Below are 57,671 nucleotides of genomic sequence, written 5' to 3' on the forward strand. Positions count from 1 at the left end.
TAAAACATTCTTCATTAGTCTAGATTCATTAAAACGTAGAAATTTCAAAAACGAAGAACTAAAAGAAATGGCAAGATTAAAAACAGTAATATAAAAAGTAATGAATTGTAAAAGTAAAACTAAAAAAATGGAAAAACATAAAATACTATTTTACCAATATCCCAAAAGAAATAGCAACACCATGAAGAATTAAAACAATTATACGGCGATAGATGGACAATAGAAACATAATTACGACAGGTTAAAAAACAATATTAAAAATCGAAAAAATTCACAGGAAAAAAGAAAATAATAATAGAACAAGGACTTCTATAAGCCACACATACCTATTCAACATAACTAATAGGACTCAAACACGACGCAGAAGAACAAATGACAAGAAAACCAAAAAAAGACAACAAAATACATATACAAAACCAACATCAACACATTAATTGGAAACATAAAAGAAGAACTACCCAGACTACTAACAGACAACCAAGAAGAAATACAAATAATAGTTAAAGAAATAATTGACATGGCCAAAAAAGATTTGGTTTACACAAAAATTAAACCACCAACAAACAAAAAAAAGAGATAAAAAGAATTTTTATCATAAAAAATGCAAATCAAACATACAAGATAGTTTTTAAAAAAATTAAAAAACCTTAGCTTGACAGCAATGGTTTACCTTCTATTTCATAAAATTAATCGATAAATTATTTAGTATAATGTCTCCAGCTGAGAATGCACAGTCTTTATTTAAAGTTATTGCGCAGATTATTTTTTTTCATCTGTTTATTCAAATTCTAACTGGTTATATTTCAATTTAAACTTATTGTCAGCTGATGAAATTTAAATTTAAAAAAGACTTTAAGATACTCGTTTAAGGTATCCAGCTGATGGTTCATATAGTATTCCTTTTTGTTTTAAGTTTCGAACGATATTTTCAACTTTATCTTCACTAATATCATATTTATCTATCATATTAGAAATTAAAACATTTAAAGGAGCGGTACCTGCAAATTCTTCTTCAAGCATAGCTACTTCTTCGGTAATTCTTTGCATTTTATCTCTTTCAGATTTTGGAGTTCTACCTTCTATAACTTCAACATCGAATTCTCCAGTTTCAGGGTCTACTCCAACTTCTTTAAGACAAGCTAATTGTAATTCTACAGCTCTTTGAGCATCTTCTCTATCAACAGTATCTTTAAGTTTAATTTTAGCACTAGCTTCTGCTAAACGAATAATAGCTTCTAATTGTCTTGCGGTGATAGGAACAGGTGCTTGTTCTTCTGCATTACCGTTTCTTGTATTTACATAGAATTCTTTTAAAACAGTTATTGCATCATTGGTTAATGTTGGATTTATATTTTTACGAGCATATGCAATATATTTTCTAAGTAATTCTGGCTCAATTGCATAATCAACTGTATTAGATTGGTGTATTTTTAAAATATGTTCTGCTAATTTTGTATCTCCTTCTCTACTTGGCTTATCTTCAACAACAAAGATTAAATCGAAACGAGATAAGATAGGTGAAGGTAAATCAATTTGTTCTGCTAAAACTTTATAACGGTCAAATCTTCCAAATTTAGGGTTTGCAGCAGCAAGAACAGAACATCTTGAATTTAAAGTTGCCATTATCCCTGCTTTAGCGATACTTACAGTTTGTTGTTCTAAAGCTTCATGAAGTGCAGATCTATCTTCTGATCTCATTTTATCCAATTCATCAACACATACATTTCCTTGATCTCCAAGTACTAATGCACCTGCTTCTAGAGACCATCCACCAAGTTCATCTCTAACTGCAGCAGCTGTTAATCCGGCACCAGTTGTACCTTTACCACTAGTATAAATACTTCTTGGAGCTAATTTAGAGACATATTTCAGCATTTGGGATTTACCAATACCTGGATCTCCAACAATTAGGATATGAATATCTCCTCTAAGACGAGTTTCATCTTCAAGTCTTTTTGCGGCTCCACCGAATAATTGAAGTGCAATAGCTTCTTTTACTTCTCGATATCCTCTAATTGAAGGTGCTGTTGATCTAATGATTTTTTCGTGTATGTCTGGATCTTTAGCTAGTTCAATAATTTTTTCTTCATCTTCTTGTGATAGTTGTAATTCTTCAAATTCTTGTTCTAAAGCTTCAATATGATTAACATAAATATAATTTTTAAATTTACCGCTACGTTCTTCTCTAAAGGTACGTAATGTTCCAGTAATTCTTACTTTGTCTCCAGGATTTAATTCATCTACTAAATCATCTTCTAAAATCATTAACATTTGTTTAGGTTCAGTTCCTCCAGATAAGTTTTCTAAAGGTTCTTGCATCCTTGCTGTTTGTGTATCAATGTATTTGGATTCTTCTTGTAATAATCTAAAAGATCTACCACCACACTCACTACATAATGATGGTTCAATTATTCTATTACTTGAACTTTGTTCTACTTCGTGTAATCTCATACAACCTCTACATTCAAATACTCCAGTTTCAATACGAGGTCTAATTTCATCAGTTTTTCTAACGATGCCATCTGCTGAGACAAACTTACCAATATATTTACTTAAAAGAGTTTTTAGAGGAATCAAGTTTGTAACATTTGCAAATCTAATATTTAAATCAGCATCTTTTACAAGAGGATCAATATTTTTTATAGCCATTTGAGATGCTTCAATAATTTCTTGAGGTTTCTCAATTAATAAATCTGCTAAGTCAGGATCAAACATCTCTAAATCATTATAATCTACAATAAGTGATCGCTCATCAGGATATGTTTCAAGTATTTCAAATACATCATCTTTGTATGAAGTTGCAAAAAATTCTTCAAATTTTGCAATTGATGTTTGTGATTTAGTAGTAGAATTCATTCAGTATTTACTTATGATATTTCTCATTTAAAAAAATATTCTTTTTTTGGAACTTTCAAAAAATTGATAGATTTTTAATTTTGAATTATATAGTTTAATATATATTTTGCTAGTTAAAAGCAACTCTATAAACTTAAGTTTTTAATGCCAATTATTTTTAATCATGTCTTGTTTAAATAACATTGTCTATTTATTTTGTTTTAATATTGTCTTATTTTATCGTAGTTTTTTTTATATGATTTGTGAACATATGTTATAAATAAGAGAATTACAAACTCATTAAAAACATGTTTTTAGTATGTTTTCTCTTGTTTTCTGAATGTTTATTAATTAACATTTGAGGTTGTTCTTTGTTGATTATTGTTGGTTTTTTTTCTTTCTTGTATTAATTCTTCGAAACCTTTTTCATGAATTAAATAAATTATAAGCAAATTATAACTAATTAAAAAAGAATTAATATATATTAGCACAGAATTATCTAAAATAAAAGAAAAATATGGAAAAAATAAAGAAATAACTGAATTAAAAAAGATTCTTCTTAAATTTCTAGGAATGCTGATGTTGGTAAAGGATTAAATACTAAAATCATATAATTAAATATTGTATATTTTAATTTAGTAAATACATGAGGGTTTTTGATGAGAAAATCTAGGTTAAGGTTATTTAAATCTACTTCAATGTTGATTTCTATTGTTGGGATTATTATGATAATATCTACAGTCATTGTTGTAGGATATGTAGGTTATAGTATAATTTCTGAAGGTATTACTAATGAAATATCCGCAGGTACTCAATCAGATGAACTTGCTGAGCTTAAATCATCATATAATGATTTATCTGCTAAGTTTGATAGTGTTAAATCAACTTATTATGCTGGTGGTTCTGATGATGTTCAAACATACAATGATGCGAAATTAGAGTTAACAAGAGCAGATAGTGCAATTAAAAATGTTGAAAGTGCTCTTGATGCTGATAAGCCATCTAATGAAGTTGATAGTAGAATTGATTTTGCAAAAGAAAAACTTGATAAAGCAAATGATGCTTTTAATAGTCTTTAATTTTCCTTTTTTATCTTTTTTTTATGATGATTATATCCTAATCCAACAACATACATTTCTGAGCTTTTTTTACGTGATGATGGTGGTTTAGTTGTTTTAACTTGTCTGAATTTACTTTTAAGACTATCTAACATATTTTTATATTCTGGACCTTGAAATACCTTTATTACCAGGTTTCCTTTTTCTTCTAGAATATTTTCAGCAATTTCAATAACTACATTTGTTAAATCGATTGATCGTAATTGATCTATGTTTTTAATACCACAAAGGGATGGTGATGCATCAGATAGTACTACTTTAGCTTTTCTTCCAAGTAATGTTATAATTTTGTCTTGAACTTCTTTTTCAGTAAAGTCTCCTCTAATTCCATAATAATTTTCTTCAGGAAATCTTTTAAACCTATTTAAGTCCACTCCAACAACAATTCCTTCTTCTCCAACTTTTTCAAGAGCAACTTGTGACCATCCTCCAGGAGCAGCTCCTAAATCTACAACACTATTTCCTTCTTTGATGATATTGAATTTTTTATCAAGTTGTTTAAGTTTATATGATGCTCTTGAACGATATTCTTCTTGTTTTGCTTTTTTATAATAGGGGTCTTTCTTTTTTTCCATTTGCCAACGATTGCCCATTTTAATTCCTCCTAAATTTTTCTAAATCAAGTGCACTACATACTGGTGAACCAATTTTTATAACTTCTACATCAACATCTTTATTTCTAATTTCAAGAATCATCACTGTCCTATCTGCAAGAACTGGCACGGTTGGGCTTCCAGGATTTAATAATAACACTCCATCTTTTTGTTCAATTTTAGGTTGGTGTGAGTGGCCAGAAACAAATATGTCTGCATTTAATTGTTTAGCTAGATAAACTAATTGTTGACTATCGCCTCTAGGATATACTTCTCCATGTGCAACCCCAATTTTCAATCCTTCAGCTTCAATTACTTTATATTTTTCCAAATCAATTCCATTTAGCCGATCCATATTTCCTTGAATAGCTATTACTGGAGCTATTTTTTCTAAATCTTCAATTACTTTAATAGAGGTTAAATCTCCAGAATGAATTATTAAATCCACTCCATCAAAAGCTTCAAGTACTTTTTTAGGAATTTCTTTAATTCTATCTGGAACATGTGTATCTGAAATTAAACCAATTAACATTATTTTTCATCCTTAATCCTTACAGTTCTATTTTGTTTACTATCCTTTTTAATATTTCTTTTTAATTTTTAATTCAAAAATTCAAATAATAAAAATTATTAATTGATAAAAACATATATATGAATATCATTTTTTGAGGAGATAAAATGGGTAAAGTTAAAAAAGAGGATATATTAAGTATCTTAGATGGATATGATAAGAACAATATTACAATAGCTACTCTTGGAAGCCATACTTCTTTACATATTTTGCAAGGTGCAAAAGCGGAAGGTTTTAAGACAGCTATTGTTTGTGAAAAAGGGCGTGAAGTACCATACCAACGTTTTGACGTTGCTGATGAGTACATTATAGTTAATGAATTTAAAGACATTGTAAATGAAGATGTTCAACAACAACTAAGAGATTTAAATGCAATTGTTGTGCCTCATGGTTCATTTGTAGCATATGCTGGTTTAGAAAATGTTGAAGATAAATTCAATGTACCAATGTTTGGTAATAGGGATATTTTAAGATGGGAAGCCGAAAGAGACAAAGAAAGACAGTTACTTGTTGAAGGTGATGTGAGAATTCCATTTAAATATAATGATTCTTCAGAAATTGACAGACCAGTAATGGTTAAATTTCCAGGCGCAAGAGGTGGAAGAGGTTACTTTGTAGCATCATCTACTGAAGAATTTGATTCAAAAATTGAAGCTATGAAAGCTCGTGGATGGTTAGAAGATAGTGATGTAGCTAATGCACATATTGAAGAGTATGTTTCTGGGTGTAATTATTGTATTCATTATTTTTACTCTGCTTTAGATGATAAAGTAGAAGTATTAGGTATGGATTCAAGATATGAATCAAGTATTGATGGTTTTGTAAGAATGCCTGCAAAAGATCAATTAGATATTGATTTAAGTCCTTCTTATGTTGTTACTGGAAATCATCCTGTTGTAATAAGAGAATCTTTACTTCCTCAAGTATTTGATATAGCTGACAAATTAGTTGAAAGTGCTAAAAAATTAGTAAAACCTGGATTAAATGGTCCATTTTGTATGCAAACATTAGTTAACGATAATCTTGAAGTAATTTGTTTTGAAATTAGTGCAAGAACTGATGGTGGAACAAATACATTTATGAACGGTTCAGCATATTCATATTTAAGTCATGGTAAACCAATGAGTATGGGTAGGCGTGTTGCATTGGAAATTAAAAATGCATTAAAAAGAGAAGAATTAGAAAAAATTATAACATAAATTCATTATTCTTTTTTCTTTTTCTTTTTACCAATTTTTTGTTTTTTTAAATATTCTTCTTTTGCTTTTTTTCTATCTCTACTAGCTAATGCTCCGGCAAATCCAATTATAGCCCCTACAACTAGGACAGATATCATTGAAATTATTAAAATTGTTGAATCTGTGATTAATCCAAATCCACCATAATAAGTGAGTATTGCTAGTGGTATTGCAGCGATTGTTCCTAATATTGCACCCATTTTCATATTTTTTGCTTTATAACCAACATATATTAGACCAATTGCTGAAAATAGATATAAGAAATCATATCCTTTTGATGCAATAATGACGATTGTAGTAGATATTGCTGCACCAATTATTAATGATTTCCAGTGAATATCATTTCTCAAATCCATATTTTTATCTCCAATTTATTTTTTAGAAGCTAACATACCACCAAATGCTCCTGTAATTCCCATAACTATTGAGTAATAAATTAAATATCCTATAACTACTATTATACTTGAAATGCCTGAGATAGTAAATCCAATTAACCCTCCAAATATTCCAAATAAACTGCCTCCGAGTGTAAATGCAAGTACAAATAATACAGCACTTACAATTGTGCCTAATGCTCCTGCAACAGCAGCATTCCACATACCACCGAGCATTCCATCTCGAGCAATATATCCAACAAGAAATCCAACAATTAAAAGTCCTATAAACTCATATTGTGCAAAAAATGATTTAACAATTACAGCTAATATAAAACCAATTAACACAGGTGTCCATTTAGTCATATTATCCTCTCATAAATTATATTTTCTCTATAAAATTATTAATTTTTTCGATAGGATTTTTTATATCTTTTCTTGTTAAATACATTTCGGATTTTGGTTGTTTTTTTGTAATTTCTTTTATTTTTTCTAAAGTTTTTTCATATCCTCCACTTATACAAGTACAAAATGGAGCAATATCATTTATTTGATCGCTATATTTGATTAAATAACTATAAACTGGTGTTGCCATATTAGAAGCCCAAATAGGAGTTCCAACTATTACTAAATCATAATCACTTGGATTTTTTGTGATTTCGTTGATTTTGGTTGTTTTTCCAGTTGTAGCATCAAATCCTCCTTTCATATATCCAATTTTTCCACCATATTTTCCAGCATCCGTAATTTCTTCAATATCACAGTCTAATTTTTCTCTAATCATTTCTGCAATTTTTCTTGTTACATTGCTTCTAGAGTAATATACAACTAATGTTTTCATTTTATAACCTCATTATATATCTTTTAATTTATCTTTTATCTGATTTAAAATTGCTTTATGCATTCTTTTTGTAAACTCTGCTTTATCGTTCTGATTTAACACATCAAGATAACCTTGTGAAACCAAATTAAATGCAAAAGGGCTTGGAATTACAGTATTTATGGTGATTATTTCCATTTCATCCGAATAAATAGAACTTATCACTTTTTTAGCATTTTTAACATCCATATAATCTTCCAAAGCCTCTCTTCTAGCTTCTTTTAAAATTGAAAAATTATTATCCATTTCTTGGACAAATTTTAGAAGTATTTTTCCTCTAACTTGTTGGCGACCAACAGATTTAGATTCTCCTTTGTATTTTCTAAGGGTCATTAATGATCTTCCAGCACAATGTCTAAATCTACTAGCTAATGTTTCTGTTTTATTAAGTGCTTGTGTTAAAATGTTTTCAAAGTTTTCAGGTGTAAGTTCACGAAATGCTTCAAGACCTCCAATTTTTCCATCTGAACTTAAGTAAAATCCATTATCCGAAATTGAAATCGTTACATTTATATTATATCTTTTGGCAACAATATATGCAACAGCTCTTGAAAGTGCATCATTTACTTTTCTCCCAAATAATGAATGGAAAATTACAAAACGCTTATCTCCAAAACCTTTATAGTATTCAATTAATAATCTGCGGTTACTTGGGATTTTAGCATATTTATATTGTTCTAGAAAGTATTCATAAATTGAATTAGCTGCAAAATCATCTACATATAGATAATCATATATGAATTCCATAATTTCTTCTTTACTACGCTTATATCTAAATTTTGAATTCATATGGTCTCTAAATCTTTGAATATCTATAGCTAAATCAAAAGATAATGGGAGTTGTTGTGAAAACCATGAAGGGATAGTTGGAGGTCCGCTAGCTGGAGATACATTTATTGTCATTCCTTTACCATATTTAAAATTATAAATGTTTCCTCCTAAAACAAAGGTATCTCCTTTTTTTAAACGTTCCATAAAATCTTCTTCAATTCGCCCAACAGTTTCGCCATCACATTTAACTAAAACTCCCGAGCTGTCTGGAATAGTGCCAATGTTTGTCGAATATAACATTCTAGCTAGTTTACCACGTTTTCCAAAAGTATTTTCTTTATAATCAATCCAAATTTTAGCATAAACATATCTTTCTTCTAATTCAGGATATTCACCAGCTAAATAACTTAAAACATTTTCATAATCATCTCTAGTTAAATTTTTGTAGTTATAACTTTTTCTAATCACATCAAATGCATAATCAATGTCCCATGGATTTTCAATAGACATTCCGTAAATATGCTGAGCTAAAACATCTAAACAATTCCGAGGCATATTTATTTTATCAATTTTTCCTTCTTTAGCATTTTTTAAAAGTAGAGAACATTCAACTAAATCGTCACGATCATTTACAATTATTTTGCCTCTTGATTTTTCATGTAATTTATGGCCACTTCTTCCAATTCTTTGAAGGGCTCTTGCAACAGATTTTGGGGAATTTATTAAAACTACTAAATCAATGTATCCAATATCAATTCCAAGTTCAAGGGAAGTTGAAGATACAACAGCTTTGAGTTCACCATTTTTTAATTTGTTTTCTGTTTCTAAGCGAACTTCTTTTGAAAGAGAAGAATGGTGAGCCATTATGTTATTGCTATTGTAATGTGAGGGATACATTTTTTTTAAATTATAAACAAAACGCTCTGTCCCACTTCTAGTGTTTGTAAAAACAAGTGTTGTTTTATTTTCCCATATCAAATCATCAAGCAAGTCATATGTGCCTAATCTGGTATCTTCTTCATCTGCAATGACAATATCGCTTACAGGACACATTACTTCCATATCTAAATCTTTTAAGTAGTTTATATTAACTATTTCACAGTCTCTTCCAACACCATATTCATAACCAACTAAATATTGAGCCACTTCTTCAATAGGACTAACTGTTGCAGAAAGACCAATTCTTGTATATTGTCCAATTAAATGTTGTAGGCGTTCTAGAGATAAACTTAAATGAACTCCACGTTTATTTTCAGCTAATGAATGAATTTCATCAATAATAACATATTTAACATTACTTAACTTTTTTCTAAACTTAGGGGCTACTAGTAAGATAGAAAGGGTCTCAGGAGTTGTAATTAAAATATGTGGGGCTTTTTTAAGCATTTTTTGTCTTTGATATTGTGTTGTATCTCCAGTTCTAACAGCTTTTCGTATTCCAAGCTTACGACCAGCTATTTTTTCAATGCCTTCAATAGGCTCATCTAAATTCTTTTCGATATCATTATCCAGAGCCTTTAGGGGGGATATATAGATACAATAAACTTTATTTTCAAGCTCATCTGCCTCAGCAAGTCTTGTTAATTCGCTTATAATTGATAAAAAAGCAGTTAATGTTTTTCCAGAACCTGTTGGCGATGATATTAAAATATTTTTATTTTTATGGATGTCAATAATAGATTTCTTTTGAGCAGGGGTAAAATCTTTAAAATTATTATCAAACCATTTTCGCACCCAAGGATGTAATATTTTAAAAATTTGCTTTTTAGAATAGCTTTTAGTCTGCTCATGTATCATAGTATTACCAATCTTAAAAACTTATATATTTACTAAAACTAATTTATTAGTATAATTATTTTTAAACTTTTAGTTTAAAGGAGATATAATATGTCAGACTTAATATTTGAAGATGTAATTAATAACCTTTCTAATGATGATGTAAATATAAGAAAAGAAGCTATTAATGCATTAGTTGGACTTAATGATGAATCTATTATCGACCCATTAATTAAAGCTACTACTGATGATAATGCTCAAATAAGATTCAAAGCTGCTGAAATTTTAGGAAGTATGGGTGATGTAGCTGTTGATAAATTAATTAAAGAATTTAATTCACAAAATGGTAAAAATAAACGTTTTTTAGCATTTGCTCTTAAAGAAAGTGAAAATAATAAAGTAGTTCCTTATTTTGTTGATGCATTAGACGATGATGATTTTGGTGTTAGAAAAGTAGCTGTAAGAGCTTTAGGTGAACTTCAAGCTCATGAAGAATTAAATTCTATTGCTAAATGTTTAGATGATGATGATTGGGGTGTAAAATTAGCTACAATTCATGCATTAGGAGATTTAGCTTCTGATGAATCAATTGAGTTAATTAAAAAAGCAAGAAGAAATGAATCTGATGAAGACTTTAAAAAATCATGTAAAAAAGCTCTTAAAAAAGCAGAAAAAGTTAAAAAAGCAAAGGCATCAGGAAAAACAATAGCTAAAGTTATTCCAATGAGTACTATTAAAGAAATGGAAAAAACTAATATTCAAAAAGCTATTAAAGAATATGAAAGATATGTTACATCTAAACAAGCTAAAGATGCACCATATAAAAGGTTATGCGTTCTTTATAGAAAAAATAATGATTATGATGGTGAAGTTAGAGTATTAAAAACGGCTATTGAAGTTTTTAGTGACAATGATAAAAAATTAACATGGTTTAAGAAAAGACTAGCTAAATTAGAATAATTATTTTTTAATAATTTCGTAGAGATCATCTCTTTTATTTTTTAAAAGAGGAAGATCTTCCCTTATTTTTTTTATTTCGTTTAAATCTATTTTTTTGATAATTAAACATTCGTCACTATTTGCTTGAGCTACAACATCTCCCCAAGGATTAGTTATTATTGAATGACCATAGCTATGGTAACTAGCATCTTTATTTAAAGCAGGTGCAACACCTACACAATAAACTTGATTATCAAGAGATCTACTTTTAAATAGTAATTCCCAATGTGCAGGACCAGTAGTCATGTTAAATGCACCAGGATAGAATAATATTTTAGCTCCACTATTTACCATTAGCCTAGCTAGTTCTGGAAAGCGTATATCATAACATATTCCTATTCCAATATTTCCAAACTCTGTATTTGCTATTGTAGTTTTATTTCCAGCAGTTAAAACATCTGATTCTTTAAAATAAATTTTATTTTTCACATCAATATCAAAAAGATGCATTTTTCTATGTTTTGCTATTATTTTTCCTTTTTTATTAAATAAATAGCTAGTATTAAAAATTTTGCTATCTTCTTTTTCGGGAATAGATCCAGCTAATATATAAATTCTATGTTTTAATGCTAATTTTGAAATTTTATATAACGTTTTGCTAGTTTTTTCTTCTTCACTATATTCAATAAATTTATCATTTGAATAAGGACAATTAAACATTTCTGGAAGTACTACAAAATCTGCATTTTGTTTTGCACTTTCATTTATAAAATAAGTAGCTTTTTTAATATTTTCATCTTTGTCATCAACCACTTTCATTTGACAAAGGCTAATTTCAATTTCAGACATATTATACTCTCTAAAAATAGAAAAAAGAAGTATGATGGTTCATACTTTATTTAATATCGGCTGAATTTATCATACTTTCAATATCACTAGATTTAATTGAATTTGGAGAATCTCCATTTATTTTAAATACATATAACATGCCATCGCTAAACATTGAAATAAATCTTGTATAATTACCATCAGCATTTTCTAAGATGATATTAGACACATTTCTTCCATCTAATGTAATAGTTTCAACAGTATCAATGTATGCTCCATTTTTTTGAGCGTAACTAATTCTATTTTGTGTAATTTCTTTTAAAGATGAAGCATCATTAGTGACATTGTAAAATTCAATGCTTGTATTATTTTCATTTTTGAAAAACATAGCATTGGGATGATCTTCATCACTTCCATTTACTTTTTCCCAATTGCTAGGATAATCAAATGAAAAGTCACTTTCAGTAATTGTGGATAATTCAGAAGTTACAAGTGTAGAATTACCTTCATTAGTATTTCCAGTAGCGAAAATTCCGATTATTACAATCAATGTTATAACCACGATTGCACCAATAACAAGCTTATTTTCTTTTATAATATCAACTGTAGTCTCATTAGAAGAGTCTATTTGAAATTTAGGTTCTTCTTTGAAGATATTTTCTTCTTTAGTCACTGTATGTTTTGGTTTTGGGAATTTATATCCGCAATTTCCACAAACAGGTGCTCCATCGTAACTAGGATTTCCACATTCAGGACATTTTTTCACAGCTTAACCTCCATTAAAATTTACATTTATTATTTATATTATTTAAAATAAATTGTTTTATTAACTTTAAAATCAAATATTCTTTTAGGTATGATATTATGGCTGATGATAAAATTATTCATTGTGATGATATTAATTATGCAATTTATATTATTGGAAGTTGGAAAAATCATTACGAAATAAATCAAATTGGTTTATCAAAAGAGCTTCCAGTTACAAATTCCACAATAAAACATATTAAATTAACTATGGATGAAATTAGAAAATCTAAATTTGATATTTCTGATAAAGAAGTTAATGGGTTTGTTGCTATTGCAATACAATTAAATAATAAAATTCAAGAGATGGATTTGGAAGATGTAATTGCTCTTGAAAAAGAAGAGTATGAGAATATTCTTGAAGAATTGGATAATTTAGAATTATTAAATGATGATGATACTATTTCTCTTGAAACAGAAGATTATTTGATTTATAAATTGGAAAAAGAACATCATGTAACTAATTCTATTCCTGCTAATAAATATACAAAAAAATATTATATTGATGAAATGAAAAGAATAGATGATGCTTTAAGCTAAAATGCATCTAATGTTGTTTTTTTATCTCGCCTTAATTCTTTTGGAGGTTCAATTGATACAAACTCAATTCCTTCATCTTCAATCATTTCTTTTGCATCTTCTCCAAGTGAAGGTGCTACTAAAAGTCCCCTAATTCTTTTCTTACTAGCTTTACATTCTTTTAAATAATCATTTTCAGTGTTTTCAAAATCACTTAAATATCTTTTAAGTTGTTTAACAGCACTTACTCCAGCTTTACGAGCTTTTAATTCTAATACCATTAAATTATTATCATCATCTTTTCCTAAAATATCAATAAATCCATGTTCAACACTATATTCTCTAGCAGTTGGAGTAAATCCTTCTTCAATTAAATGAGGTTTGTCCATAATCATATCACCCATATCTTTTTCATATCCTGCTTGTTCAAGTTCTTCAAAGTCTTCAACATTTGCATAATTAATAAATTGAATTTTTCTTATCTCAACGCTTAATAATTCTTTAGGAACTCTACGATGACTTTCGAGAATTAATTTATCATTTCTAATAAAACTTCTAGTTCTTGATTTGGGTGGTTGCCAATTTACAGGGTCTACTTTTCTTTCTTGATGTATTAAAAATGAACCATCTGGTTTTATAAGTATAATCCTTTCTCCCCAGTTAAGTTGACTTAATGCTCTACCTTCATAATTAACTTTACAGCATGCAAAAATGATTATTGTTGCTTTTTTACGCAATGCTTCTTCTACTAAATCATATCCTTCTTCACAACTAGGTCTTTCTAAAATTCTATATTTCATCACAATAACATTGTTTAGTTTAATTTAAATAATTTGTTTTTTAAAGAAATATTTAAGTCAATAATGGAGGACTTATTATTTTCACTGATGAATACTTTGAAGAAAAAAAGGAAATTTATAATCTTAAATCATTTAAATTCGAAAATGGGACTGTTTTGAATAACCTTAAAGTTGAATATATGACTTTTGGTAGTCCAATTTATGATGCTAGAGGTGTTATTAAAAATGTAATTATTTATTGTCATGGGTCACTTGGAAATTTTTCATCAATGAAAAAAATATTTCCATTAACTTATAAAAATGGTCCGTTTGATGAAGATAAATATTTTGTCATATGTATTTCTGCATTAGGTTCTCCTGGAAGTTGTTCTCCATCTACAACGGATTTAAAAAATAAATTTCCAAAATATTCTATTTTAGATCTTGTTAATTTTCAAAAAGAATTTTTAGAAGAAAAATTCAACATAACTCATGTTTTAGGAATTATAGGTAATTCTATGGGTGGTTTCGTTGGATTAACCTCAACTATTCATTATCCAGATTATGCAGACTTTTTAATATGTGGAGTTAGTAGTTATAAAGTAGCTGGGCATGATTATATTCTCTCAAGATATGTAAATGATATTATTGAATCAGATCCTGATTATTTAAAAGGAGAAATGACTTATTCACTTTTAAGAACTTTAAGACTAGCTAGCTTAGCAGAGTTTAACTTCGGACTTTCAAAAAAAGCATTAAGGGACATGTCTTTAGAAGAATTAAATGCTGAATATGAAAGTTTTGGAAATGAAAGTATGGAAATGGACATATTTGATTTAAAATATTGTAATGAGGCATGTATGAATTTTAATGTTGAAGAGAATTTAGACAAAATAACTTCTAAAGTTTTAATTATTGCATGTAATCAAGATCCACATTTTCCACCAGAATTAGATGCATTTCCAATGTTTGACATGATTGATGATGTTGAATTAGTTGTAATGGATTCTGATTTAGGTCATTTATGTTTTAATGAACTTGAAAACATTATTTGTGAACTAAATGAATTTATGGGTTATTTTGAGTGATTAAATGTTAGTTAAAATAATTGATTATGGCGATTTTGAAGATAAAAATTTTATTGTTTATAGGATTATGGGATTATCTTCAAATCATATAAATTATCTTTGTAACAATTTAGATGAAAAAATAGAGGTTAAAGGGGATGTTTTAGAAATAACAATGTATTTTACAAAGGAATTATATCCTTTTCAAAGTGAAGTGGCTCAATTTAGATTAGATGATTTTATAGCTCGTGAAGAAATAGAAATGAATGTATTTTTATCTAGTTTTCTAGAAGATTCATTTTAAAAACCTTGTTGGTGATGGTGTGGTGTGAAATTAAACATTAAGCATATATTCTATAGTTTTTTTTGATTTTTTAGTGACATTGGCTGGTAATGTAATTTGTGGAGATTCATTTACAAGACAGTCTCTAATTTTTTCTAAGGTATGTAATTTCATTGTTTCGCATATTGCCCCTTCAAGTAAAGGATATAATTTTTTATTTGGAATTTCTTTATTGATTCTTGTAATCATGTCAATTTCAGTTCCAATTACGAATTCCTCATTATCACTTTCTGCGATATATTTTAGCATTCCTCCAGTGGAAAGTACTTTATCACAGGCATTTTGAATTTCAATGTCACATTCTGGGTGGCAAATTATCTCAGCATTCGGATATTCTTTTCTTTTAAGTTCAACATCTTCTATGTGGAATAATTTATGAACATAACAATGACCCCCATTTGGAATAGGAATAATTTCTTTATTAACTCTTTGGCTAACATGATTAGCTAAGTTATTATCTGGTCCAAATAAAATTTTATCATGTGGTAAACTTTCTGTTACTTTAACAGCATTTGCTGAAGTACATAATGTATCTGCATGTTGTTTAGATTCTGCAATACTATTTACATAAAGTATTACTCCTGCATCACTATGTTCTTTTTTTGCTTTTAATAATTCTTCTTCTGGAAGCATGTGAGCCATTGGACATTCAGCGGCAATATCTGGAATTAAAATCTTTTTATCAGGATTTAAGATATATGCTGTTTCAGCCATAAAATCTACACCACAAAAGATAACTAAATCTTTATCATCAATTTTAGAAGCTTTAATACATAATTCTAAAGAGTCGCCAAGGAAATCAGCTATTTCTTGAACTTCACCTGGTTGATAATTATGTGCAAGGATAATTGCATTTTTTTCTTCTTTTAATTTCAAAATTTCCTCTTGCAATGTACTACTCATCCTTTTTCACCACTCTCGATATATTTTCTAATTTCATTAGTAATAATAAGTTTATATTTATCTTTATTTTTATAATTTTTTATCCAAAAAGATACTTTTAACTCCATCCAATCCTTGTTAATTCCTTTTGAATAAAGTGCAGGTTTGGGATTTTTAAGTACATTTTCATATCTACTTATTTTATTAACAACATACTCTTCAAACTCTTTAACATCAAATTTTAATGGTAAGTGAATTATAATATTAATTCTGTATTTTTCCGGAGCTTTGTATTGAAGATAAGTGTTGTTAGTCAATACTGAGTTGGGAACAATATGTTTAATTCCATTGTCATCAATTATCCGTGTTGTTCTAAGTGAAACTCTCTCTACATTTCCTTTATGATTATTAATTTCAACAGTTTCTCCAACTTTGATACTTTTTCCGAGTATAAGTACAATTCCAGACATAAAGTTTGAAAAAATATCCTTAGCTGCAAGGCTCACAGCAATACCCACAATTCCTAAACTTAATAATAAACCACCTAAATCAATACCAAACATTTGTAAAGTAATCATTATTGCTATAAAATAGATTGAGTAATTTATTATATCATGAATAAGATAAACTGCAGTCATATTTTCACTGAACTTTTCAGTTTTTTTCATGTATTTAGCTATTCGGCCTGTTATTAGTGTAGTAATAAACACTATGATAATTACAATTATAACTCGAATTATAGTATCATCAAGGTCTAATATTGGCATAGTATCTCTCACAATTCAATTTTCATTAAATCATTAGCTAACTGAGTATTTTCAAATATATCCTTAGCTTCTTTTAATAATTCATCTGTTTTTTTATATCTTGTACTAATATGAGTTAATATTAATTTTTTGGAATTACTTAGTTTAGCAATTCTTGCTGCATCTGAAGATGTTGAGTGGAAATGTTCTTTAGCTTTGTCTTTATCTTCCTCGATATATGTAGCTTCATGAATTAATATATCACTGTCTTTTGCAAATTCAATAATTTCTTCACAAGGAGCAGTGTCTCCAGTGTAAGTGATTTTAAATCCTTTTCTAGTTGGTCCAAGTACTTGTTTTGGTTTTATGATTTTACCACCTAGTTCTATTTCTTCTCCATTGTGAAGTTTTTTGAAAGCAGGACCAATAGGAACGCCTAATTCAATAGCTTTTTCTTTTAAAAATCTTGGTTTTTTTAGCTCTTCAACTGAATATGCAAGATTAATAACATTATGATTAACTTTTTGAGCTTTAACTATATATTCTTCGGTTTCGATTATAGTTCCTGATGTTATTTCAACAAATTCAAGTGGAAATTCAAATTTACAAAACCCTAATTTAAAAATTGCTTCTTTAATTTTGTCAAGTCCTTTAGGTCCATATATTGTTAATTTACTTTCTCTTCCTCTGAAATTCATGGATTGTAATAATCCTGGAAGTCCTAATATATGATCACCATGATAATGACTAAGAAAAATTTTGGATATTCTCATTGGACTTACTTTTGCAAAAATAATTTGTCTTTGTGTTCCTTCACCACAATCAAACAACATTACTTCTCCAAATTCTTTTATTATTATTGCTGGATGATTTCTTGTATAGGAGTGCACTGCTGCTGATGTTCCTAAAAATGTAATTTCCATTCAATCACTTATTTTATTAATTAAAAATATTATATATTTATAATAATTATTTAAATTTTGGTGATTTTTTGGATAAAATTATTGAGTATATGCTTGCTGAGGATGAAGGATTTGGAGATGTTACATCTAATGCAGTTGTAGATGAAGGTAAAATAGTTTCTGCTTCTATTATATCTAAAGATGAAGGTATTTTAGCGGGAAGTAATATTATTAGAGATATATTTGAGGAAAAAGGTATTAAAGTACTTTTTTATTTAACAGATGGAAGTGAAATTCATAAAAATGACATAATTATGTATTTAAAAGGAGATGCTAGGACTATTTTACTTCTTGAAAGAACGGTTCTTAACTTAATGATGCGAATGAGTGGGGTAGCTAGTGCAGCTAATCATTATGTAAATTTAGTTAAAGATTATGATGTAAAAATAGCAGGTACTCGTAAAACTTCGCCTGCAATAGCTAAATTTGATAAAATGGCTTTAAGAATTGGCGGTGCCGATACTCATAGATTTAGTTTAGGTGACATGGTTTTAATTAAAGATAATCATATTGCCTCTGTTGGAGATCCTTTAGAAACTCTTTTAAAAGCAAAAAAAAATGTTAGCTTTTCTAAAAAAATTGAAATTGAAGTGGAATCTATTGGGGATGCTATTGATTGTGTTTTAAACAAAGCAGATATTGTAATGTTGGACAATATGGGTAAAAATGATGTAGAAAAAGTTATCAACGAATTAAATAGGCTTAATATACGTGAAAATTCTTTAATTGAAGTGTCTGGTGGAATTACTGAAGATAATATTTTGGACTTTGTTGGATTAGGTGTGGATATAATATCTTTAGGTGCTCTGACTCACTCATCAAGAAGTTTGAATTTTAGTTTGAATTTTGAAAAATCCTAAAAAAAGAAACTTTAATAATACATTAAATTGATATATATTAGAGATTGTTGATTATTATTTTTTTTATATGGTGATTTGATGGTAAAAATGGCTAAATTGGCTTTAGAAGATGGTACGGTTTTGAAAGGGGAAGCTTTTGGTTATAAAACAACTAAATTGGGAGAACTTATTTTTTCTACTGGTATGGGTGGTTATACTGAATCATTAACTGATCCTTCTTTTAAAGGAGAAATTTTAATGTCTACTTACCCGTTAGAAGGGAATCATGGAGTAAGTGAAGATTGGTATCAATCTGATAAAATTCAGGTTGAAGGTTTTGTTGTAAGAGAAGTATGTCATGAAGTCTCTAATTTTTCATCTCAAAGAACTTTAGATGATTTTTTAAAAGAATTTAAAACTCCTGGAATTAGTGGAGTTGATACCCGTGATTTAACACTAAAAATACGTGAAAGGGGTTCACTAAAAGCAGCTATTACAACTGAAACTATTTCTGACGATGAGTTACTTGAAATGGCTAAATCACAGCCAAGTATTGTTGATATGGATTTAGTACATAAAGTATCTACAAAAGATATTAAAGAATTTAAAGAGGATACTAATAAAAAAGTTGCGTTAATTGATTGTGGTGTTAAAAGAAACATTATTAAATCATTTTTAGAAAGAGATATTGGAGTTATTTTATTCCCATATAACACTGATTATAAGACTATTTTAGATTATTCTCCAAATGGATTAATGATTACATCAGGTCCGGGAAATCCAGATAGGGTAGTTGAAACTATTGAAACTATGAAAAAGTTATCTAATAGATTACCGATTTTTGGTATTTGCATGGGTCAACAGTTAATAGCTAAATCTTTTGGGGCTAAATCTTATAAAATGAAATTTGGACATAGGGGAGAAAACCAGCCAGTTAAGGATTTAAACACTGGAAAAGTGTTTATTACTTCTCAAAATCATGGATTTACTTTGGATAAGGAATCACTTAAAGACACAGATTTGGTTTTAACTCAAGTTAATTTAAACGATGGAACTCCTGAAGGAATTTCTCACAAAGAGTTGCCACTTCATTGTATCCAATACCATCCTGAAGCATGTCCAGGTCCAAATGATACAAGAGATGTTTTCGATAAATTTAGTCAAATGATGGATGAATATTAAAATTACCATTTAAAGATTTTTAATGAGGATTATAAATGCCAGTTGATAAGGATATTAAAAAAGTACTAATTATAGGTTCTGGACCTATTCAAATTGGACAAGCAGCAGAGTTCGATTATTCAGGGTCACAAGCTTGTAAATCATTAAAAGAAGAGGGTATTGAAACTGTTTTGGTTAATAGTAATCCTGCTACTATTCAAACAGACATAGATATGGCGGATACTGTTTATACAGAACCATTAACTCCTGAAATTGTTGCAAAAATTATTAAAGAAGAAAAAGTCGATGCAATATTACCTACAATGGGTGGTCAAACAGGTTTAAACATAGCTACTGGACTTGGAGATTTAGGTTTGCTTGATGGTATTAAAGTATTGGGTTCTGATGTTCAAACCATTAAAGATGTTGAAGACCGTGATTTGTTTGGACATTTTATGGAGAGACTTAATGAACCGATTCCTAAATGTAATGCTGTTGAAAGTGTTGAAGAAGCAATAGAGGCTGTTGAGGAAATTGGTTATCCTGTAATTGTAAGACCAGCTTTCACTTTAGGTGGAACTGGTGGTGGAGTTGCCCATAATGAAGAAGAATTAATTGAAATAGCTAGTCATGGATTAGATATGAGTTTCATTAACCAAGTTCTTATTGATGAATCTGTTCTGGGATGGAAAGAAATAGAATATGAAGTTATGAGGGATAAAGAGGATACTTGTATTATTGTATGTAATATGGAGAACATTGATCCAATGGGTATCCACACTGGAGAAAGTGTTGTGGTTGCTCCAGTTCAAAATTTACATGATGAAATCGCTCAGAAATTAAGAGATGCATCTATTAAGATTATTAGGGCTTTAGGAATTCAGGGTGGTTGTAATATACAATTTGCTCTTAATCCTAGAACTAATGAATATAAAGTAATAGAAGTAAATCCACGGGTTTCAAGAAGTAGTGCACTTGCATCTAAAGCAACTGGATATCCTATTGCTAAAATTTCTTCTAAAATAGCTCTTGGAATGACTTTAGACGAAATTAAAAACGACATTACAAAAGAAACTCCTGCTTCATTTGAGCCAGCTATTGATTATATTGTTGTAAAAATCCCAAGATGGCCGTTTGACAAATTCAGAGGGATTAATCGTGAAGTGGGCGTTCAAATGAAAGCTACTGGTGAAGTGATGGCTATTGGAAGAACTTTTGAAGAGGCATTTCATAAAGCACTCAGATCTCTTGATATGGGGTATGATGGATTTGAATACGTTGAATGGTCAAAAGAAAGTTTATCTCATCCAACAGACATGATTTACTTTGAAATTTACTCAGCTATTAAGGATGGATTTGATTTGGATGAAATCCAAAAACTCACTAATATTGATAAATTTTTCATATACAAAATCAGAAACATTGTTAATTTTGAAAATGAAGTTACATGTGAAAAATTAGACGATGAATATTACTTGAGAAAAGCTAAACAACTTGGTTTTTCCAATAAAAGACTAGCTGATTTAACTAATCAAACAGAAGAGTACATTAGAAATTTACTTAACAGATATAATATTAAACAATCTTATAAGATGGTAGATACTTGTGCTGCGGAATTTGAAGCTAAAACTCCGTATTATTATAGTAGTTATGATATTGGAAACGAGTTGGTATCTAACAATAAGAAAAAAGTTGTTATTTTAGGTGCAGGACCTATTAGGATAGGTCAGGGTATTGAATTTGATTACTGCTGTGTACATTCTTCTCTTGCACTTAAAGATGATGATGTTGAAACTATTTTAATTAATAACAATCCAGAAACTGTAAGTACTGATTATGATATTTCAGATAAATTATTCTTTGAGCCAATTACTTTTGAAGATGTGATGGGTATTATTGACCAAGAAAAACCAGATGGTGTTATTGTGCAATTTGGTGGTCAAACATCTATTAATTTGGCAGTTCCACTAGCTAATGCAGGTGTTAAAATATGGGGTACTCCTTATGAAAGTATTGATAGAGTAGAAGACAGAGAATTATTTGCCGAGTTACTTGAAAAACTACATATTCACCAAGCTCCTTATGGAACAGCTAATTCTTTTAAAGAAGCTAGGGAAATTGCAGAAAAAATTTCATTCCCTGTTTTGGTGCGTCCATCTTATGTTATTGGTGGTAGGGCAATGGAAATTGTTTACGATAACGAACAACTTGAAACTTATATGGCTGAAGCTGTTAAAGTATCTCCAGAACATCCTATTTTAGTAGATAAATTTTTAGAAGACGCTATTGAATTAGACGTTGATATTTTATGTGATGGTGAAGATGTATTTATTGCAGGAATCATGGAACATATTGAAGAAGCAGGTGTTCATTCTGGAGATTCAGCTTGTGTAATTCCTCCTCAAACTATTCCTGAGCATATTTTAGATACAATTCGCGAATATTCAACTAAATTAGCTTTAGAATTAGATGTTAAAGGTTTAATGAACATTCAGTATGCAGTTAAACTTGATGAAGAAATGGTTTATATTATTGAAGCTAATCCTCGTGCAAGTAGAACAGTTCCATTTGTAAGTAAGGCTATTGGTGTTCCACTTGCAAAAGTAGCTACTTGGATTATGAATGGTGCTAAATTAAAAGACTTTAATTTAAATAAGGAAATAAAAATCAATCATGTTGCTGTAAAAGAATCTGTATTCCCATTCTTAAAACTTCCAGAATCTGACACTGTTTTAGGTCCAGAAATGAAGTCTACTGGTGAAAGTATTGGTGTTGATGAAAGCTTTGGAATGGCATTTTACAAATCACAACTTGCAGCAGGTATGGATTTGCCTAAAGAAGGTAAAATATTTATTAGTGTTAAATCACAGGATAAAAAGAAAATTAGGCCTATTGCAGAGAAAGCTTATAATTTAGGATTTAGTCTTGTTGCAACATCAGGTACTGCAGATGCAGCAGGAAATGTTGAAATTGAAAAGATTAAAAAAGTTTCACAAGGTTCTCCTAATATTAGGGATGCTATTTTAAATAAAGAAATTGATTTAATTATTAATACTTCTGAAGGTATGCAATCAGCTCGTGATGGATATATTATCAGACGTTTAGCTATTGAATTAGGTATACCATATGTTACTACTTTAGCTGGAGCAAGAGCTGCTTTAAATGCTATTGAAGCTGTTCAAAATAATAAAATTAATGTTAAATCTTTAAATGAGTATGTTGATGGAGTATAATTTTTCTTCATCATTTTAATTACTGTATAAATATTTTTTTATATTAATTCCACATGTAGGACATTCTTTTTCATTTATTTTTAATTTACTTCTACAATTAGGACAATAATTTAATTTAACAGGATATTCTTTATATAAATCAATTTTAATATTAATTTCAATCTTAATGGTATTTGTCTTAATTAATACACTTTTATCCCAATCATTATCAATTAATAATTTTTTATAATAATATGCTTCGGTCATTGTATCATAATAGTCAATGATTTCATCACCTTTTTGAATATAAAATTTTTTCAATTTATGGTTAAAAAGAATTTCTCCTTCCCTTTCTGTTTTATTAATTTTAATTCCTTTTATTCGACCTTTTGGTCTTTTTTCAGGAAAGGGTGGTAATTTCATATTTTCATATTTGTTTTCAAGATCACATTCAACAAGCAAATCATAATCAAAATTACAAAAGAATAATGCATCTCTCTCGTATAAAGCATCAGATAATTTTTTAAACTCCCCATAGTCTTTATTATTATATTTGACCCTGTAAACTTTTCCACTTTTTACAATATTTCGGTAAAAGTATCTTATCTCTTGGGAGTTAATAAAAATCAATCCTGCGATTTTTTTTTAAAAATAAAAGTAATGATCATCCCTTGAAGTATAAAAAGTGTTCATTCTTTTCAGAGTTATTGAGGTTGTATTTATATAGTTATGATCATTACTATAATATTATTACTTTATTCAATATTATAAAGTTAATTGAATAATAAAATTTATTAATATAAATAATTAAATTTTCCTTTAATGTTGACTATAGCTAATGGAATTATTTTAAAAGGTCAGGATTTAAAGCCTACACGAGAAGATATTGTAATTGATGAGGGTAAAATCATTGAAATTGGGAATAACCTTCGTGAAGGTAAAATTATTGATGCAGGTGGGAATTTAGTTTGTCCATCATTTATTAATGGACATACACATATTGGAGATTCAATAATTAAAGATGAAGGATACTCTTTATCTTTAAGTGAAATGGTAAAACCTCCAAATGGTGTTAAACATTGTGCATTAGCTAATGTTGAAGATGATGAGATTATTGAAGCTATGGCATTATCAATGTGGGAAATGCTTGAAAGTGGAACAACTCATTTTATAGATTATCGTGAAGGTGGAATTAAAGGAGTTAAACTTCTTAAAAAAGCATCAAAAGATATTCCTATTAATCCGATTATTTTAGGGCGTGATGATAGTTTTTATGGTGATGATCCCGATTTAAAAAAAGTAAAGATAGCTATTAGAAAGTTATTAAAAATAGCTGATGGGATTGCTCCTAGTGGATTTGGTGAAGTTAGCGATGAGGTAGCTCATTTAATTGTTGAGAAGTGTAATAAATCTGATAAAATTTCATCCATCCATGTAGCCGAATCCAAATCAGCTCAAAGAGACTCACTTAAGAAATATAATAAAACTGAAATTAAAAGAGGAGTTGAATCTAATTTTGACCAATTAGTTCATTTAACTAATCCTTGTGATGACGATTTAAAATTGGTAGCTAATTTTTACAATAATATTGTAGTATGTCCAAGAGCTAATGCAGCTTTAAATGTTGGTGTAGCTCCTTTAAATAAGATGTTTAATTTAGGTATAAACCCACTTTTAGGAACTGATAATGTAATGCTTAATTCACCGGATATGCTTAGAGAATTAGAGTTTAGCTTAAAAATCATGTCTATTTTTTATAAAAATTATTTAGACCCATTGAAATTATTAAAATCTGCAACAACTAATATTTCTAATTTTAGAATTAATAATTATATTAAAAAATCATATATTGAACTAAATAACAATGCAGAACTATTTATTTGTAAATTCATTTCAAAAAATCCTTATTTAAATATAATTAATAGATGTAAAACGAAAAATATATTATATGTTATCAACAAAGTAGATATCAAAGATTATATAATAAATATATAAATCAATTTACTGTGGAGGATGTTAATGATGTATAATAAGATATTAGTCCCAACAGATGGGTCAGAATTCGCAAAAAAAGCTCAGGATCATGCTTTGTTCTTAGCTAAAGTTAGTGGCGCTGAAATTATAGCGATTAGTGTTACTGAAAATCATTTTGTTAACGGACTTCCATTAGAGGATGAAATATATCAATTAAATGAAATATTAAAGGAGCGTTCTGAAAAGAATCTCGATGATTTTGATAAAGAAAATGATGATGATACTATTAAGATTTCTCATATAATTAGAGAAGGATCACCTGCGAAAGTTATTTTAGAAGTCGCTCGTGAAGAAGATGTGGATTTAATTGTAATGGGTAGCTCTGGTAAATCTGGCTTTGATAGATTTATTATGGGTAGTGTTGCAGATAAGGTTGTAAACTCAGCTAAATGTGCAGTATTAGTTATTCATTAGATTTCTTATTTTATTTTAATAATTAAACAATTACATGGTGTTTTTATGTTAGTTAAAAGAGCAATGTCTAAAAATGTTGTTAGTGTTTCCGTACCTGGAAATAGAGAGGAAGTTTTAGACTTAATGAGAAAAGAAGATAAAGCAGTTCTTCCTGTAGTTAAAGGGGAAACTAAGATTGTAGTAGGAGTAATTACTCGTTCAGATTTAATTAATAATCCTGATGAAGAACAAATTGCTATGTTAATGACTAAAAATCCTATTACTGCTCTTCCTAGTGAAGATGTCAGGGATGTCGCTAAAAAAATGATTGAAAATGATATTAGAAGAGTTCCTGTTGTTGATGATGAAGAGGAATTAGTTGGAATTATTACATCATTTGATTTAGTTGCTCAAGCTTTAACAAAAACTGATATTGATGATGCAATTGAAAATTATATGATTACTACTGTACCAACAACTTGGGATCAAACCCCATTAAATGTTGCATTTGAAACTATGAAACAATTTGGTTTAAAATCAATTTTAGCTTTAGATGATAATGCTAAATTGTGTGGTATTTTAACGGAAACGGATTTTATTGCAGAGTCTGAAATTATCTCAGAACGTAGTGAACATAGTTCTACTGTTGGTACTGAAGGAGACAAGTGGTCTTGGGATAGTACTTCAGTATTATACATTGAAAAAAATCGTTTAAAATTCACAAAGAAAGTTGTTGGAGATGTAGCTGTAAGTAATGTGGAAGTTGCTAACTCTAAAACCAAAGTAACTGATTGTGCTAAAAAAATGAAAACAGCACATATTGAACAAATTCCAGTTATTGGTGTTGAAGGAGATTTAGTTGGTCTTGTAAGAGCTAGTGATTTAATTAAGGCATTAGTTGAAGAATAATTGTGGTAAAATGGCGGTTAGTCCGGTATTAGTTATAAAAGTTTTAGATAATACTTCTGTGAAAGTCAGAGTTAGATTAAGGGATGATTTCTCAGAACATGTAATTGTCCTTAATTCCATTCTTACTTATTATTGGGCTAACGATCTTCCTCCTGCTGTTAAATTTTTAGAACTTTTAGAATCTGTTATTAAAAGAACCATTAATGAGGTAATGCCTCATAAAAATCTTAATTTAAAATATGAGGTTATAGCAGATAATGAGTTAGAAAAAGCCTCATCTTTAGAGATTAATATTATTGAAGTTGAAACAGATGATGTTGGTTTTAAATTAGATGGTGCTCAAATTGTTCTTAATAATTTAAGCAAATCTATTGATGAAGATAAAAAAGAGTTTTCTAAAACTTTTGATAAAAATATTGAAACACCAGACATCGTTTTAAAGAGATATCAAGAAATGATTGATTAATTTACACATTTCTTCTTAATTTTGATAATACATCCATAAATTTATCCAAAGCTTCATCATAACTTTTAAAATTTTCTCCTTTTATTAATCCGTTGGAGTATATCGTTATTTTTTCGAGTTTTATTTTCTTATTACTTTTAAAGATTATTTCATTTCCAAGTTTATGTAATGTCTTTTTAAGGTTTATTGTAAATGGAAGCTTATATTTAAATGAACCTCCAACATAGTCTAAACTAATGTATTCATTATCATCAATTGGTGTTAAATTTAAAGCTATTTTTTTAAATCCATTAGATTTTAATTCATCATTTATTTGTTTAAACTTACCATCTTTCATGATTTCTTTAGGATTATCTACTTCATATATACCAAATTCCCCAATATTCCTAAGTTTCACTATTTTGCAATTTGTATTCGTTAAGATGTAATCTTCACAATATTTAATCCGTTCAATATTTTTTTTGCTTAATGATGTGTCTGTTTGAATTCGGGTAGCAAGGCAAGTAGTTGATTTTGAATAACTAATATTATTTTTATCTAAATATTCATGAATTTCCTTAGAAGTAAGTTTTGCTTTAATAAAAGGTGTTTTAAAATTTTCTCTATAAGTAATAAGTATTCCAGGCCTATTATTTACTAAATCACTAATATTGTTGCCATCACAGATAAAGTCAAATCCATTATCTCGAGCAACTCTTTTAATAGTAGTATACATCAAATCTCTACAATTAAAACATCTTTCACTAGTATTTTTTAAAAATTCTTCCTCATTATAAAAATCTAAGTCAATAATTTCATGCTTGATATTGTAAGTCTTAGCAATTTCTTTTGTATTATCAATAAAATTAATGGGCAGTAAATGATTATCAATTGTAATGGCTAATGTATCTTTACTAACCTGTGACGAAAGATAAGCAAGCAAAGTACTATCTGCACCACCCGAAAATCCAATTGCAACCTTTTTATTAGCTAACATGTCTTTTACAACATCTATTTTTTCATTTAACTTCATTGTAATCTTTTATTAATTTCAAAATATATCTAAGTAATTCTTTTCCATCTTCTTTTTTAATATCCTTAGAATCATGGATAAAGTCAATAAGTTTATTTTTTTCACTTTCATTTAGATTAGATTCTTTTAATATTTGTGAATAGTTCCTTCTTGGATAAAAAGTGTTTTTAGCTATTTTCATCAGTTCATCTTTTTGATGTTTGCTGATAATCTTTTTGCTAACAGCATTTGTAAAAACGTAATTCATATTAATTAAAGGTTCAGATAATGTTTCTAATGTATTACTATCAAGCATTACCGCAACATCATCATCAGAAGTGACTTTTCCTGTTGTATATTGTTCATATACATAACCGACACCAATCATTCCTAAACTATCCATTTCTGATGCTCTTAAAGCACCCATACTTGAAGAACCAACTATTGTTATATTTTTATTTAATGCATTGAGGATTTCTTTATGACCTACAGAGGAATTTTGATGAAATTCTCCATCAATTATTCCAATAATTTTAGGATTTTCTTTTAAAGCAAGACCTAAATCACCTCTTTTTATGGGTCTTTTATAAATTACTTCAATATAGTCATTGCTGTCTAGTATTTGACGAGCTTCATCAAAAGAAATAGATAAGCCTGCATAAATTATAATTTTTAGCATATTAATCAAATATTAAAACCCTATCTCCCACTCTTGTAGGATCAATTGCATTTAATTCCATTTTGGGAATTATTACTCGAACAACATTCACATCAAGTTCAGGACGAGTTAAATCAACATATAATACTTTATCAATATTGTTTTTAATTAATTCTTTTTTAACTATATTAATATCCTCGGTTAAGGAATTTGTACTTCTATCTGGGATTGAAGAAAGTTTGATTTTTTCTTCTTCCTCTTTAAAGTAATATTTGTTAATCTTTTTCATACGCTCATAACCTGCTTTTCGTGCAAAATCAGCTCTTAGAGTATCTTCACGAGCACCATGAATTTGTGTTGCTCTACTTTGTGCTACTTCAGTAAGTGCACGCAGTACTGCCACTTCTGGATTTAAATGAGTTCCAATTCCTAAGGTTAAAAGACCAGGATCTTTTAAAACAGTATCGTCACTAGAGGCTGCTATTGTTGGAATATTAACATCGGCAGTTAGATTAAGCAATTTGATTTTAATTCCTTCATCTTCAAACTTACTTAAACTTTCATTAATAATATCGCTTTCAATACTATCTATATCAATTTGTGAGTAGTTTTTATGTGTTATTTCAAAAATGCTCCATGCATCTCTTTCAATAACTTCAAACATCCCATGTAAAATTGCTTCTTTTAAAATATTTCCTGAAGCTAATCCATTGGTGTTTGATTTAAATAAGCTTTGAACCATATTGTCATGGTTATAAGGATGATAAACTGCATTTGAAGGTATATAATAATCTTTATTGGAAATTATGTCATGAGCAATGTTCCATTCAAAATTCATTAAATTAATATTCTCTTGGTTAAAATCTCTTGGCAAATTTAAATCTTTTGGGTGTATAAAATCTCCTTTTGCAGCGATTTGATTGAGATTAGCTATTATTACTTTATCGGCATCTTGTTTTTCAGCAGAATATCTCTCAAAACTTTCCATTATAGCTGAAGCTTTAGCATTTTCAATGGTAATTCCTTTACCGTTGTAAACACTTATTGATCCTTCTTGTGATGTTGGTCTAATTGCTGAGAAAACAGGTAGTCCAATCCTATCTAAATGAGTAATTTCAGTTATACGTGTTATTCCAGCTATTTTTGTTTTGTTTTCATTGATTTTAATTGTTTCACTAGGATGTATTGCTCTGTGAGTTCCTTTAAAGTATTTGATTTCTTCTGTCATTTTAAAATCCTATTAGCATTCTCACTATATTTTCAACACCCATTGTCATAGATGCGTAAGTCATAATTCCTGAAATGGCAATTGTAACAATCCAAACTCCACTATTCCAATTAAGTACTTTTGAACCATCTAAGTTTCCAATAGGAATTAAATTAAATGTAGCCAAAAAACTATTAATTGAATAACCTAGGGAACATACTATGAATATTTGGCCAAAAGCACTGTTATGTATTGCATTTGGATAAACTAGGCTTGCTACAATTAAAAATATTATTGCAAGTATAATATTTACAACAGGTCCAGCCACGGAAATTTTTCCATTAACTTCATCTGTAATATAGTTTCCATAAGTGTAAACTGCACCAGGAGCTGCAAATACAAATCCAAAAAGAGATGTAATAAGCGCTAATATTAATCCTTGTGGCCATAATTTAAATTCAGCCCAATAACCATATCTCATAGATGTAAACTTATGTCCAAGTTCGTGTAAGATAAAACCAAGACCTACACCAACCATGACCATGGGAAGGATGGATAATACAACATTTGAATCTCTTCCAGCATATAATAATGCAAAACAAAGGGAAATAATGAAAAATGCTATAATTAAATCTCTTATTTCGTTAAATGTAAATTTAAACATATTGTTAAAATATCTAACTTTATATATAAAAGTTTTTTCTAATAATTAAATATGGATTATAATAAATTACATATCAACAATATTTTAAAAGATATGGAAGAAGATAAATTTCAAGCTTACATTCTTACACAATTTACAAATGTGGAATATATTTCTAATTACAAACCAACTAGTTTTGCTTTTTGTCTAATTAAAGAAGAACCGATTATTTATGTTTCAAAAATGGATATGGAAATAGCTAGACTAAATTCATCAATTGAAGTTAAAGAATTCGAGTCATTCTCAAAAATGGTAGATGAACTTAAAAGCGAAGGAATTAAGAGTTTAGCTATTGAACCTAGCTTAGAATTTAATATTTATGAAAAATTTATGAATGATTTTTCTATTAATTCTAAAACTTATGTTGACAAACAACGATCTATTAAAACTCCTGAAGAAATAGATAATATAGAAAAAGCAACTAATATTGCACAAAAGGCATTTTTAGAATTAGATATTTTAAATAGAAAAGATAAGGAAACTCAAATAGCTTTTGACTTAGTTAGAATGATGATTGAAAATGGAGCATCAAAAGAGTCATTTGACACTATTGTAACAAGTGGAACTAATTCAAGTTTGCCACATGCTGTTCCTGAAGCTAAAAAGCTTGAAAATCCAATTTTAATTGACTGGGGAGCAAAATATAATGGTTATTGTTCTGATAATACCCGTACAATGGTCTATAAGGAATCTCATCAGGAAATTTGGGATATTGTGGCAGAAGCTCATGATGAGGCAATTAAAGCTATAAAACCGGGTCTTAAATGTTGTGAAATTGATAAAGTAGCTAGAGATATTATTTCTGAATATGGATATGGGGATAACTTTATTCACTCAACTGGCCATAGTTTAGGTTTAGATATTCATGAATCTCCAACATTCTCATTTCGTGATGAGACTATAGTTGAAGAGGGCATGGTTATTACTGTCGAACCGGGTATTTATTTGGAAGGTGATTTTGGAGTAAGACTTGAAGATACAATTGCTATTTCTAAAAAAGCTAAAATTATAGGAGATTTACCATTAAAAATTTGATGATAAGCACTGCCTCACTCACAACAATTAATCATCAAACAATCAAACAAATACACCGCTACTAGATTTTGTAGTTTATCTAGGGATAGTAGATATGTATTAATTGAATGTAAATTAGGAAGTAGTAAAACTGAAGAAGGAACACAAAATTTACTTAAAATTAATTGAAAAAAATAATAAAATTCGAAAACCAAGTTTTTTAGCTGTTTTAACTGAAGGTAATGTTGATTATACTCGAAAAGATGGTGTTAATATGATTTCTATTTGATGTTTGATGTGATATTTAGATCGTTATTTTGTTTTTGATATTTCATAATAGTGTTATTTTCAACTTGAAGTAATACTTATATACTATAAATGTATTACATATTATTCATGAAATTAAAAATAATTGATGATATGGCTTTGTTTTTAGATAATAATCTCTCAGAGAATCAATTATCTAAAGTGCAGGATTTTATACTAAGTGGTGCAATTTTTATAGGTGCATCTAAATTTTTATCCATGCTTATAATTTTAATAATAACTCTAGAATTAGTGTTTGCAACAATTTCAATATTGTTGAATCTGCCGATGTCAGTTTTAATTCTACCTTTATTTATTCTTCCAGGAATTTTCACATATGTATTGATCATGCAAGAAAGACGAGCATCTGAAATTGAGAAAGTAGCTCCTGACTTTTTACGCCAACTTTCAACAATGCTTAAGGTAGGTCTTAGTTTTGAAAATGCTATGGAAGACATGTCTAAATACGGTCAAGGACCACTCTATGATGAAGTTAAAAGGACTATAATCGAAATTAGGATGGGTAGGAACTTTGATGATGCATGGATAGCTATGTCTAAGCGTTTAAAATCAAGGGATCTTGAAAGAATTTTTTTAATAATTCTTGATGGTCGTAAAAGTGGTTCGAGCATGGCAAATGTGATAAATAATGTATCTGATGATTTACGAGATTTGCTTGCTTTAAAACGTGAGAGAAAAGCTACTGTTATGATGTCGGTAATGTTTTTATTTATATCTGCTGTTATTGCAACACCTTTTGCATTAGCTATGGTTAGTATTTATTCTGGTTTTATGCAAAACTTTGGAGAATCATCACAATTAATTCTTGTAACTCCAATTGTTGGTCAAATTTATTTAATAATCCATTCGATTTTGGTAAGCTTTATAATTAGTATTATTATGTATGGTAAGGCAAAAAAGGGTGTTAAGTTTACTATTCCAATCCTTTTTATAGCATATATTATTTTTTATGCAGTTTCAAATTTTGGAGGTTCTTTTTTAATGTAGGTGATATTATGGAGTCTAATGCACAAGCATCAGCAGAATTTATTTTGTTGTTTGGAGGAATAATTGTCGTTGTTTTATTAGTTATATATTATTATAAAATATATTTAAGGGATTTATCTGGTGAATTGTCCTCTAAGGAAATTAAAGAATTTGACTATGAATTAAAAAGTTTTTCAAATTATTTTAAATGATATATCCATGTTATTATCATAGATATTATACATGAAATAATTATTGCTGGGGGGTAGAATAGATATCCGATTATAATTCCAAATATGAGTGTAATTGATGGTAAAATTTGGCCTTTATAATTTCCTATAAGTACTCTAAGAGCTATATTTGCAGGATCAGATGATATTAATGCTCTTACAGAAAACATATTTATTAATGAAATAATGATGAAGTCAAGTCCATACAAGAATTGTGCAATGAATGTGTTGAAATTATTTGAAACAAATATTGTAATGAATGGTAGAAATGATATTACAAACAATGAAAATGCTTCTAACCAAATTACTTTTTGATTAATATTATTAACAATACTAAAAAAATTATGGTGGTAGTTCCAATAATTAAATATAACTACAAAACTAATTGCATAAGTAATAAAATCAAGATATCGAGCTCCAAGGGATGTCCAAGTCCCATTAAGGGGTAAAAGAATTCCTAATATAATAATTGTAATTAAAATAGCCAATATTGCATCTACGAATCCTTCAAACCTTTCAGTTTTCATTGGAGTATTATCGTTTCTTCCAATCCATATCCATGCGAAAATAGCTAAAAAGTTACATACAACTATTCCTAGTGAAAATATTGTATATGTTAATATAAATCCAATTAAAATAAATATTAGGGGGATATGAATATATTTTGAACTTTGAACTGTTTTTTGTAGTTCTTTATTGTAAGGATCGTTTTTAATCAGTGCTTTTATAGATAATGTGTAAAAAATATGGGTTAATAAAAATATTATCCCCATACATGTTTCGGCAGCTACTGAATATAAATTATTAGCTAACCATATTGTAAAATAAGGGATTATTGACATTAAAAAAAGGATAATTCCATTTAAAATAACGGTTATATTGTCAATTTGTTTTACTCGATAGAACAAGTTATGATTACTACGCCACATATTAAATACAATTAAAAAACTCATTAAATAGGAAATATATTGGTCTTTAAATTCCCATAATGCGCTAAATGTTGCTTCATTTGGTTGTGTGAACTTTAATACTAAAACCGTGATGATAATTGCAATTATTGCATCTGCAAATGTTTCAAATCTTCCACTATCCATATAGCTAATTTTTAGTTTTTTTACTATAAAACTATAACTTTAAATAATAATTTATTCTAATATTATATGTTGATATATGCAACAATTAATGGAGGAATTAATTAATGACAAATAAATTAGTAGCTTACTTTTCAGCAAGTGGTACAACAAAAAATATAGCAGAAAAAATGGCTAAAGTAGCCGGTGCTGATATTTATGAAATTGAAGCAGAAGAAAAATACACTGATGCGGATTTAGATTGGACCAATCCAGAAAGTAGAACTTCAATAGAAATGAATAAAAATAGAGATTTTAGACCTCCAATTGCTGGTAATGTAGTAGATATTTCTCAATATGATACATTGATTATTGGCTTTCCAATTTGGTGGTATGTAGCTCCAACAATTATAAATACTTTCTTAGAACAATATGATTTAAACGGTAAAAAAATTGTTTTATTTGCAACATCTGGGTCAAGTGACATGGGAAATACAATAAAAGAATTAAAACCTTCAGCTTCAGGAGCAGAATTTGTTGCAGAGAAAAGATTTGCTTCAAGCACATCTCAAAATGAAATTTTTGAATGGTTTGAATCATTAAATATTTAACTTTTTCAAAATTCATATTAACACCATTTGATATATTAATAAATCGAAGGTGTTAATATGGACATGTTAATAGGTGGAAAACACATAACTTGTGATGATTTAGAAGAAGTTAAAAACCCATTTAATGATGAAGTTATAGATACTGTACCAATAGCTCACTTGCAGCATGCTAAAATGGCTATCAAAGCCGCCAATAATGCTAAAAAAGATTTAGTTGAAATGTCTGCTTTTAAAGTTTCAAATAAATTATATACAATTTGTGAAAAATTAAAAGAAAAACGTGAAGAATTTGCAGAACTTTTAACTTTAGAAGTTGGTAAACCAATAAATGAATCATTAGTTGAACTTAACAGATCAATTGAAACATTAAAACTTGCTGCTGAAGAAGCTAAAAGAATCTATGGTGAATCAGTTCCACTAGATGCAGGACTAAATGGTAAAGGCTTTTTTGCATTTACTCAAAGAATTCCATTAGGTGTTGTTGCAGCAATTACTCCTTTTAATTATCCACTAAATTTAACAATTCACAAAATAGCTCCAGCTATTGCTTGTAAAAATACTGTAATTATCAAGCCACCTACTGATGCGCCGTTAACTGTTATGAAATTCGCTGAAATTGTAAATGAAGAATTTCCTGATGGAATAATTAATACTGTAACTGGATATGGTTCAGAAGTTGGGGATGCACTTGTATCATCAGCAGATATTGATAAAATATCATTTACAGGTAGTATTACAACTGGTTTAATGATAGCACAAAGAGCAGGAATGAAAAAAGTTACATTAGAACTAGGGGGAAATGACCCATTAATCATACTTAAGGATGCGAACATTGATTTAGCAGTTAAAGGAGTTATAAATGGAGCTTATTTAAATGCAGGTCAAGTATGTATGGGTGTTAAAAGAATTATTGTTGAAAGGGAGATAGCTAGTGAATTTACAAAAAGACTAGTTAAAGAAACACAAAAACTTAAAATGGGAAATCCATTGGACTCTAAAACCACACTTGGAACATTAATCAGTGAAGATGCTGCTCGTCATGTCGAAGAAGCAGTAAATAATGCAGTTAATGGTGGTGCTAAAATATTAACTGGTGGCAATCGTAATGGAGCATTTTATGAAGCTACTGTAATTGATGATGTTACACCTAAAATGGATTTAGTTGTTAATGAAACATTTGGGCCAGTAGCTCCAATAATTAAGGTAGATTCTCTTGAAGAAGCTATTAGTGTAGCTAATGATACTGAATATGGTCTTCAAGCAGGTGTTTTTACGGAAAGCTATAGAAATGCAATGAAATGTGCTGATGAAATTGAAGCAGGAACAGTATTTATAAATAAACAATCTACTTTTAGAACTGATAACATGCCATTTGGAGGTTTTAAAAGTAGTGGGGTTGGAAAAGAGGGAATTAAATATGCTGTTAATGAAATGACTAAAACAAAATTAATTGCTTTAAATTTAAGATAATTCCCTTTTTTTATTATTCTGTGGGTTATTTAATAATAAGTAGGAATTTTTAGTCATTAGTTTGTAGTTCATATGCTGTATTGTTTCTAACGCCTGCCATTAATTGTAGTTTTTCTATTAGGTCTAGTTTTATTCTTATGGGTTGTAGTTTAGGATTAGTTTGATTATTTTGTCTAAAAAATTGTTGTTGAATGTTTTATCCACGATTTTATTACTATTTAATTTAATTTGTTCTAATGATTATGGTCCATTTCTAACATTTTTTTTAACAGATGGAGAATATTTTTGAAATATGTGCTATATTTTTATTTCCAATCATAATCTACTAATACTTTTAAAATACTTTAAATTCTTTTTTTATTTGTATCTTAACTATTTAAAAGATATGCAACTTGAATATAGGTTATTTTGAATTGTTTTTTACAATCAAAATCAACTTCTAAATTACCAATTTTCAAATACTAATAGCTATATAAATATCATATCTTTCTTGCAAAATAGGTGTTGATTAATTTTTCCCATTTTGGAATAACTTTATTTAGTTAACAATTAATACTAAAGTTTTCAGTTAGGTGAAAATTAAAATAAAAAACAGTAAAGTTTTTTATTTATTATGTGCAATGGTTAATTTCAGTAACATATTCAAGTTTTATGTATTAACGCAAAAAATGTGTTAAGATTATTTAATTATAACTTTACTAAATTATTTTAAATAAGATTCAATAAGGTTACGTGTTTCATTAAGGGATTCCATTGGTATTCCTTTTGGTATTTCGCCAAGTTCTCCATCAACATCTTTTAGAATGCTTCCATTCATTCCTAAAAACATTCCTTCACTAACAGTTTCCATAAATGTTTGTGGTGGTAATAATGATACTCCAACATTTATTCCTTCTTTGATAGTTAAATCATTAGTTACAACTGTAATAGCTTTTTTTCTTAAATTAACATTACAAATCATTAATGAATCAGCATTTGGATGTTTAGTAACACTCATAACTTCTCCAATTTTTATATCTATTCCTATAATGGGATCATTAATTGGACCAAGCGCTAACCTATTTTTAAGTCCTAATATAGTATCTAAGAAAAATTTTACCTTAGCAATATTCTCCATTGTTTTTTGTTTATCTTCTTTAGGAGCATTATTTAAGAATTTTTTATTCCAGTCATCTCCTCCTAAGCATTCAATGATTTTTTTGGTTTTTTCAATTAAAGTAGCTACATTTGGAGAATTTACAAGTTCATCTCCCTCAAGGTAAGAGTAGATTAATGATTGAAAATCACTATTCATGGTTTTAGCTACATCAATAGCTTGTTTTTTATTCCAATTTCCTCTAAATGATGCTGTTGGAATGAGATTTAAGTAGTTCTCTTTTGCTTTACTAGCTACTAAAATTCTATAATCTTTTGTTGTATCCCACAATTTGAAATCCCCTTTATTTTTTAATATTTATTTAATTTTAAACTTTAATATATTTTTTCTATTTTAAAAAAGCTTTAATCTTTTATTAAAACATAAAGTATTTATATTAACAACAAAATAAACTTATACATATATATTAATCATTATTAAAGATTAATTTTTATCAGTGGTGTTAAAAAATGGTTGAAGTATCAAAATTACGTAGTTTAGACATATACACAAATACTGGGCACTATGTTGGAAAAGTTGAAGACATTGTTCTTAATATTAGATTAGGTACTATTTCTAAATTGCAAGTAAGAGCTATTGAGCAAGAAAGAAGACCTGTTGGAATTATTGATCAATTTAGAGAAACTATTAGGGGAGCTCCAGAGGAAGCACATGTAAGATCTTATCAAAGCGATTTATTAACTGTTGATTTTGATAAGGTACAAGCTATTGGGGATATTATGTTAATTAATCCTCGTGATATGAAAAAAATATCTCCAGAAAACCCTATTCCTGAAGCTGTTGCTCCTAATGTTGAGGGTGAAGCTCAACAAAAAATTGATAATAAACCTCAATTTGATATAGATAAATTCTGATTATTTAATCTTCAATTTTCTTTTTTTATTTAATTTTTTTTATTTTAGTACTTATGTCGTGATTTTAATGAGAATAGGTATTATTGGCTGTGGAGCTATTGCTAATATTATTATAAGTAATATAACTTCTGAAGATAGTGGTATTGATGTTGTATATTTCTTTGATAGTGATATTGAGCGAGCAGAGAACTTAGCAGAATTGGCTAATGGAATTGCTGTTTTAGATTTTAAAGATATGCTTAACGATGTTGATTTGGTTTTAGAATGTGCTTCTCCAGATTCTGTTAAAACATATGCTCCTACAATTTTAGAACATGGATGTGACATGATTATTATGAGTATTGGAGCATTTATGGATAAAGAATTTTACATGAAAGCGTTAAAAATAGCTAAAGATAATAATGCTAGAATACATTTACCTTCAGGTGCTGTTGTAGGTTTAGATGGAATTAAAGCTGTAGCTAATTTTAATTTGGAAGAAGTAAATCTTGTAACACGCAAATCACCAAAGTCACTTGGAAAAGATATTAATACTGAAGAGGTACTGTTTGAAGGTAAAGCTTCTGATGCTGTTAAAAAGTTCCCATTTAATATTAATGTTGCTGCAACAATTAGTTTAGCTTGTAATCAGGATATTAATGTAAAAATTATTGTAGATCCTAAAGTAGATAGGAATGTTCATGAAATTACTGTTCGTGGAGATTTTGGTGAGTTTAAAACCACTACTATGAATTATCCTTGTTCTACTAATCCAAAAACAAGTATGTTAGCAGCACTTTCAGCTATTAAATTACTTAAAAGTTTCAATGAAACTATTAGTGTGGGAATGTAAATGAAAGAATATGAAGTTTATTCAGCTTTAAAGGTTCCAATAAATTCTAAAATCATTGTAAGACTGGATGGTAGAGCGTTCCATGCATTAGCTAATAATTTAAATTTAAAAAAGCCTTATGATAAAGATTTTTATAAATTAATGGAAGGTGTATGTGTGGATTTGTTTAAAGAGTTTGGTGCTTCATTTATTTACACATTTTCTGATGAAATTAATATATTGTTAGATAATATTCCTTTTAATGGTCGTGTTGAAAAATTAGATTCAGTAATAGCTAGTTTTGCTTCTTCTTCATTTATGATGCATTTAAATAAAAATATAAAAAAAGCTGTTGCTTTTGATAGTAGAATTATTCCTGTTGTTGATGAAAATATTGTTAAATATTTTAAATGGAGACAAGATGAATCTTGGAAAAATTGTATTAATTCATATGGGATTTGGCTTTTAAAATCTAAATATTCAGATAATGAAGCTAGTGATAAAATAAAAGGACTCAAATCAAATGAAATCCATGAATTATTGTTTCAGGACAATATTAACTTAAATGATGTTGATAATTATAAAAAAAGAGGCATTGCAATATATAGATCTATTAAAAAAGTAGAAGGATATAACAAAAAAGAAAATAAAAAACAAGTTTCCAATAGAAGTTTTATAAATGCTGATTGGAATATTCCTATATTTAATGAAAAGTTTTTCAAAGAAATTAATGTGATAAAATGAGCTTTCTTTCAAAATTATTTAATAATGGTGAAGAATTTAGAGAAGTGCGAGTTGACAGGGAAGTTCTTGAATCTGTAATATACTATGCTAAAAAAGCTTTTCCTGATGAATTTTTAGCTTTTTTTGATGGTGAAATAATTGATAAGGTACTATATATTACTAGTTTAATATTTTTACCTGGAGAAACTGGTCATACTGGAGCTGTTGTCCATACAGAAATGTTACCAACTGCTATGAAATATTGGGGTAGTGTACATTCACATCCAGGACCAAGTGCAGATCCTTCTGGTGCAGATTTACAAACATTTTCCAAACATGGCTTTTTTCACATGATAGTATGTCTTCCTTATAGTTTAGAAACATTTAAAGCTTATGATAGGTATGGGAATAATCAGGATTATACAGTTGGTGATTATAGTCATTTAATTGATGATGATGAATTAGATATTTTTGATGAAGATGATATTGTAAATGATAATGATGATTTTAAACCTGGCTTTTTTGATGAAGAAGATGATGAATTCTTTAAAACATTAGATGATGAGAAATCTGATGAGTATTCTAAATATGAAAATAATCATATTACAGCTTCGCCAAATGAAGTTCTTTTTATACAAATTGATAAAAATGGTAATATAAAAAATGTTACTCGAAAACCCAAAGAATAATTTCAATTTTAAAAAATAAAAAAAACAACGTGGTGAAAATAATCCATTGTTTTTTATAATTCTAATCTAATAGCTTCATACACATTATCTAAGTTTTGAATTTCTTTAACAACATCATTTGGAACTTCTTTATCTAAAGTTAAAATCATAATGGCTCTTCCACCTTTTTTATCTCTTCCAACTTGCATAATTCCAATGTTGACATCATGTTTACCTAATTTGGTGCCAATTTTTCCAATACTGCCTGGAACATCTTCATATTTGGCAATAAACATGTGTCCTTTTGGCACTACATCTACCCAATAACCATTTACTTTTAAAATTCTGGCTTCATGTAATGTGGTTCCTTCAGCAGAGAATGTATTTTCATCACTTTTAGCTATTACTTTAATTAAAGATTCATATCCTTTTGCATTATTTTTTCTACCTTCAGTAATGCTAATTCCACGATTTTTAGCTACTAATGTAGCGTTAACAGTATTAACTGGGGAGCTTAAAAATGGATTTACTGCTCCTTGAATTACAGTTCGGGTTAAAAGTTCAAGATTATCGATTTCAGCTAAATCTCCACTATAGATGATTTCAATTTCTTTTAATTTTCCATTAACTCCTTGGGAGATAAAACTACCTAATTTTTCAGCTAATTCTAAATAAGGAGATAATTCTTGGAAAGTATTATTGTCAATACGTGGCATGTTTAAAACATTTTGAGGTGTTCCGCCTTTGAATAAGTCGATAATTTCATCAGCAACAATAATAGCGGCGTCTCTTTGAGCTTCTTTAGTAGAAGCAGCAATGTGTGGAGTTAATACAATATTGTCAAGTTCTAATAATTTAGAATCTTTTGCAGGTGGTTCTTCTTCGTATACATCAAGTGCAGCTCCACCAATTTTATTTTCAGATAAAGCAACATAAAGTGCTTCTTCATCAATGATTCCACCACGTGCACAATTAGCAATAAATGCAGAATCTTTCATTATTTCAAATTCATCGGTTGAAATTAAATGTTTTGTTTCAGGAGTAAGTGGTACATGTATTGTAATAAAATCAGCATTTTTAAGAACACTTTCTAAATCAGTTAGCTCAACACCCATTTGTTTTGCAACTTCTTTAGGTAAGTATGGATCATATGCCATTGCATCCATTTCAAAGGCTTTACATCTGTTAACTACTTGAGAACCGATTCTACCCATTCCAATTATACCAAGAGTTTTTTTTCTAAGTTCAACTCCCATGAACCTTTTCTTTTCCCATTTTCCACTTTTTACAGATTTATCAGCAATTGATATTTTACGAGCAACATTAAGTAATAATCCCATGGTGTGTTCAGCTACAGTAATTGAAGTTGATTCTGGAGAGTTAACTACCATAATTCCTTTTTCGGTAGCTGCATTTAAATCAATATTATCTACTCCAACACCCGCTCTTGCGATTATTTTTAAGTTTGAAGCATTTTCAATTACTTCTCTTGTAACTTTTGTTCGACTCCTAACTACAATTCCGTCATATTCGTTAATAGTATTTACTAACTTTTCAGGGGTGATGCTAGTGTCTACAACAACTTCAGCAACTTTTTTTAGATTTTCAATACCCTTTTCATTAATTGCATCAGCAATAAGTACTTTCATATTTTCACCATAAAAATTAATTTGTAATAATAAGCATTGATTAAATTTATGTTATTTATTATATTTAAAATTAAAGAAAATTATTAATTAATTATAAACTTAATTAATTTATTTAAATTAACGAAGTAACATAGCTTTATTTTATAAATGGGGTAAATATAAGGTAGTTATTAAAACTTTGGCCCTTAATTTTTAAAAATAGCTATTTATTTATAATACTGTTATTCAAAGATATTTTATAGGTGATTATTATTTTCAATGGCAATTTAGAATTTAAAGATAAGAATATACCAAAAACAATCTTAGGTCATGCACCATTTATTGCTGAAGATTATTTTGGCCATAGATCTAGGATTTATCAACTTGATTTAATGAATAACCCTCATAATATTGCTGATGTCATTATTGAATCTTATAACCAAGGAGTAAGAGCAATAAATTTAGTAAATAAAAAACCTTTGTTAAAAGCTTATGATATTGCTTGTGAGGAAGGTTGTGAAATGAAAGTAATAGCTACTATTGGCAAGTCTGATGTTGATTATTTAATGCCTAATTATGATGTAGCTAAAGAAGTTGATTGGGAAGGTGATATTGAGCTATTTTCAAATTATGATTGTCCTTTAATGTTAATTGATGAATTTATTGTTGATGGTTATGATTGGAAATTGACTTCTGAAATTTTATCTGAAATTAATAATATTGGTTCTCTATCGGGGTTAATAACTGCTTTTCCATCTAAAACAACAGATTTAATTAAAGAAAATTTGGATTTAAATTTGTTTGATTTTTATATGATTCCATTAAATTTTTTATCATATATGATGGATATTAAATCATTTTTACCAAGTCAAAGAGAAGAATTTAGGCAAAAAATAATTGAACTAAATAAAAAAATAATAGCCACTAAGATTCTTGCAGCTGGAATTCAGATGCCTGAAGAAGCATTTGCTTTTTTTAAAAAACTTAATTATGTTGATTGTGTTGCAATAGGAGTAGCTAAAAAAGAAGAGGCTAAAAAAGATTTTTCACTTCTTAGGGATTTTTAAAATCAACTATTTCATACTCTTTAAACGGAACAATATTTTTTTGTTTAAATTCTTGGTTTAATTTTTTTAAACCTTCATCTAAATCTTTTATATTTTTATTAGATGGCTTTTTGCTTGTGATTTGTAGGTATTGTCTTGGGTTTATTTGACAGTATTCGCAGGTAAAGTTACAACATCTATTTTTTTCTTCACAACCGTAACCTTCTTGAGCCTCATCAGTACCGATTACTATATCATCTAGAATATGTGCTACTCTCTCATCAGATGCAAACATGGCAACTTTTTGAGAGTATCCACAAATACCTATTGCTTTTTGTCCCTGATAATTACAAACCCATTTAATTGGGTAGTTTTTAAGTCCATCTATTTTTAAATCTTCCATACTATCTCTCTTTTCTTTCTCTAATCATTTTTAATAACTCTTTTGAATGTTCAAATTCTTTTAATTCCCAAGATTTTATTACAGGAATACTATTAAGAGATTCTTTAATTTTATCATTATTTATTATAAATACTGGTTCTGAGGTAGTTACCATTGATAAGTCTTTTAGAGGTATTGCCATTCTTTTTAAAGTTTTTTCGCTTCTATTTTTTTCAATATTAGTTATTAGTGTGGAAAGATCTTTTGAGCTTTTTATTTTAGCTACTGCATCAAAAGGACTTTTATTTGTTAATATAACTCCATATCCAAGTTTTGATAAATCATCAGTTCCTTCTCCAATCTGGTTATATTCAATTACATCTTCTGTTGGCTGTTTTAAAAGATCTATATCAAGGGTTACTTTTGTATTTAAAATTTCTTCTAAAATCATTGCAGTTTCTGTATTTGCACGAACGATTTCATTTTCGTATTTATACATTGTAGCTCTAGATACATGAGCTAAATCTGCTAGATCTTTTAATGAAAGGGAATATTCTTCTCGGTATTGTTTTATAATATTACCGTCAATTTTAACAAAGTATCCTCCTCTGTCTGCAAGAATTTCAGGATATTCATTATAAATAATCATATTTTTCAATGTTTCGAAGTTAATTGTTGGAATATCATATCTCTCATAGATTACTCCTTCTTCTAAAAGTCCATTTCTAGATTTTGCACCAACAATGATGGGGGATGCTAAGAAAATATTAGCTAATTGTTTCATTTCATAAGCATTTCTCTCATTAATACTATCTATATTTAAAAATGTTTTTAAAAGTAAAATTAATAAGTTTTTACGAGCTACAATATCAAAAGAACCTTGTTCGTAAATATCTGAAGTTTTATATCCTTCTAATTTAAGTAAGTTTTCAATTTCTTGTAGCATTCTACTTCGAGTTAACATTCAAAACCTCTTATTTAATTAAAATTATATATTAATTATAAAGCTAATATATTTTATATAATTTAAGGTGATTATAATTAACTATTTACATATTGGAATTGATGATACAGATTCTCCTGATGGAATGTGTACAACATATTTAGCTAGTCAAATTATTAATAAGTTACATGATAATGGAATCGATATTATTGGTTATCCTAGATTAATAAGATTAAATCCTTTTGCAAAATTTAAGACACGTGGTAATGGTGGTGTTTCTTTTAAGATTTTAAATGATAATAATGTTGATCTGGCTAAAAAAATAGTTTTAAGTGAAGTTAAAAGATTATCAGTATTTGATTGTGATAATACAAATCCTGGTGTTGTTTTTTATGATGGAGATATTACTCAAGAAATGAGGGATTACGCTTTAAGAGCTATTTATTCTTTTATTACTATTGATGAGGCTTATGAATTTGGAAAGTCTGTTGGATGTGAGATGCACAAATTTAAAAAAGGTAGGGGGATTATTGGTTCTATTGCAGCTATTAGTTTGGCTTTAGATGATTTTACTTATGAATTGTTAACATATAGAATTCCTAAAAACTATGGGTCTAAAAGGCAAATTGATTATGAATCTGTTTATAATATGGATAGGCAAACTTTTCCAGATACTTTTGAAAATATTGATTATGAGGAAAAGTATGTTGCAATTGAACCTAAAACATCTTGTCCAGTTTTATATGGAATTAGATCTAATACTCCTGATGTTTTATTAAAGGCTAAAAATATGGTAAAAGTTAATGAAGAAATTCAAGACTACTGTATTTTTAAAACAAATCAACATACAGACATGCATATTCAAAAAGCAGAAAATATTGCATCAATGAAACAATATGGATGTTATGAAGTAGTAGGAACTGTTAAAAACAATCCTAGAATAATTGATGGAGGTCATTTATTTTTTTATATTTTTGATGAAACATCAGATATTGAATGTGGAGCATATGAACCAACAAAATCATTTAGAAAAACGGTTTCAGATTTACGTCCTGGAGATATTATTAAGCTTTATGGTGGTATTGGGGAGAAAAACACTTTTAATATTGAAAAATTTCAAGTTATCAAATTAAATGTGTTTCAATATCAAAATCCAATCTGCAAATGTGGAAAAAGAATGACTTCTGCTGGAAAAAATAAAGGTTTTAAATGCAGGAAATGTGGGAATAAAATTAAGTCAAATGAAAAACTTAAAATTAGAATTGAAAGAAGATTAAAAAACTCTTCGTTTTATGAAACTCCAGTTTCTGCTAGGCGACATTTATCAAAACCAATTTGCCGATTTAATTTATAGTTTTTTAGAATTTATTTGTTTTTATTTTTAATTATATTTGTTTTAAGAGATTTTTATATTTTTCACTTTTTATGAACTATTTTATTAGTTTTAGCTATTTTTATTCATATTTTGTGAATTTTTTGACTTTTAATTCGATTAATTTATATATTATGTTATAAAAAATTATTATGAGGAAAAGTTAGATTATAATTTTTTTTTACATATGTTGGAGTGGGTGTATATTACAGAAAATAAAGAAAACACTACTAATATTGAACATATTTATAGGGAAAAAACCGATAAACATATTTTAAGGAAAAATCCATGGAAGGATTATAGATTGCATTTAACTATTCTTGTTTTGGTAATTATTGCAGAATTAATCGGTCCTATTCATATAAAACTCTCAGAAAGTATTTCTATTTCTATTATGCCATTGATTTATTCAATGGTTTTAGGTTTAGTATTTTATTTAGCTAAACCAATTAAATGGATTCAAAAGAAACAAGCAAAAATTGCTGAAGGGGCTATGATGCTCTTTATTGGTGTATTGATTGCTAAATTAGCAGTAGCGAGTGGTCAATCAATTGGTATTCTATTTGAAATGGGTCCAGCTCTAATTTTACAAGAATTGGGGCATCTTGCAACTATTTTTGTAGCACTTCCAGTTGCACTTCTTTTAGGTTTTAAGGAAGAAACAATTGGTATGGTAAGTTCAATCGGTCGTGAACCTGAAGTTGCAGTTGTTATTGACAAATTTGGGTTTAATTCACCTGAATCTCGAGGTGTTTTAGCAGTATTTATTGTTGGAACTGTAATCGGAACAATATTTATTAGTTTTCTTACAAGTTTATCTATTTCATTTTTACCTCTACATCCTTATGCATTTGCAATGGCTAGTGGTGTAGGTAGTGCAAGTATGAATGCAGCTTCTGTTGGTCCAACTCTTGCAGCTTTCCCAGGACTTGAAACAAATATTCAAGCATTTTCTGGTTTTAGTAATTTACTTTCATTTTGTGTAGGTATTTATATAGTTATATTTATTGCACTTCCATTAACTCAGAAAATGTACCATTGGTTAGAGCCTAAACTGGGTAAAAATAGAAGTTTATCTATTGAGGAGGAAGAATAATGCCTGAGTTAATAGATGGATCTGAAAATGTAACTGTAACTGGTATTTTTAATTGGATCTTGTTACTTACTATATTTTCAATTATTACAGTTATTGGTAATTATGTTGGTTATAAACATCCTATGTATGATTCTTTAATTGGAATGTTCATATTATCATTAATAACTTTAGCCGGTGTTTGGATGGAAAGATATCTTCCATTTAATATTTCTTCAATTCTCTACATCAGTATAATGGGTATATTACTAGCATTTCCAGGGTCTCCCACATCTAAATTCATTGTTCATTATGTATCTCAAATAGAACTTTTATCTATTGTAACTGTATTTTTAGCATATGTTGGTATTGGAATAGGTAAAAGTTGGGATGAATTTAAAGTATTAGGTTGGAGAGCAGTTATTATAACTATTTTAGTTATTGCATCAACTTATTTAGGTGCAGCTATTGTAGCACACATTGTTTTAGTTTTCACAGGAGTTTCTGTTTAATTTATTATTTTTCAATTTAAACATATCTTTTCTAGATATTCTAATAGGTATTATGAATTAAATATAAAGTAGTATTTTATAATACTTTTTTTAAAGGATTGACTCATAACTTAACTATTTAATACTACTTTTTACTAATATATATTAAGGTGAGTTATGTTTTTAAAAAATATTGCTAAATTTACTTCTAATTATCATTATGAACAGGCATCTGCGGAATCTATTAATACGGTTAAAGCTGCGTTTATAGATTTTTTAGGTGTTACATATAGGGGAAGTAATGAAAATGCTTCAATTATAGCTTTAAATACTATTGATGAAATATTTTCTAAAAATTTAAACTCAAAAATAAATGCTTCAATTATTGGTAGGAATACTAAAACTAATATTTTAAATGCTGCTTTTTTAAATGGGATTTCAGCTCATGTTTTAGAACTTGATGATGGTCATGGAACTGCTCAACTTCATTTAGGTTCAGTTATATTTCCAACAGCAATAGCTATTTCAGAAAGTTATAATTTAACTGGAAAAGAATTTATTGAAGGTGTAATTGTAGGTTATGAAGTTGGAATTTTACTTGGAAAAATTGTTAATCCTAAGCATAGAAACAATGGATTTCATACAACTGGAACTATTGGAACAATTATTTCTGGAGTTGTAGCTTCAAAGTTACTTAATCTTGATGAAGAGCAAATTATCAATGCTCTTGGTTTGTGTGGAACTCAAGCTGCAGGTCTTTTAGAATCAGATCATGGTGGTTCTATGGGTAAAGTTTTACATGTTGGAAAAGCAGTTTATAATGGAATTTTATCAACCTTCCTTTCAAGAAATGGATTCACTGGTGCTGAAGGTATTTTTGAGGGTAATGAAGGATTTTTAAAAACAATGGTTTTTAATAATGTTGATTATACTAAAGAAGACTTTTCTATTGATGGTGTACTTGGAGATATTGGGTCTGTTCGTATTCAAGATATTTACTTTAAAAAATATCCGTTTTGTAGACATCTGCATTCATCTATTGATACAGCATTAAAGTTAAAGGCAAGTATTGGGGAGGAATATAAACACATTGATAATGTTGCTATTAAAACATATTCTGTTGCAGCTGAACATGATAATATTAATCCAAAAAATTTAGAGGAATTAAAACAAAGTTTAGCTTATGCAGTGGCCATTACTTTAGTTGTTGGAGATGTTAGTGTAGATGATGTAAATAAATTAATAGATTATGGTCTTTTAGATAATTATTCTACTGTAGATGTTGTAAATGATATTAAAAATTTGGTTAGTAAAACTGTTATTCTTACTGATGATAAATTAAATGAATTATATCCAAATAAAAGACCATCTAATGTTATTATTAAATTGGATGATACATTTAGAAATGGTATTTTTCAAAATATCACATTACTTCCAAAAGGAGATTTTGAAAATCCATTTCAACTAAAAGATTTAATTGATAAATTTAAAGGATTGAATCCTAATTATGATATTAATAAGTTAACTATTATTGATAATATTGAAGATTATTCTATGAAATATGTTATTGAGAAACTTAATGAGTAGATAGCATGGAAAAAACAAGAGAATTCTTAAAAAAAATTGGTATTGAAGAAACTGATTCTGATTTTGTATCTAAAAAAAGATTTGCAGATGGTGGACAATTTCGTTTTGAAGTTCCAGGAATTCAATCTCCTAAAACAATGAATGCCCTTTTAACAGAATCATCTAAGGAAAATATTTTTATTCATAGGGTAACTCAAACTAAAGGAATAATGCTTTTAAGTGATGATGATATATCTGAAATGGTTAATTTAGCAAAAAACTATACTTGTGAATTATTCTTAGCAGTGGGTCCAAGGGCAACTTATGATACTTCTGCTACTGTTCACACTAAAGAAGGCAGTAGGATTGGATATCGCCTTAGGGGATATGATAATTTAGTTTATGCAATAGAAGATGTAAAAAGAGCATGTAGATTAGGTGTTCGAGGAATTTTATTATATGATGAAGGATTGCTTTTTTGTTTAAATAAGATGCGAATGGCTGGTGAACTTCCAAATAATCTTCATTTTAAACTTTCTGCTCATGCAGGACATGCTAATCCTGCTTCTGCAAAATTACTTCAAGAAAATGGACTCAACTCATTAAATCCAGTACGAGATTTACAAATCCCAATGATAGCAGCTATTAGAAATTCTGTTGATATGGCTATTGACTTACATACTGAAAATCCTAAATCGACTGGAGGATTTATAAGGCATTATGAAGTTCCAGATTTTATAAAAGTAGCCTCTCCAGTATATTTAAAAACAGGTGGGTTTGTTGCTAAAAGTCATAATTGGGACACAACAGAAAAAGAAGCTATAGCTCGTATAAAACAAATGGGGCTTGTTAAAAGAGTTATTGATGAGTATTGTCCTGATAGTGTACCATCCCCTAATAAATCAAAAGACTTAGCAGTTCCCGAGTGATTTTATGGACGTTGTCGAAGATGTTTCTAAATTAGTTATTGAAGCTTCTACAAGTCTTTCTAATGATAAATTAAAAGCATTAAAAAGAGCAGTTGAAATAGAAGATAATGAAAATGCTAAATGGGTATTAAATCAGATCTTAGAAAATTATACTGTGGCTAGTAAAACTAAATTCCCATTATGTGATGATACTGGAATACCACATGTTATTATTGAATTAGGTAGTAAAAGACAAATCACAGGTGATTTAATAAACCAAATTAATGAAGGAATTTATCTGGGATTAAATAATCTTCCAGCTCGTCCAATGGCAGTTCAAGGTGATGATATTGAAAGAATCGAACAAAGCAAAGGTTTATTTGATGCTGCAGGAATGCTTAGACCTGTTTCTTTTTTAATAGATTCTTCAAATGATGATTCCACATATAAAAGAGATATTTCACCAGATACATTAAATATTCATTTATTACTTGAAGGTGGAGGTCCTGAAATACGAGCTAAAACTTATAGAGTATATCATAAACATTCTTTTGAGAATGTTACCAATACCATAATCGATTGGATTAGTGAGTCTTTAGTAATGCTTGGTTGCACTCCATCAATTCCATCAATTGGGATTGGAAGAACACATTTTGAAGCATCTTCTTTAATGCTAAAATCAATAGCTTATGGAAATCTTAACTATCAAAGTGAAACTGAAAATTATATTACAAGAAAATTAAATAAAACAAAAATTGGTCCATTAGGTTTTGGTGGTAAAACAACAGTTTTAGGTAGTTATGTTAATATTGGACCTCAAAGAGCAAGTGGAGTAAGAATAGTATCTATACGACCATCTTGTTTTGTTGAACCGCGTGTTGCAACATTAAAATTATAAATTGTTTGTGGTAAACTACTATTCATTTAATTCCCAATGTCCATTGTTTCCACTGCCAACATATTTTAAGTTGTTTATTTTTTTCATATGTCTTTCTATGGTTTTTTTACTTACTCCTGCTTCATCTGCAATAGCTTGTCTTGTAATTTTATTATTTGATTTGATTTTGTTTTTTATAAATTCCACAAGATCATTCTCATCGTGAGCGACATCGTGAGCGACATCGTGAGCGACATTTTTCCCACCAACTTTTTGAGTAGCAATTTTTTTAAGTGGAATAATTGTTCTAAAGGTATCTCCTTCTTCAAAAATAGGGTTTTCTCCTGAATAGAGTTGTGTGTAATTATATGTATTTCGCATACCTGATCCAAGTTCATCAGCAAGTCCGATTTCTCTAAATACTTTAGAAATGGGTGGATTTTTAGGGTAAGGTTCAAATTTTTGTAAATCTAATGCTCCATTTCCATGAGCTAAATTACTATTTTCAATGATGATTTTTTCATCATCAATTATCATTTTGGCAGGAAATCCACTTGAATAATCACGATGAGCTAATGTATTTGAAACGATTTCTCTTAGTATTCTATCTCTTGCATTGACATTAACAATACCTTCTAAAACAAACAAATCATTCAAATGCTTTTGACCAAATTTAATTAACCTATCATAACTATCAATTAGATTTGTGATAATAACATCTCTATCATCGTATCTGTCTTTATTTTCTACTCTAAATATTGCATCTGTTTTATGTTGGGGTAAAACAGACATAATCACATTATCTTTTCCGAAAAGCAAAATTGCTGCTAATGTAATTCCTTCTTGCCTAGTTTCAGAATCAATTAAAATCAAATTAGCACTTCTAAGTAGTTCTTCATCATCCATATCTTTCCATACATGATTTTGATTTCTTGCAATTGCCATTTTTCTTGCTTTTTCAATAATTGTTTTATCTAAAAAATCAATTCCAAGATTTGGATATACTTTATTAACATAATAAGTGCCTTTTTTTCTTGCATACATTTTATAGACAAGTTCAAAATTATCGGTAATATTTATATCTCCCTCATAAGATCTATCCCAAATTTTTCCATTGTGTCGGCATACTTGATAACCTTCAGGAACCCTAATATAAATGATTGTTTTTCCATCTATGTCCATTGCAATTGGTGTTAAATATAATGGAGGATTAATTTTTTGTGAATTATTGATGGTTGTTGTGAATTCTTTGATAATTTTATCAATTTTATCTGAACTAACTCCAATAACTTCTTTATCATCATTGACTCCTAATAATATATGTCCACCATTTCTATTATTAAAAGAACAGACTGAATCATAAATGTCTTTTGTTAAAGCATCTTTCGATGATTTAAACTCAACATCTATTTTTTCTCCCTTTTGAATAAGTTTTTTTATTTCTTCTGAAGTCATTTTTACCATCTTCAAGTAAAATTTTATATAAAAAAATAATTTTAAATCAGTCTATTTTTTCCTATATCTACTGTTTAATATATTATATTTCTTCTTTTAAAATTTTTTCTAGGAAAGTCATTTCTAAAAACTTAAGAAAAATTTTTTTAATTCACTAATTTCTTTATTTTTTCCACATTTTTCTTTTATTTTAGTTAATTATACGTTAATTATTTTTTGATTAGTTATAACTTACTTATTGATTATTTTAATTATTAAAATGGTTTATTTCATGTATTTGTTATAAATATTCATGGTAATTGGAGGATTTTTAGTCACGAATTGGTGTGAATGGGTTGAGTTATAGATGTATTTTATTTGATCGTTTAATTATTTGAGTTTTTCATTAGTTTTGAGAGGTTTCTCTCCAAAGAATATGTTATTGATGTAACAGGATTACTCGAAAAAAGTTCCCTTTTATGGTAAAAGTCTTTTAAAAGAGAAAAAGATTCGTGTGAGAGTTTCTTCTTTTCGATGTTGATCCAGTTATCTTTTAACTGCTAAAATTGTTGAAACAACTATTAATAATGAAAACAATAGAATTTATAGACTTAATCTTATAAAACCACCTAAAAATCTATTAAATGCTAAAATAATAATTTTAAATACAAAATCATTGAAATAAATATTAATAATATAATCATGCTATTTAAACAGAGTATGATTAAAAATAATTACATGAAAAACCTTTAAGTTAGGAATGATAATATTTTGATAATTTTTAAATATTTAGTTATATAAAATATGATTTATATCATTATTTGTTATTAAAAATAAGTATTTGGAGAGGTAACTTTTTGAGTAAGTATAATAATAACTATTTATTATATAATTATAAATTATAGGAAAATCAAATCATGTCTGATAATAATTTTAGAATAAATCCTCATTTTTTAAAAACAGCTATTTCTAAGGTGGAAAGAGATAAAATTGTCACTAGAGGTTATAATCAAAGAGATTTAATAGAAAAAATAAGGTATAGTGACATGGTATTCTTACTTTTAAAAAGTAGATTGCCATCTATTAAGGAAGGAAAAATCTTTAACAAGGTTTTAGTTTCATTTTGTGATCATGGTGCGACTCCTCCAAGTACTCAGACTGCAAGACTTGTTGCATCTTCCGCTTCTCCAATGAATTCTGCTGTAGCTGGTGCATTACTTTCTTTTGGCCATAAACATGCAGGAGCTATTGAGAAAGCTATGGAATTATATCAATCTAGAATAAATTCATTAGTTTTAAGTGACGATTCTGATTTTGATAATACTCAAATAGCTAGTTTAGCTATTGATATTTGTAATGAATATATATCACAAGATAAAAAAATACCTGGTTTTGGGCATAGGTATCATAATGTAGATCCACGAGCAGATAAATTAATGGAAATAGTTATAAGGGAGGGTTTTGTTGGACCTCATATTAAATTAGCTTTAGCTCTTGAAGGTTTAGTTCATGAAAGAAAAAATATTAGGCTTAATGTTGATGGAGCAAATGCAGCTATTTTATCTGATTTAGGATTTAGTCCAGATTTAGGATTAGGTGTTTTTATAATTGGTAGAATTCCTGGAATTATAGCTCATGCTCATGAAGAAACAATGGAAGAAGATGAATTTAGACGATTTTGTGACTTAGATGATATTATTTATGATGGATATTAGTGATTGATATGGAATTTAGTGATGTAATTAACAAAAGATATAGTGTTAGAGGATACTTGGATAAAGAAGTTGAAAGAGAAAAATTAGAATATGTTTTAAAAGCAGCTACAATAGCTCCTACAGGAGTAAATTACCAACCATTTAAAGTTTTTGTAATAGATACTAAAAAAAATAAAGAAGCATTATCTAAAATTTACTCAGCTCCTTGGTTTGTTGAAGCACCATATGTAATTTGTGTTGTTTCTAAAAAAGATGAAGCTTGGGTTCGTAAATGGGATAATAAAAATATTTCAGATATTGATGCAACAATTGTAATGGATCATATTATTCTTGCAGCTACTGATGTCGGTCTTGGAACTTGTTATATTGGCGCATTTAAACCAGATGAAGCTAGAAAATTTTTAAATTTATCTGATAATGAAGAACCAGTTTTATTTACACCTCTTGGATATGGAAATGCAGAACCAAGGAATACTCCAAGAATGGATTTAGATGAATTTGTTACATATATTTAGATAAAATGGATCTTTTAATATTAAATGCTAGAAATTCAAAAGAAATGAATAATATTTCTAATGAATTAGCTTTAAAAAAGTTTAAAACAATAGAACAAGATGAACATTATATTTTAAAAAAGAAAAAACGTTATGGTAACATTTTAGTTCATGCAATATCTTTATTAATTGCTTTATTCTATTTTTATCCAATTATATTTATTAACTTGGCTTATTTTACTTATAGTTATTTATGGGCATCTCCATATGTATTAATAACAACAGATACCAAAACAGAAACTGGTGATGATTTAGAGTTTAATACAATGGATGAAGTTTTAAAAAAAGCCAATGCTATTTTATAATTTCATCTACATCATATTCTTCTATTTTTCTTATAATCAAATGATTTGTTATAAGATTATTATCATATTCAGATTCTTCACCTAGTTTTGCATTTATAAATACTTCATTAGATTTATTTTCACTAAAAAATATTATAATATCTTTGATAAAATTATCATAATCTTTTTGTAATTTTTTATTACTAAATTTAAGTTCTGGAAGTTCATTTGTCCATAAATCGGATCCAACACTAAATTTTTTGTCGGTAACTTTATTATTCGATATTTCCCCATCTAATGTCAATGAAAAATTGGGATTTAAAATAATCCAAACAGCTCTTTGCATTTTAATCACTAATTCTTTATTTAATATATAATAATATAAATATTATTAAGGTGGAAAAATGTTTAATTTTAACTATAAAATATTGATATTATTTTTTTCTATTTTAATAGTGTTTAGTGCTATTTATTTAACATGAATGTTATTGATGAAAACAATGATGATGTTGTTGGTAATTCATCAGCTGATAATTTAAAAAACGATAGTAATGGAAGTGTTTGGATAGTAATTAATGGGACTTTGATTGAAGTTAATGTAAGTAATGCTTCAGATAGTGGTTCTGCTTCGGCTTAAATTACTTAAATATATAAATATTATAAAGTAATAAAATAAACCCTAGGAGTTAAAATGTCGAATATTAAAATGATTAAAAATTTAGGGTTTATATTAGCTATTATGTTAATAATTTGGGGAATTTATCAAGTTATAACTGCAAAACTAATAACTAATGAAATTATTGTCACTGCTATTATTTTAATAATGTTAGGTGTTGCATATTCCTTAATTTTATATAATAAATCTTGGACAAAGGCAATATTCTTTTTTGAAGGTTTAATCATAGGTGTTAGTGGATATTTATTTTTAGATAACCTATATGGAATTTCTTTTCTTATAATTGGTTTTATTATTGTTATAATAGCTATTCTTGCTTATATTCAAAAATTACCTGCAAGTATTTTAAAATGGTTTTATTGATAATTATAATATCTTTATTTCATTTTTATCAATTTTTTTAAGTAATTCTTATTTTTTTAGATGTTTTTTTTATCTGAATTTAAATTTTATCTATTTTTAATAATATTTATAGTAAAAGATATATATAGCGCTCGATAAAGATAACTATACCATGGTGATTAATTATGGCAGAGATATCAGACGCAATCGCAATGATAAAAAAAGCTGAATCTGATGCTGAACAAATTATTATTGATTCAGAGTCCCAATCAAAGGACTTAATCACTGAATCAAAAATAAATGCTGAAGAAACAATTTCCTCAGCTAAACAAGCAGCAGAAGAAGAAGTGAAAAATACTGTTTTTGATGCAGAAGATAAAGCTAAAGTTGAAGCACAATCTATTGCTGCAGAGTCTGAAAGTAACGTAAGTTCTTTAAAAGACAAAGCTATGGTGAATGTAGATGAGGCTGCTTCTTTTATTGTCAAAAATATTTTGTAGTGTGAGATTTATATGTTCCAGACAGTTAGAATGCGTAAAATTAGAATAGTTACACTTGATAAGTATTTAACTCAAGTAGTGGATGCTATCCATGAACAAGGGTTAGTACAAATCAGTGATATTTCTGATGGTATTCAGCAAGATCCTGAACTAGCGGAATTATTAACTCCTGCTAAGGCATCTTCACACGCTGGTAAGTTATCTTCACTTTTAATGAAAACTAATGGAATATCTGAACTATTAGGAAATTCTATATCAGAAGGCCATGGGTTTAAAGACAAATTAATGTCTTTTATTAGTCCGGATATGCCTATTCAAAAGGAAGTTGAAGATTTAGATACTGATGCTTTTATTTTAAAAGCTGAAGACATATTAGCTCAAGTTGAGAGTAAAACCAGTGTTATTGAAGGGAAACTTTCCACGCTCGACGCTGAGACAAGTGAATTACAGTCTAATAAAAGCTTAGCTACAAAATTATCTAATATTGACATAGATTTAGCTCTTTTAAAAGATTCTAAATACACTTCTGTTACTGTTGGAAGGATTAATGTTGAATCTGCTTCAGAAATCAAAACTAAATTAAGTAACTTGACTGATGAATTAGAAATATTTACAGTCCCAGGTGATGTAGAAAATAGTGTAATCATCGCAGTGGTGACTTTAAAAGAATTTAGTGATGATGTTTATTCAACACTTCGTAAATTCGATTTTGAGAAACTTGAAATAGGCGAGATTAAAGGTACTCCTCAACAAATTATTTCAAGTGCTGATAATAGATTAAAATCCATTGAATCTGAACGTGCAACAGCTAAAGCTGATTTAAGAGTAGTTGCAGAAGAATGGGATGATGAAATATTATCTCTCAAAGAACAATTAGAAAATGAAAAAGATAAGAATGATATAATTTCTGCTTTTGTTCAAACTAAGGATACTTACATGCTTGAGGCATGGATTCCTATAGATGATACTCAAAAAGTTGAACAATTAGTTGAAAAAAGTTCTGATGGACATTGTACCTTTGAAACTATTGAAGTTGAAGGTAGAGATGATGAAGACGTACCTATTTTACAACAAAATAATTGGTATGCAAAACCTTATGAGTTCCTCGTTGGTATGTATTCACCTGTACGTTATAATGCTATAGACCCAACAATTTTTGTTGCAATCATGTTCCCATTTTTCTTCGGGTTCTGTTTAACTGATGCAGTTTATGGTTTAGTTGTGTCTTTATTAGGTGTTTTATTATTACGTGGTTTAGGTAAATTAAATGATACAATGAATTCATTTGGTTGGATTCTAGTAGCATGTGGAATCTGGTCAATAATATTAGGTTTAATTACAAATGGTTTTTTAGGAGATTTACCAGAAAGAATTTTAGGTTTC

Annotated in this window: 62 protein-coding genes (1 of these 62 running past the window's edge); 37 read left to right on the plus strand and 25 right to left on the minus strand. The window is 28.3% G+C overall.

The features are described 5' to 3' along the window. Positions 1-372 precede the first annotated feature (372 nt). The gene (locus MBORA_RS11335; RefSeq protein WP_261795640.1) at positions 373-504 is read left to right on the plus strand and encodes a hypothetical protein; all 132 of its coding nucleotides are present in this window, start codon (positions 373-375) and stop codon (positions 502-504) included. A gap of 348 nt (positions 505-852) precedes the next feature. Here MBORA_RS11335 and mcm read toward each other — a convergent pair whose 3' ends face one another. Beyond that, complete coding sequence (gene mcm, locus MBORA_RS05625) at positions 853-2,856, minus strand: minichromosome maintenance protein MCM (protein WP_042694105.1); 2,004 nt, start codon at positions 2,854-2,856, stop codon at positions 853-855. 638 nt (positions 2,857-3,494) lie between these two features. On the opposite strand from mcm, the gene MBORA_RS05630 reads away from it, so the two are divergent. Then, positions 3,495-3,914, plus strand: a complete 420-nt coding sequence (locus tag MBORA_RS05630; protein ID WP_042694107.1) for a hypothetical protein — start codon at positions 3,495-3,497, stop codon at positions 3,912-3,914. Here the strand turns inward: MBORA_RS05630 and MBORA_RS05635 are convergent. Continuing rightward, on the minus strand, positions 3,911-4,546 hold the full coding sequence (locus MBORA_RS05635) for an RlmE family RNA methyltransferase (RefSeq protein ID WP_063720360.1): 636 nt from the start codon (positions 4,544-4,546) through the stop codon (positions 3,911-3,913). The genes MBORA_RS05630 and MBORA_RS05635 overlap by 4 nt on opposite strands. Before the next feature lies 1 nt (position 4,547). Beyond that, entirely contained in the window at positions 4,548-5,078 is a 531-nt protein-coding gene (locus MBORA_RS05640) for a YfcE family phosphodiesterase (protein WP_042694110.1), read from the minus strand. A gap of 146 nt (positions 5,079-5,224) precedes the next feature. Between MBORA_RS05640 and MBORA_RS05645 the strand changes: the two genes are divergently transcribed. Then, a complete protein-coding gene (locus MBORA_RS05645) occupies positions 5,225-6,316 on the plus strand; it encodes a formate--phosphoribosylaminoimidazolecarboxamide ligase (RefSeq protein ID WP_042694112.1) in 1,092 nt (363 codons plus the stop codon). Between the two features lie 5 nt (positions 6,317-6,321). Here MBORA_RS05645 and MBORA_RS05650 read toward each other — a convergent pair whose 3' ends face one another. The 4 genes from MBORA_RS05650 to MBORA_RS05665 are packed head-to-tail and all read right to left on the minus strand — an operon-like array spanning position 6,322 to position 10,177. Then, positions 6,322-6,711 (minus strand): hypothetical protein, encoded by a 390-nt coding sequence (locus MBORA_RS05650; RefSeq protein WP_063720361.1) that lies wholly within the window; start codon positions 6,709-6,711, stop codon positions 6,322-6,324. A 15-nt stretch (positions 6,712-6,726) separates the two neighbouring features. Further along, positions 6,727-7,095 (minus strand): DUF5518 domain-containing protein, encoded by a 369-nt coding sequence (locus tag MBORA_RS05655; protein WP_042694116.1) that lies wholly within the window; start codon positions 7,093-7,095, stop codon positions 6,727-6,729. A gap of 16 nt (positions 7,096-7,111) precedes the next feature. Then, entirely contained in the window at positions 7,112-7,570 is a 459-nt protein-coding gene (locus tag MBORA_RS05660; RefSeq protein WP_042694118.1) for a flavodoxin family protein, read from the minus strand. Positions 7,571-7,582: 12 nt separating this feature from the next. Next, positions 7,583-10,177 carry an ATP-dependent helicase gene (locus MBORA_RS05665; protein WP_042694121.1) on the minus strand — a complete coding sequence of 865 codons (2,595 nt, stop codon included), beginning with the start codon at positions 10,175-10,177 and terminating at the stop codon, positions 7,583-7,585. 90 nt (positions 10,178-10,267) lie between these two features. On the opposite strand from MBORA_RS05665, the gene MBORA_RS05670 reads away from it, so the two are divergent. Further along, a complete protein-coding gene (locus MBORA_RS05670; RefSeq protein ID WP_063720362.1) occupies positions 10,268-11,116 on the plus strand; it encodes a HEAT repeat domain-containing protein in 849 nt (282 codons plus the stop codon). On the opposite strand, the gene MBORA_RS05675 is transcribed toward MBORA_RS05670, so the two are convergent. Beyond that, positions 11,117-11,944 (minus strand): carbon-nitrogen hydrolase family protein, encoded by an 828-nt coding sequence (locus tag MBORA_RS05675; protein ID WP_063720363.1) that lies wholly within the window; start codon positions 11,942-11,944, stop codon positions 11,117-11,119. Between the two features lie 46 nt (positions 11,945-11,990). Continuing rightward, entirely contained in the window at positions 11,991-12,689 is a 699-nt protein-coding gene (locus MBORA_RS05680; RefSeq protein WP_042694122.1) for a zinc ribbon domain-containing protein, read from the minus strand. A 98-nt stretch (positions 12,690-12,787) separates the two neighbouring features. Here MBORA_RS05680 and MBORA_RS05685 point away from each other — a divergent pair, with 98 nt between their 5' ends. Beyond that, entirely contained in the window at positions 12,788-13,267 is a 480-nt protein-coding gene (locus MBORA_RS05685) for a hypothetical protein (RefSeq protein ID WP_042694125.1), read from the plus strand. Here MBORA_RS05685 and nucS read toward each other — a convergent pair. Continuing rightward, positions 13,264-14,046, minus strand: coding sequence for an endonuclease NucS (nucS, locus tag MBORA_RS05690; RefSeq protein WP_063720364.1), 783 nt, complete (start codon positions 14,044-14,046; stop codon positions 13,264-13,266). The two genes, MBORA_RS05685 and nucS, sit on opposite strands and share 4 nt — an antisense overlap. 179 nt (positions 14,047-14,225) lie before the next feature. Between nucS and MBORA_RS05695 the strand changes: the two genes are divergently transcribed. Beyond that, on the plus strand, positions 14,226-15,113 hold the full coding sequence (locus tag MBORA_RS05695; RefSeq protein ID WP_081738399.1) for an alpha/beta fold hydrolase: 888 nt from the start codon (positions 14,226-14,228) through the stop codon (positions 15,111-15,113). Between the two features lie 4 nt (positions 15,114-15,117). After that, positions 15,118-15,396, plus strand: a complete 279-nt coding sequence (locus tag MBORA_RS05700; RefSeq protein WP_042694130.1) for a DUF5750 family protein — start codon at positions 15,118-15,120, stop codon at positions 15,394-15,396. A 30-nt stretch (positions 15,397-15,426) separates the two neighbouring features. Here MBORA_RS05700 and nadA read toward each other — a convergent pair whose 3' ends face one another. From nadA to rnz, 3 genes are read right to left on the minus strand one after another with little or no spacing between them, the layout of a single operon-like run. After that, a complete protein-coding gene (gene nadA, locus MBORA_RS05705; RefSeq protein WP_063720366.1) occupies positions 15,427-16,338 on the minus strand; it encodes a quinolinate synthase NadA in 912 nt (303 codons plus the stop codon). Next, the gene (locus MBORA_RS05710; RefSeq protein WP_042694132.1) at positions 16,335-17,084 is read right to left on the minus strand and encodes a mechanosensitive ion channel family protein; all 750 of its coding nucleotides are present in this window, start codon (positions 17,082-17,084) and stop codon (positions 16,335-16,337) included. Before MBORA_RS05710 ends, nadA begins: the two co-directional genes overlap by 4 nt. Before the next feature lie 8 nt (positions 17,085-17,092). Continuing rightward, positions 17,093-17,986 (minus strand): ribonuclease Z, encoded by an 894-nt coding sequence (gene rnz / locus MBORA_RS05715; RefSeq protein WP_042694135.1) that lies wholly within the window; start codon positions 17,984-17,986, stop codon positions 17,093-17,095. A gap of 68 nt (positions 17,987-18,054) precedes the next feature. Here rnz and nadC point away from each other — a divergent pair, with 68 nt between their 5' ends. The 3 genes from nadC to carB all read left to right on the plus strand — a co-directional run bounded on the left by nadC (position 18,055) and on the right by carB (position 23,258). After that, positions 18,055-18,885 carry a carboxylating nicotinate-nucleotide diphosphorylase gene (nadC, locus tag MBORA_RS05720; protein ID WP_042694137.1) on the plus strand — a complete coding sequence of 277 codons (831 nt, stop codon included), beginning with the start codon at positions 18,055-18,057 and terminating at the stop codon, positions 18,883-18,885. A 78-nt stretch (positions 18,886-18,963) separates the two neighbouring features. After that, positions 18,964-20,046, plus strand: coding sequence for a glutamine-hydrolyzing carbamoyl-phosphate synthase small subunit (gene carA, locus MBORA_RS05725; RefSeq protein WP_042694139.1), 1,083 nt, complete (start codon positions 18,964-18,966; stop codon positions 20,044-20,046). Between the two features lie 35 nt (positions 20,047-20,081). Next, positions 20,082-23,258 carry a carbamoyl-phosphate synthase large subunit gene (gene carB, locus MBORA_RS05730; RefSeq protein ID WP_042694140.1) on the plus strand — a complete coding sequence of 1,059 codons (3,177 nt, stop codon included), beginning with the start codon at positions 20,082-20,084 and terminating at the stop codon, positions 23,256-23,258. 15 nt (positions 23,259-23,273) lie between these two features. On the opposite strand, the gene MBORA_RS05735 is transcribed toward carB, so the two are convergent. After that, on the minus strand, positions 23,274-23,867 hold the full coding sequence (locus MBORA_RS05735) for a hypothetical protein (RefSeq protein ID WP_042694141.1): 594 nt from the start codon (positions 23,865-23,867) through the stop codon (positions 23,274-23,276). A gap of 192 nt (positions 23,868-24,059) precedes the next feature. On the opposite strand from MBORA_RS05735, the gene MBORA_RS05740 reads away from it, so the two are divergent. The 4 genes from MBORA_RS05740 to MBORA_RS05755 are packed head-to-tail and all read left to right on the plus strand — an operon-like array spanning position 24,060 to position 27,039. Then, positions 24,060-25,232 (plus strand): amidohydrolase family protein, encoded by a 1,173-nt coding sequence (locus MBORA_RS05740; RefSeq protein ID WP_042694143.1) that lies wholly within the window; start codon positions 24,060-24,062, stop codon positions 25,230-25,232. Positions 25,233-25,259: 27 nt separating this feature from the next. Continuing rightward, positions 25,260-25,685 (plus strand): universal stress protein, encoded by a 426-nt coding sequence (locus tag MBORA_RS05745; protein WP_042694254.1) that lies wholly within the window; start codon positions 25,260-25,262, stop codon positions 25,683-25,685. Between the two features lie 45 nt (positions 25,686-25,730). Next, positions 25,731-26,573 carry a CBS domain-containing protein gene (locus tag MBORA_RS05750; protein ID WP_042694145.1) on the plus strand — a complete coding sequence of 281 codons (843 nt, stop codon included), beginning with the start codon at positions 25,731-25,733 and terminating at the stop codon, positions 26,571-26,573. A 10-nt stretch (positions 26,574-26,583) separates the two neighbouring features. After that, positions 26,584-27,039: a hypothetical protein gene (locus MBORA_RS05755; protein ID WP_042694146.1), complete on the plus strand. Its 456-nt coding sequence runs from the start codon at positions 26,584-26,586 to the stop codon at positions 27,037-27,039. A 1-nt stretch (position 27,040) separates the two neighbouring features. Here the strand turns inward: MBORA_RS05755 and MBORA_RS05760 are convergent, their stop codons facing one another. Genes MBORA_RS05760 through MBORA_RS05775 form a run of 4 tightly spaced genes read right to left on the minus strand, consistent with a single transcriptional unit; the run spans position 27,041 to position 30,559 of the window. After that, positions 27,041-28,051: an ATP-binding protein gene (locus MBORA_RS05760; protein ID WP_063720367.1), complete on the minus strand. Its 1,011-nt coding sequence runs from the start codon at positions 28,049-28,051 to the stop codon at positions 27,041-27,043. Next, the gene (locus MBORA_RS05765; protein WP_042694256.1) at positions 28,038-28,709 is read right to left on the minus strand and encodes a TfuA-related McrA-glycine thioamidation protein; all 672 of its coding nucleotides are present in this window, start codon (positions 28,707-28,709) and stop codon (positions 28,038-28,040) included. The genes MBORA_RS05760 and MBORA_RS05765 overlap by 14 nt, the downstream gene beginning before the upstream one ends. A gap of 1 nt (position 28,710) precedes the next feature. Then, entirely contained in the window at positions 28,711-29,916 is a 1,206-nt protein-coding gene (locus MBORA_RS05770) for a YcaO-related McrA-glycine thioamidation protein (protein WP_042694147.1), read from the minus strand. Position 29,917: 1 nt separating this feature from the next. Continuing rightward, complete coding sequence (locus MBORA_RS05775; RefSeq protein ID WP_042694149.1) at positions 29,918-30,559, minus strand: site-2 protease family protein; 642 nt, start codon at positions 30,557-30,559, stop codon at positions 29,918-29,920. A 51-nt stretch (positions 30,560-30,610) separates the two neighbouring features. Between MBORA_RS05775 and MBORA_RS05780 the strand changes: the two genes are divergently transcribed. The 3 genes from MBORA_RS05780 to MBORA_RS05790 all read left to right on the plus strand — a co-directional run bounded on the left by MBORA_RS05780 (position 30,611) and on the right by MBORA_RS05790 (position 33,117). Beyond that, complete coding sequence (locus MBORA_RS05780; RefSeq protein WP_042694151.1) at positions 30,611-31,633, plus strand: M24 family metallopeptidase; 1,023 nt, start codon at positions 30,611-30,613, stop codon at positions 31,631-31,633. 375 nt (positions 31,634-32,008) lie between these two features. Then, positions 32,009-32,926 (plus strand): type II secretion system F family protein, encoded by a 918-nt coding sequence (locus tag MBORA_RS05785; protein WP_042694258.1) that lies wholly within the window; start codon positions 32,009-32,011, stop codon positions 32,924-32,926. An 8-nt stretch (positions 32,927-32,934) separates the two neighbouring features. Beyond that, positions 32,935-33,117, plus strand: coding sequence for a class III signal peptide-containing protein (locus tag MBORA_RS05790; RefSeq protein ID WP_231475979.1), 183 nt, complete (start codon positions 32,935-32,937; stop codon positions 33,115-33,117). On the opposite strand, the gene MBORA_RS11140 is transcribed toward MBORA_RS05790, so the two are convergent. Then, positions 33,105-34,229: a TMEM175 family protein gene (locus MBORA_RS11140; protein ID WP_081738400.1), complete on the minus strand. Its 1,125-nt coding sequence runs from the start codon at positions 34,227-34,229 to the stop codon at positions 33,105-33,107. The two genes, MBORA_RS05790 and MBORA_RS11140, sit on opposite strands and share 13 nt — an antisense overlap. 104 nt (positions 34,230-34,333) lie before the next feature. Here MBORA_RS11140 and MBORA_RS05800 point away from each other — a divergent pair, with 104 nt between their 5' ends. Together MBORA_RS05800 and MBORA_RS05805 are read left to right on the plus strand one after the other, a co-directional pair. After that, positions 34,334-34,816, plus strand: a complete 483-nt coding sequence (locus tag MBORA_RS05800) for a flavodoxin (RefSeq protein ID WP_063720368.1) — start codon at positions 34,334-34,336, stop codon at positions 34,814-34,816. Between the two features lie 57 nt (positions 34,817-34,873). Then, positions 34,874-36,286 carry a lactaldehyde dehydrogenase gene (locus MBORA_RS05805; RefSeq protein WP_042694154.1) on the plus strand — a complete coding sequence of 471 codons (1,413 nt, stop codon included), beginning with the start codon at positions 34,874-34,876 and terminating at the stop codon, positions 36,284-36,286. A gap of 703 nt (positions 36,287-36,989) precedes the next feature. Here the strand turns inward: MBORA_RS05805 and MBORA_RS05810 are convergent. Next, positions 36,990-37,712 carry a tRNA-binding protein gene (locus tag MBORA_RS05810; RefSeq protein WP_063720369.1) on the minus strand — a complete coding sequence of 241 codons (723 nt, stop codon included), beginning with the start codon at positions 37,710-37,712 and terminating at the stop codon, positions 36,990-36,992. A 179-nt stretch (positions 37,713-37,891) separates the two neighbouring features. Between MBORA_RS05810 and MBORA_RS05815 the strand changes: the two genes are divergently transcribed. From MBORA_RS05815 to MBORA_RS05830, 4 genes are all read left to right on the plus strand, one after another. Continuing rightward, positions 37,892-38,296: a PRC-barrel domain-containing protein gene (locus MBORA_RS05815; RefSeq protein ID WP_042694156.1), complete on the plus strand. Its 405-nt coding sequence runs from the start codon at positions 37,892-37,894 to the stop codon at positions 38,294-38,296. A gap of 67 nt (positions 38,297-38,363) precedes the next feature. Then, positions 38,364-39,128, plus strand: coding sequence for an aspartate dehydrogenase (locus tag MBORA_RS05820; protein ID WP_042694158.1), 765 nt, complete (start codon positions 38,364-38,366; stop codon positions 39,126-39,128). After that, positions 39,129-39,851 carry a tRNA(His) guanylyltransferase Thg1 family protein gene (locus MBORA_RS05825; RefSeq protein WP_042694159.1) on the plus strand — a complete coding sequence of 241 codons (723 nt, stop codon included), beginning with the start codon at positions 39,129-39,131 and terminating at the stop codon, positions 39,849-39,851. It abuts the gene before it with no gap. After that, entirely contained in the window at positions 39,848-40,519 is a 672-nt protein-coding gene (locus tag MBORA_RS05830) for a Mov34/MPN/PAD-1 family protein (protein ID WP_042694160.1), read from the plus strand. Before MBORA_RS05825 ends, MBORA_RS05830 begins: the two co-directional genes overlap by 4 nt. A 53-nt stretch (positions 40,520-40,572) precedes the next feature. Here the strand turns inward: MBORA_RS05830 and serA are convergent, their stop codons facing one another. Continuing rightward, entirely contained in the window at positions 40,573-42,147 is a 1,575-nt protein-coding gene (gene serA, locus MBORA_RS05835; protein ID WP_063720370.1) for a phosphoglycerate dehydrogenase, read from the minus strand. Between the two features lie 353 nt (positions 42,148-42,500). On the opposite strand from serA, the gene MBORA_RS05840 reads away from it, so the two are divergent. Further along, positions 42,501-43,193, plus strand: a complete 693-nt coding sequence (locus MBORA_RS05840) for an aldo-keto reductase family protein (RefSeq protein ID WP_063720386.1) — start codon at positions 42,501-42,503, stop codon at positions 43,191-43,193. Here MBORA_RS05840 and MBORA_RS05845 read toward each other — a convergent pair. Together MBORA_RS05845 and MBORA_RS05850 are read right to left on the minus strand one after the other, a co-directional pair. After that, positions 43,180-43,575: a hypothetical protein gene (locus tag MBORA_RS05845; RefSeq protein WP_042694161.1), complete on the minus strand. Its 396-nt coding sequence runs from the start codon at positions 43,573-43,575 to the stop codon at positions 43,180-43,182. The two genes, MBORA_RS05840 and MBORA_RS05845, sit on opposite strands and share 14 nt — an antisense overlap. Position 43,576: 1 nt before the next feature. Beyond that, a complete protein-coding gene (locus MBORA_RS05850) occupies positions 43,577-44,518 on the minus strand; it encodes a transcriptional regulator (protein WP_042694163.1) in 942 nt (313 codons plus the stop codon). Positions 44,519-44,585: 67 nt separating this feature from the next. Between MBORA_RS05850 and MBORA_RS05855 the strand changes: the two genes are divergently transcribed. The 6 genes from MBORA_RS05855 to MBORA_RS05880 all read left to right on the plus strand — a co-directional run bounded on the left by MBORA_RS05855 (position 44,586) and on the right by MBORA_RS05880 (position 50,804). Next, positions 44,586-45,851, plus strand: a complete 1,266-nt coding sequence (locus tag MBORA_RS05855; protein ID WP_042694165.1) for a tRNA(Ile)(2)-agmatinylcytidine synthase — start codon at positions 44,586-44,588, stop codon at positions 45,849-45,851. 208 nt (positions 45,852-46,059) lie between these two features. Further along, positions 46,060-46,965, plus strand: a complete 906-nt coding sequence (locus MBORA_RS05860; RefSeq protein ID WP_042694264.1) for a DUF3100 domain-containing protein — start codon at positions 46,060-46,062, stop codon at positions 46,963-46,965. After that, positions 46,965-47,453, plus strand: a complete 489-nt coding sequence (locus MBORA_RS05865; RefSeq protein ID WP_042694166.1) for a hypothetical protein — start codon at positions 46,965-46,967, stop codon at positions 47,451-47,453. Before MBORA_RS05860 ends, MBORA_RS05865 begins: the two co-directional genes overlap by 1 nt. Before the next feature lie 156 nt (positions 47,454-47,609). Further along, positions 47,610-49,019 carry an MmgE/PrpD family protein gene (locus MBORA_RS05870; protein WP_042694168.1) on the plus strand — a complete coding sequence of 470 codons (1,410 nt, stop codon included), beginning with the start codon at positions 47,610-47,612 and terminating at the stop codon, positions 49,017-49,019. A 5-nt stretch (positions 49,020-49,024) separates the two neighbouring features. Next, positions 49,025-49,927 carry a U32 family peptidase gene (locus MBORA_RS05875; protein WP_042694169.1) on the plus strand — a complete coding sequence of 301 codons (903 nt, stop codon included), beginning with the start codon at positions 49,025-49,027 and terminating at the stop codon, positions 49,925-49,927. Positions 49,928-49,931: 4 nt separating this feature from the next. Further along, entirely contained in the window at positions 49,932-50,804 is an 873-nt protein-coding gene (locus tag MBORA_RS05880; RefSeq protein ID WP_042694170.1) for a fumarate hydratase, read from the plus strand. Positions 50,805-50,822: 18 nt separating this feature from the next. On the opposite strand, the gene MBORA_RS05885 is transcribed toward MBORA_RS05880, so the two are convergent. Beyond that, positions 50,823-52,238, minus strand: coding sequence for an AlbA family DNA-binding domain-containing protein (locus MBORA_RS05885; protein ID WP_042694172.1), 1,416 nt, complete (start codon positions 52,236-52,238; stop codon positions 50,823-50,825). 896 nt (positions 52,239-53,134) lie between these two features. On the opposite strand from MBORA_RS05885, the gene MBORA_RS05890 reads away from it, so the two are divergent. From MBORA_RS05890 to MBORA_RS05900, 3 genes are read left to right on the plus strand one after another with little or no spacing between them, the layout of a single operon-like run. After that, complete coding sequence (locus MBORA_RS05890; protein WP_063720371.1) at positions 53,135-53,932, plus strand: citryl-CoA lyase; 798 nt, start codon at positions 53,135-53,137, stop codon at positions 53,930-53,932. An 8-nt stretch (positions 53,933-53,940) separates the two neighbouring features. Further along, positions 53,941-54,447 (plus strand): nitroreductase family protein, encoded by a 507-nt coding sequence (locus tag MBORA_RS05895; protein WP_063720372.1) that lies wholly within the window; start codon positions 53,941-53,943, stop codon positions 54,445-54,447. A gap of 5 nt (positions 54,448-54,452) precedes the next feature. Continuing rightward, positions 54,453-54,791 (plus strand): hypothetical protein, encoded by a 339-nt coding sequence (locus tag MBORA_RS05900; protein ID WP_063720373.1) that lies wholly within the window; start codon positions 54,453-54,455, stop codon positions 54,789-54,791. Here the strand turns inward: MBORA_RS05900 and MBORA_RS05905 are convergent. Further along, on the minus strand, positions 54,781-55,116 hold the full coding sequence (locus MBORA_RS05905) for a hypothetical protein (RefSeq protein ID WP_063720374.1): 336 nt from the start codon (positions 55,114-55,116) through the stop codon (positions 54,781-54,783). The genes MBORA_RS05900 and MBORA_RS05905 overlap by 11 nt on opposite strands. Positions 55,117-55,248: 132 nt before the next feature. Here MBORA_RS05905 and MBORA_RS10585 point away from each other — a divergent pair, with 132 nt between their 5' ends. The 4 genes from MBORA_RS10585 to MBORA_RS05920 form a co-directional block, all read left to right on the plus strand. Beyond that, positions 55,249-55,407, plus strand: a complete 159-nt coding sequence (locus MBORA_RS10585) for a hypothetical protein (RefSeq protein ID WP_155930827.1) — start codon at positions 55,249-55,251, stop codon at positions 55,405-55,407. A 54-nt stretch (positions 55,408-55,461) separates the two neighbouring features. Then, positions 55,462-55,809, plus strand: a complete 348-nt coding sequence (locus MBORA_RS05910; protein ID WP_042694173.1) for a hypothetical protein — start codon at positions 55,462-55,464, stop codon at positions 55,807-55,809. A gap of 164 nt (positions 55,810-55,973) precedes the next feature. Beyond that, positions 55,974-56,288, plus strand: coding sequence for an ATP synthase subunit H (locus MBORA_RS05915; RefSeq protein WP_042694175.1), 315 nt, complete (start codon positions 55,974-55,976; stop codon positions 56,286-56,288). Positions 56,289-56,300: 12 nt separating this feature from the next. Continuing rightward, positions 56,301-57,671, plus strand: partial view of a V-type ATP synthase subunit I gene (locus MBORA_RS05920; RefSeq protein ID WP_042694178.1) — the 5' portion only. 633 nt of this gene lie beyond the right edge of the window; the window shows 1,371 of its 2,004 coding nt (coding positions 1-1,371); it begins with the start codon at positions 56,301-56,303; the stop codon falls past the right edge of the window.

Origin of the sequence: Methanobrevibacter oralis (assembly GCF_001639275.1) — an archaeon.
Taxonomy (GTDB): domain Archaea; phylum Methanobacteriota; class Methanobacteria; order Methanobacteriales; family Methanobacteriaceae; genus Methanocatella; species Methanocatella oralis.

Excerpts from the sequence above, each read along its gene's own strand:
- MBORA_RS05765 (WP_042694256.1), bottom strand. The coding sequence starts at position 28,709 with ATGCTAAAAATTATAATTTATGCAGGCTTATCTATTTCTTTTGATGAA.
- MBORA_RS05760 (WP_063720367.1), bottom strand. The coding sequence starts at position 28,051 with ATGAAGTTAAATGAAAAAATAGATGTTGTAAAAGACATGTTAGCTAAT.
- MBORA_RS05805 (WP_042694154.1), top strand. The coding sequence starts at position 34,874 with ATGGACATGTTAATAGGTGGAAAACACATAACTTGTGATGATTTAGAA.
- carB (WP_042694140.1), top strand. The coding sequence starts at position 20,082 with ATGCCAGTTGATAAGGATATTAAAAAAGTACTAATTATAGGTTCTGGA.
- MBORA_RS05670 (WP_063720362.1), top strand. The coding sequence starts at position 10,268 with ATGTCAGACTTAATATTTGAAGATGTAATTAATAACCTTTCTAATGAT.
- MBORA_RS10585 (WP_155930827.1), top strand. The coding sequence starts at position 55,249 with ATGAATGTTATTGATGAAAACAATGATGATGTTGTTGGTAATTCATCA.
- MBORA_RS05740 (WP_042694143.1), top strand. The coding sequence starts at position 24,060 with ATGTTGACTATAGCTAATGGAATTATTTTAAAAGGTCAGGATTTAAAG.
- MBORA_RS05770 (WP_042694147.1), bottom strand. The coding sequence starts at position 29,916 with ATGACAGAAGAAATCAAATACTTTAAAGGAACTCACAGAGCAATACAT.
- mcm (WP_042694105.1), bottom strand. The coding sequence starts at position 2,856 with ATGAATTCTACTACTAAATCACAAACATCAATTGCAAAATTTGAAGAA.
- rnz (WP_042694135.1), bottom strand. The coding sequence starts at position 17,986 with ATGGAAATTACATTTTTAGGAACATCAGCAGCAGTGCACTCCTATACA.
- serA (WP_063720370.1), bottom strand. The coding sequence starts at position 42,147 with ATGAAAGTACTTATTGCTGATGCAATTAATGAAAAGGGTATTGAAAAT.
- MBORA_RS05755 (WP_042694146.1), top strand. The coding sequence starts at position 26,584 with ATGGCGGTTAGTCCGGTATTAGTTATAAAAGTTTTAGATAATACTTCT.
- MBORA_RS05710 (WP_042694132.1), bottom strand. The coding sequence starts at position 17,084 with ATGCCAATATTAGACCTTGATGATACTATAATTCGAGTTATAATTGTA.
- MBORA_RS05635 (WP_063720360.1), bottom strand. The coding sequence starts at position 4,546 with ATGGGCAATCGTTGGCAAATGGAAAAAAAGAAAGACCCCTATTATAAA.
- MBORA_RS05780 (WP_042694151.1), top strand. The coding sequence starts at position 30,611 with ATGGATTATAATAAATTACATATCAACAATATTTTAAAAGATATGGAA.
- MBORA_RS05685 (WP_042694125.1), top strand. The coding sequence starts at position 12,788 with ATGGCTGATGATAAAATTATTCATTGTGATGATATTAATTATGCAATT.
- MBORA_RS05825 (WP_042694159.1), top strand. The coding sequence starts at position 39,129 with ATGAAAGAATATGAAGTTTATTCAGCTTTAAAGGTTCCAATAAATTCT.
- MBORA_RS05665 (WP_042694121.1), bottom strand. The coding sequence starts at position 10,177 with ATGATACATGAGCAGACTAAAAGCTATTCTAAAAAGCAAATTTTTAAA.
- MBORA_RS05790 (WP_231475979.1), top strand. The coding sequence starts at position 32,935 with ATGGAGTCTAATGCACAAGCATCAGCAGAATTTATTTTGTTGTTTGGA.
- MBORA_RS05660 (WP_042694118.1), bottom strand. The coding sequence starts at position 7,570 with ATGAAAACATTAGTTGTATATTACTCTAGAAGCAATGTAACAAGAAAA.
- nucS (WP_063720364.1), bottom strand. The coding sequence starts at position 14,046 with ATGAAATATAGAATTTTAGAAAGACCTAGTTGTGAAGAAGGATATGAT.
- MBORA_RS05785 (WP_042694258.1), top strand. The coding sequence starts at position 32,009 with ATGAAATTAAAAATAATTGATGATATGGCTTTGTTTTTAGATAATAAT.
- MBORA_RS05700 (WP_042694130.1), top strand. The coding sequence starts at position 15,118 with ATGTTAGTTAAAATAATTGATTATGGCGATTTTGAAGATAAAAATTTT.
- MBORA_RS05830 (WP_042694160.1), top strand. The coding sequence starts at position 39,848 with ATGAGCTTTCTTTCAAAATTATTTAATAATGGTGAAGAATTTAGAGAA.
- carA (WP_042694139.1), top strand. The coding sequence starts at position 18,964 with ATGGTAAAAATGGCTAAATTGGCTTTAGAAGATGGTACGGTTTTGAAA.
- MBORA_RS05750 (WP_042694145.1), top strand. The coding sequence starts at position 25,731 with ATGTTAGTTAAAAGAGCAATGTCTAAAAATGTTGTTAGTGTTTCCGTA.
- MBORA_RS11140 (WP_081738400.1), bottom strand. The coding sequence starts at position 34,229 with ATGGATAGTGGAAGATTTGAAACATTTGCAGATGCAATAATTGCAATT.
- MBORA_RS05915 (WP_042694175.1), top strand. The coding sequence starts at position 55,974 with ATGGCAGAGATATCAGACGCAATCGCAATGATAAAAAAAGCTGAATCT.
- MBORA_RS05640 (WP_042694110.1), bottom strand. The coding sequence starts at position 5,078 with ATGTTAATTGGTTTAATTTCAGATACACATGTTCCAGATAGAATTAAA.
- MBORA_RS05695 (WP_081738399.1), top strand. The coding sequence starts at position 14,226 with ATGACTTTTGGTAGTCCAATTTATGATGCTAGAGGTGTTATTAAAAAT.
- MBORA_RS05815 (WP_042694156.1), top strand. The coding sequence starts at position 37,892 with ATGGTTGAAGTATCAAAATTACGTAGTTTAGACATATACACAAATACT.
- MBORA_RS05910 (WP_042694173.1), top strand. The coding sequence starts at position 55,462 with ATGTCGAATATTAAAATGATTAAAAATTTAGGGTTTATATTAGCTATT.
- MBORA_RS05630 (WP_042694107.1), top strand. The coding sequence starts at position 3,495 with ATGAGAAAATCTAGGTTAAGGTTATTTAAATCTACTTCAATGTTGATT.
- MBORA_RS05775 (WP_042694149.1), bottom strand. The coding sequence starts at position 30,559 with ATGTTTAAATTTACATTTAACGAAATAAGAGATTTAATTATAGCATTT.
- MBORA_RS05865 (WP_042694166.1), top strand. The coding sequence starts at position 46,965 with ATGCCTGAGTTAATAGATGGATCTGAAAATGTAACTGTAACTGGTATT.
- MBORA_RS05875 (WP_042694169.1), top strand. The coding sequence starts at position 49,025 with ATGGAAAAAACAAGAGAATTCTTAAAAAAAATTGGTATTGAAGAAACT.
- MBORA_RS05645 (WP_042694112.1), top strand. The coding sequence starts at position 5,225 with ATGGGTAAAGTTAAAAAAGAGGATATATTAAGTATCTTAGATGGATAT.
- MBORA_RS05900 (WP_063720373.1), top strand. The coding sequence starts at position 54,453 with ATGGATCTTTTAATATTAAATGCTAGAAATTCAAAAGAAATGAATAAT.
- nadA (WP_063720366.1), bottom strand. The coding sequence starts at position 16,338 with ATGAGTAGTACATTGCAAGAGGAAATTTTGAAATTAAAAGAAGAAAAA.
- MBORA_RS05800 (WP_063720368.1), top strand. The coding sequence starts at position 34,334 with ATGACAAATAAATTAGTAGCTTACTTTTCAGCAAGTGGTACAACAAAA.
- MBORA_RS11335 (WP_261795640.1), top strand. The coding sequence starts at position 373 with ATGACAAGAAAACCAAAAAAAGACAACAAAATACATATACAAAACCAA.
- MBORA_RS05895 (WP_063720372.1), top strand. The coding sequence starts at position 53,941 with ATGGAATTTAGTGATGTAATTAACAAAAGATATAGTGTTAGAGGATAC.
- MBORA_RS05845 (WP_042694161.1), bottom strand. The coding sequence starts at position 43,575 with ATGGAAGATTTAAAAATAGATGGACTTAAAAACTACCCAATTAAATGG.
- MBORA_RS05880 (WP_042694170.1), top strand. The coding sequence starts at position 49,932 with ATGGACGTTGTCGAAGATGTTTCTAAATTAGTTATTGAAGCTTCTACA.
- MBORA_RS05655 (WP_042694116.1), bottom strand. The coding sequence starts at position 7,095 with ATGACTAAATGGACACCTGTGTTAATTGGTTTTATATTAGCTGTAATT.
- MBORA_RS05650 (WP_063720361.1), bottom strand. The coding sequence starts at position 6,711 with ATGGATTTGAGAAATGATATTCACTGGAAATCATTAATAATTGGTGCA.
- MBORA_RS05885 (WP_042694172.1), bottom strand. The coding sequence starts at position 52,238 with ATGACTTCAGAAGAAATAAAAAAACTTATTCAAAAGGGAGAAAAAATA.
- MBORA_RS05850 (WP_042694163.1), bottom strand. The coding sequence starts at position 44,518 with ATGTTAACTCGAAGTAGAATGCTACAAGAAATTGAAAACTTACTTAAA.
- MBORA_RS05820 (WP_042694158.1), top strand. The coding sequence starts at position 38,364 with ATGAGAATAGGTATTATTGGCTGTGGAGCTATTGCTAATATTATTATA.
- MBORA_RS05675 (WP_063720363.1), bottom strand. The coding sequence starts at position 11,944 with ATGTCTGAAATTGAAATTAGCCTTTGTCAAATGAAAGTGGTTGATGAC.
- MBORA_RS05905 (WP_063720374.1), bottom strand. The coding sequence starts at position 55,116 with ATGCAAAGAGCTGTTTGGATTATTTTAAATCCCAATTTTTCATTGACA.
- MBORA_RS05870 (WP_042694168.1), top strand. The coding sequence starts at position 47,610 with ATGTTTTTAAAAAATATTGCTAAATTTACTTCTAATTATCATTATGAA.
- MBORA_RS05745 (WP_042694254.1), top strand. The coding sequence starts at position 25,260 with ATGTATAATAAGATATTAGTCCCAACAGATGGGTCAGAATTCGCAAAA.
- MBORA_RS05890 (WP_063720371.1), top strand. The coding sequence starts at position 53,135 with ATGTCTGATAATAATTTTAGAATAAATCCTCATTTTTTAAAAACAGCT.